The following is a 47,233-nucleotide window of genomic DNA, read 5'->3' as shown; positions in this document are numbered from 1 at the left end:
ACCCTCACGGCCTTGTAGTGATCAGCAGCGACTCAGCACCGCACATGATCACTCAAGGCCGTCTCGTTGTCCGCGAAACGATCAAAGCTCCGCTCAGCGCAACAATCCGGACGATAAAGAACAAGCTCAGCTTGACTCTGTCGGGGATCTTGGACTGTCGATGTCAGCCGCTGGCGGCTCGCCAGGACTTCAGCCTGGGGATCCCTTGTTGGTCTAGGAAGTCCTGGAAGGCTGTTGGTGGTCGGGGCGGGGATGCTTCTCCGGTCGGTGGCAGGCGGCTGAGGCGCTCAATGTTCACGGCGATGGCCGTGAACACGTGCTGCAGGTGGGCCTTTGGCTGTCCCCGGTAGCGGCAGCGGCGCATACCGTGGCCGTGGGCGAACTCGTTGACGGTGCTCTCCACTCCGGAGCGCACCGCATAGCGGGCGTGCCATTCGGGCGTCTGCTGCTCGGCGCGGACACGGATTTGCAGGTCGCGGAGTTCTCGCGGGGGAAAGCCCACGTTCCGGGCCTGTTCTCGGGAAGTGGTGCACTTGGCACGGACCGGGCAGGGCTGGCACTGGCCCTTGGTTGAACCGCGCCACGATCAGCGGGGCCGCAGTGGGCGAGGAGGTCGGGTAGGGGCCGTGCCAGCCCCTACTGACCTGGCCCTGGGGGCAGGTCACCTGTCGGCGGTCGTAGTCGATATGGAAGTCATCCCGCCCGAAGCCTTCGTTCCTGCGGTGCTGGCGGGTGGGGTTGCCCGGCAGCGGTCCGGTGACCGTGATCTGGTGTTGTCGGGCGGCCTGTTCCAGGTGGACCAGGGAGGTGTGGCCGCCGTCGACAAGGTGCTCGGAGGGCAGCAGTCCGCGGCGCGCCAAGCGGGTGTGGATCGCGGGCAGGGTCTGGGCGTCGCTCGTGGTGGCCGAGAAGGTGGCCACATCTGTGATCACGTTTGCGCCGTCGCGCGTGCAGGTCTCGGTGGGATCGGCGGGCTTCTCCCAGGGGCGGCGCAGATCCTCGACCAGGCCGCGGGCCAGGCGGAGCTGGGTGTGGACGGCCAGGATCAGCCAGGTCCAGACGCCGGCAGCGCAGGGATCGCGCAGACGGGGCTTGGTCCAGCCGAGCCTCTGCTTGAGCAGGCGGAAGATGTGCTCAATGTCGAATCTGCGCAGAAACACCTGCCAGAGCCGGTCCACGTCGGCTTCGGTGGCGTCCACGCCCGACCACCACAGCCACACGGGCTTGGGGTCGCCGCCGGACGGAAGATGATCGACCTGCAGCCGGAGGACGGTGCCCTCGATGAGGGGTAGCTCGCCGGGGAATGCTTGCCAGGCAGCTCGGCGAGTCAGCATCGGATGGAGCCGGTCCCAGGCCTGTGCATGCGCGGTGCCGTACCGCGTGGTGTCTGTAACGGTCTGTGCCCGTGGGGTGTCCCAGGTGGCGCTGTCGCTGAACACGAACTCGCCACCATGCTTGGGCGGGCGGCCTCCGCAGGGGCTGGTCAGCAGGAACGCCTCACGGCAGGGCGCCGAGCGGCGCATCACCCGGTCCGAGCGCATCCGGCCCAGGATCTCCACCGGCAGGTCAGCCAGCAGGAACGCCAGACGGGGCACGTCGTAGCCGGCATCGATCACGATCAGGATGTCCCGGTCGCCCTCACGCTGCTGCCCAGCCTCGATCAGCCGGGTGACGACCTCGCGCAGCTGAACGGCGGTGATGGCGGCGACATCGGCGCCCGGCTCCAGCCGTACTGCATCCAGCAGCGCGGTCCAGGAGGTGCGGCCGGTCTCCAGCGCGGCCACGATCGAGTACGGCCAGCCGGGGATCATCTGATGCTCGTTCTTCCCTCGTCCATAGGTGTGACAAAACGAGCGGTCCGGGCAGGTGGCGGCGTCCGGCCGCAGCCACGTGCTCACGTCGGCCGCCAAGACGATCCGCCCGTCAGCGGCGCGCGGTAACGGCTGCATCGCCAGTGTCTTGCGGAAGCGGCCGATGTCGAACCGGCCATGGTTGATCCCGTCATACTGGGCGCCGTGCCCACGCCGGTGCTCGGGCGCCAGCGCCGGGTCCACCAGTGTTTTGACCGGCCCGTCGGTGCACAGCACTGCCTCCGGCCAACTCAAACAGCTCATCGGCGCGTGCGGTCCGCGACGTGAGGCTCGCATGACGCCGGCTGTGAGGACCGTCGTCCGGTACGGGTTGGCCGTGGCGACTGCGGCGAGCGGCTACATCCACGCGGATCTGTACGTGCACGGGTACCGCGGCATACACGTCATCGGACCGATGTTCCTGCTCCAGGCCGCCGGCTCGTTCGCCGTCGCACTTCTGTTGCTGGTCACGGGTACGGTGGTGTCGTTGCTGGGTGCGGCCGGGCTGGCCGGCGGCGCGTTGGTCGGGTTTCTCCAGTCTCGGACGGTCGGCGTCTTCGGTTTTGTCGAGCACGGCTGGCAACCCGCACCGCAAGCCGCGCTCACCATAGTGGCCGAGACGCTCGCCTTGCTGTTGTTGGCGTACCTCGTCGTTTTGCGCGGGCGCCGCCCCCGACGGAGGCAGCGACAGCAGCTCACCGCCCTACCGCACGGCGGTCGCGGCCTGAGTGAGGGCGTCGAGGAGTGCGGCGCTGGCGGGTGGATCGGGTGGTTCGCCGTAGGTGGCCGCGTAGATCCGGCGGGGTGGTGGCGGTAGCGGGGTGGCGGTGATCGCGGGGTGTTGATGGGCGCGCAGGGCCAGCCCGGGAATGGTGGTGACGCCCATCCCCGCGGCGACAAGGCTTTGTATGACGACCATGTCGTCGGTGGTGTAGGCCAGGCGCGGGGAGAAGCCGGCGCGTTCGCACATCTCGACGAGGTGGCGGCGGCAGCGTTCGCAGCCAGCGATCCAGGGCTTGCTCGCGTGGTCGGCGAGGAGGGTTCCGCCGCCGGTGGTGAGCAGGTAGAGCGGGTCGTCGAGCAGGTGGGTCAGGCGGACGGAGCCGTCCTCAGGGACGGTGTCGTCGTACCGGAAGATGACGGCAACGTCGACCTGGCCGGCCCGGAGCAGCTCCAGCGCGTCCTCGGGGTGGCTGTCGGTCAGGCCCAGCTCCAGGCCGGGATGCTGCCCGGCAAGGACGGTCGCCGCCTGCGGGACCAGTGAGCTCATGACGGAGTTGAAGGCGGCCAGCCTGACCCGGCCGGCGTTCAACCCGACCAGCGCGGCCAGTTCCGCGGTCGCCGAGTCGACCCGGCCGATGATCTCGGCCGCCCGGTCGGCCAGCAGGCGGCCGGCCGCGGTGAGCCGGATCCCGCGGCCCACCCGCTGGATCAGGTGGGCACCGACCTGCGCCTCCATCCTGGACAGCTGGTGGCTGATCGACGGCTGGGTGTACCGCAGCTCCTTCGCGGCCGCGGTCACCGAGCCGTGCCGCCGCACGGCGTCGATGACGCGAAGCTGTACCAGAGTCACCATGCATAAATTTTAGGCATGCGTCCAGGCGAGAATTGGCATTGGACGTATCGATCGTCACCCAGCATCGTCGTTACCGAGCGAAGGAGACAACGATGATGACGTTTGTGATCGCGGCCCTGATGCATGCGGTGCACCAGGGGTGAAAAACTACCAGTTGAGCGAGCGCCGGACGTACGTCGTCGTCGGCGCGACGGGCAAGACCGGGCGTGAGGTCGAGCGACACCTCATCAGCCATGGCCACGACGTACGGGCCGTTGCCCGCAGCCGCGGGGTCGGCGTCGATGACGCCGTGGCGCTTGAGCGTGCCTTCGAGCACGCCGACGGGGCGTTCGTGCTCGTTCCTTTCGACCTTGCCGGTGCGGACCTGCATGCTCGCGAAGATGCGATCGCGGAACGGCTCGAACGCGCCATCCGCCGCAGCGGCGTGCGCCGCGTGGTGCTGTTGAGCGGGCTGAGCGCGCACCTGCGCCGCGGCACATCCCTCGGCGCGGCGCTCATGGAGGAGCGGCTGCGCGGCTGCTCGGTTCCCGAGCCGATTGTTCTGCGCGCGGGCTGGTTCATGGAGAACTTCACCGACGGGCTCGGTTTCAGGGCACAGGCAGAGAACACCCGCGTGTTCCGCACCCCCTTCACAGCCCATCGGCCGATGCCGACGGTGGCCGCGCGCGATGTCGGGCAGCGGGCCGCCGAACTGCTGACGCAGCTCCATCCGCGACTTGGCGTCCACGAGCTCCACGGCCACGCCGACCTCACTATGACGGAGGCGACGGCGATCCTGGCGGAGGCCGCCGGACTCCCCGACGTGGGGTACGAGCAACTCAGCTACGACGCGGCGAGAGCGAGCATGCTCGCATCAGGCATGCCGCCGTCCTTCGCTGACGCGGTCGTCGAGACCGCCCGCAGCTTCAATGACGCCCAGCCGTGGGCGCTGGCACCTCGCGACGACGAGACCACGACGTCCACGTCCCTTCGGGACTGGGCGCGCGCCGCACTGGCCGGCGTTACCACATGAGCAGGCTCGTTGTGCAGATGCAGACATCCGCCGACGGCTATGTCGAAGCGGCCGACCCGGCGGTGCAATGGCAGCTCTGGGACTGGGGGCCAAACTGGCCGTGGGACGAGGAGCTTAAGCGAGACTTCAACGAGACGTTCCGCGCGGTCGACCGGATACTCCTCAGTCGCAAAATGGTCGAGCAGGGCTACATCGATCACTGGGCGCGAATCGCTGAGAGTCATCCCGACGAGCCCGACTTCGCCTTCGCCGGTAGGGTCGGCGACGCGGAGAAGATCGTGTTCTCCACTGCCGAAGGCGGTCATTTCCGATGGCCGCGCACCCGATGGGCAGCAGGCGGGCTTGCTGAGACCATCGCGCGTCTCAAGGCGGGGCCGGGCGCCGACTTGATCGCCTTCGGCGGCACGGGATTCGCCGCCGCCCTCGCCAGCGCGGGCGTGGTCGACGAGTATCAGTTCTACGTCAATCCAACAGCGGTTGGTCGCGGGGAGTCGCTGTTCCGGTCCGTCGCTGGTGGTCTGCGGCTTACGCTTGCCCGATCCAAGTCGTACGCGTGCGGCATGGTCGTGAACACGTACACACCGCGCGGACAGGCCAACCCGTGAACCCAGTCGTGAGCGCCAGCGCACCCCCGGACTGAATCCGCAAGGTAGGTCTGAGCAAATCCGAGCGCCATCGGTCAGATCCACTCTGCGAGCCGCACGTCAAGACGCCGGCCGCTCGCAACCTTCAACTGGATCGGACAGCGGCGCCGTGTCCCCGGGATGCGTGGGACGCGAACGTTGGACGCCATGGCGTCCAACGTGGAGAACGCCGGGAGCTCGTATCCCGCCTCGACCAGCTTCTCCAACGCGACGTTGATCAGGTCAGCCGGGTTGTTCTTCGACGCGGCCTCGTCCCGGATCGTCTCCTCGGCCAGTGCCCGGGCCCGCACGCCGTCGTAGGTCACACCGGTGCGCCGCCGCACCTGCGTACGGAGCTGCTGAGCCGTGCGCTCCGAGGCGTACACCGGCAGCGTCCCCTCCGACAGATCCACCACCCGCCGCACGAAGTCCACCACCACGTCCGGGACCTCCTCCCGCTTCGGGAAGCAGCCCATCCGTTGATACGACTTCAGCGCCACCAGCAGCGCGAGCTGGTGCTCGTAGGAGTCGGTGCCCTCAGCCGCCCAAGCCACCTCCTGGCTGGTCGGGGAGAAGAACAGATGCAGCTCCCGTGCGCTGATCAGCCGCTTGAACCGCGGATACGCGGTCCGCTCAATCGAGGTCATCCCTGACGTCCCACTCCACCCGATACCAACGCCAACGCGCCCACGTGATCTATGCGCATGCGCGACATCGTCTCCGGCCGGAACCAAAAGGGCAAAAAGCACATCAGGTAACGAAGTGATATCCAATGATCGCCACACCGGGCTGCTCGCCGCCCCAGCGACTCCGACGGGTCATCGGCAGGCGTCCTACCAGCCTGTACCGGCCGTACGCGGCAGCCTCGCTGTCACTCAAGAACTCAACTGGCATAGACGCCGAAAGTAGGGCAGGTCCTGCAGTCCGAGCGAGAGGAAGATCAAATAGTTAGCTGGGGCGTCCGCTCACGGGCCTTTTCATTCGGATGCTCGTCATACCCCTACTCATCCGGGTCCCAGGCGCTGAGCTGGTCGAAGAGACGTCGGTCGCCGTCGAGCTTCACGGAGTTGATCGGGATACGGTCGTGCAGGATGAGGACCAGCTCGTTGGCCGTGCCCGAGGCGGAGGCGTTGGCCGCGTCCGGGTCCTGGTCGGCAGCGGTGGCCGATATGGTGCCGGGCCCGGGGAGACGGGCGGTCCGTGCGCCGTCGGCGGAGAGCGACAGGCGCCAGGAGCGGCCCTCGGAGGCGTGGAAGTCGATGACAGCGGGCTTGTGTGGCCAGGCACTCGCCGTTGCGACGCAGGTGGACAGGAACTCGTCGACACCGTCGAGTGCCACCTCGTCCGGCAGCGGCTGCGGGGCACCCACGGTGATCTGGGCGTCGTACGTGTGCACCGCCATCTGCTGAAGCTGGTGCCGGGCTACGGCACCGGAGGTCTGCGGCGACTGCGACGTCTCCCACCACGTCCAGCAACCGCGATCCGGGCCGGCCTTCCGCAGTGCGTCCAGCAGTTGCTCCGTGGACTCCGCCAACCAGGCCAGCAGGGCCTCGCGCTCCCGAGGCGCAGCCGGGGCGCCCTCCGCTGCCGACTTGGCCGGAGCAGGCCCTTCGGCGACGGTGGCGGCCCAGTCGCGGCGCCCCTCGCCGATGTGCTGCGCCAGATCGAACAGCGTCCACTCGGGGCAGGTCGGCACCTGTACGTCGAGGCTGGGCGCGGAGGCGACCGCGGCGCGGAAGGCGGTCGACCGTTCGTCGATCAGTCGCAGCAGAACGGGGAACTCGAGTGTCATTGTCACCCTGAATCTCTATCACTGAATCTCTACCACTGCGTTCCGACAATCGGACAGCGATTTTCACAGCCGCCATCTGCCGCACCCAGGGCGGGAAGATCGCCGCGAAGTACCACACCCCCGCTTCGCCCTCGTTCCCGCGCTCCGCGAGGAACTCGAAGTCCTCGTCCCCGCCGACCGGCATCCGGGCCGCGCGTGGAAGCAGGGCCCGGCGCTCGCCGTGGTTCCCGCGCCCCACACCGAGCGCCCGGTCCGCATCGGCTACGCCAGGACGTCCACCGCCCGGCAGGAACCGGCGAGCCAGCTCGAAGCACTCCACCGCGCGGAGTGTTACAAGGTCTTCAAGGAGCAGATCAGCACCCGCGTCAAGGTCCGGCCCGGACTGGAGAAGGCGCTCGCCCTGGCCCACCAGTTCAAGGAGGCCGCCCCGAGACGCCCGTCATCCTCACGGTGCACGAGATCAAGCGCCTCGCGCGCAACACGGCCCGAACTGATGACGCTGTCCGCCGAGCTCCAGGTCGGCGGCATCCGGCTCGAACTCCTCACCGGCCTCGCCGCGACGAGCGGCGCTCAGCTGAACTGAGCCGGACGCCCTACCGCAGGTACGGCCGGAGTACGACAGAAACACACCGCGTGGTGAAGGCGCCTTGGTGTCAGTGCTTGCGCCGTCGGGCAGCGGGGTCGTGCTCAGCGGTGATGCGGGCGGAGGTCTCTTCGCGAGTCGAGGAAGGTCTCGACGGCGCCGGCGACGCTGGGTAAGGGAAATTCCCTGGCACTCGTAGATGCCGCCGATGCGCCGGAGTGAGCGGCGGTGCGCGACCTTCTCCCTGGAAAGCCTTCCAGATTGACATTGCTAGATATTTCAGTCATGTTTGAAATAACTAGCCAACAAGTATGGAGCAAGCCATGGAACACGTGACCTTCAACAGCGTCGGCACCCGCTGTGCGGGCGATCTCTACCTGCCCGAGACGAGCGACCCGGTCCCCGGGCTGGTGCTCGGGCACAGCGGGGTGATGGTCAAAGAGGCGCTGGCGTTCTTCGCGCCGTACTTCGTCAAGGCCGGCTTCGCGGTGTTGGCCATCGACTACCGCACGGTCGGCTCCAGCGAAGGCGAGCCGCGCGGCCTGGACTACCCGGAGCGGCAGGTGGAGGACTTCCGCAGCGCCGTGTCCTACCTGCAGACCCGTCCCGAAGTGCAGCCGGAGCGGATCGGGGTGTGGGGGGTGAGCATCGGCGGCTCGGTGGCGGCTCAGGCCGCCGTGCTCGATCGGCGCATCAAGTGCGTCGTCGTGCAGAGCCCCAGCGTGTGGAACGGATGGCGGTACATGGAACGCCTCCTGGGCCGTGCCGGTGTCCACGCGCTGCGCGACCAACTGCAGCAGGACTGGCACCGGCGCTACGAAGGCGGGCAGAGTGCTCGCGTGCCGCACCTGACGCTGGAGGGCGACAGCGTGAGGGACACCCCGGATATGTCGACCCGCCTGTTTCCCACCTACCGCAACGAGAAGACCCTCGACTCAGCCGAGCACCTGCTCACCTTCGCACCGGAGAACCTCATCCACCGGCTCGCACCGACGCCACTGCTGATGATCGCCAACGGCGGCTGGGACCCGTACCACATGCTCGAGGAGGCGCAAAGCGCCTTCGCCAAGGCGGGCGAGCCCAAGCGGCTCGCGGTGCTGCCCTACGACGTGCTCGGCCTCTACACCGGCCCGGGCCTGGAGGAGGCGATGGCGCTCGCGATCGACTGGTTTGACCTCTACCTGCGCAGGACCCGGCTCGCGGACATCACCCCGACACCCACCTACGAGTCGGTGGCCGCCATGACACAGTGAACCGGCACACGATCAACAACGGAGGATGCGACGATGAGCACTGAGGAACAGCAGGACCGGCTGCTCGGCTGGGTGGAACGGGTGGCAGCCTTCTGCGTCGAGGAGTGGGGGCTGCCGCCCATCACCGGACGCATCCTCGGCTGGCTCATGATCTGTGATCCGGCCGAGCAGTCCGCCGGGCAGATCGCGGAGGTCATCCAGGCCAGCCGGGCCTCGCTCACGTCGAACATGCGGTTTCTCACGGCCATCGGCCTGGTCAAGAAGGTGAGAAGGCCCGGCGATCGCGTCTCCTACTACCGCATCGAAGACGACGCCTGGCAGAAAGTCATCCAGCGCAAGCTCGAAAGCCTGAGCGCGTTCGGCGAGATCGCCGACGAAGGGCTCGACATCGCGGGCGGCGAGGGCCACCGCACCGAGCGCATCAAGGCCGCCCACGACTCCCTGACGTGGCTGCAGAACCTCGCGGCCCGTCATCCGCTACGCCGTTAAGGAATCCCCATGCACCGTTGGCAACCCAAGCTCGGGCTGATCCAGGAAACGCTGCTGCTCACTCTCCACGCCAGAGCCCTGGACGCCGGGCAGCCCAGCCCGATCCTCGGCGACACGCTCTCCGCCGACCTGGCCGGCAACATCGATTACGACTTCGGCAAGCTGAAGGTCAAGCCCAACCTCGTCCTCACCACGGCACTGCGCGCCAAGAAGCTCGACGGCGTCGTCCGCGCCTACATCGCCGCTCATCCCGGATGCGTGGTGCTCGACCTGGGCTGCGGCCTGGACACCAGGATGTTCCGCTGTGATCCCCCGCCCGGCGTCGACTGGTACGACATCGACTTCCCCGAAGTGGTGCACCTGCGGGCCGAATGTCTGCCCGGCCGTTCCCACCTGGTCGGAGCCGACCTCACCAGCTCCGACTGGCTCACAGCCATCCCCGATGACCGGCCGGCGATGATCGTCGCCGAGGGGCTGCTCCCCTTCATGCCCGGCGACTCCTTCCAGGCGATGACCCGCGCGCTGGCCGGCCATTTCCCTTCGGGCGAGCTCGCGCTCAACGGCTACACCCGCTTCGCCGCCTGGGCCATGAAGTACCACCCGACCATCAAGGCGCTCGGCATCAAAGCCGCCCAGGGCTTCGACGACCCACACGAACCAGAGTCCTGGGACGCGGGCCTCGAACTGATCGAGGAGCAGATCCTCACCCGCGCACCGGAAATAGCCCTGTTCCCGCAACCCCTACGCGCGCTGACCCGTCTCACCGCCCGCAGCACGGCCTTGTCGCGGCAAGGGGCCCGCATTCTCCGCTACCGGTTCTGAGCCTGTGCGGGCGGCGGTGGCGACAACGGGGTTGAGGAACAGCGGTACAGCCATTAGCGCTGAGAACGATCTTGATGCGGGTTGTCGCGTATCTCCGCGTTCGCAACGTTTCGATCAAGGGGCCGACGTGCGGATCTGATTGATCGCTATCGTCCCCGTCGTGCCGGTGGAGTTTCTGACCGATGAGCAGGCTGCGGCGTACGGCGCGTTCGCCGAGGTGCCGATGCGGTCGGAGCTGGAGCGCTTCTTCTACTTGGACGATGTAGGCCGGGATCTGATCGCTCTGCGCCGCACGAAGTCGCACCAGCTCGGGTTCGCGCTGCAACTGACGACCGTGCGGTACATCGGGTTGTTCCTGGAGGATCCCCTGAATGTGCCGTGGCCGGTGGTGGAGTACCTGGCCGAGCAGCTACGGATCGAAGATCCCTCGTGCGTCAAGGACTGCATCCGGCGCAAGTAGACAGCCCGCCAGGTTTCTGAGGTGCGCACGGCCACCGACAAGCGACTGCACGCCACAGTGGCCAAGGCCACCCGTCGAGCCGACCCGGCGCTGCCGGGAGAACTGATCGACCTGCTGGAGATACCCGAAGGCAAGCGCTGGTCGCACCTGGAGCGGCTGCGGCGCTCACCGACACGACTCTCCGGCACCGGGATGGCCCGGCCGTTGGAACGAGTGGAGGAGATCGCCGCCTTCCGGCTGGGCCGGGTGAAGCTGGCACACGTCCCGCCCAATCGATTGTCGGCACTGGCCCGCTACGGGCTGGGCAGCAAAACCCCGAACCTGGCCCGCGCCGGTGAGCCCAAGCGCACCGCGATGGTGTGCGCGGTGGTACGGCATCTGGAGGCGACGGCCATCGATGACGCGCTGGACCTGTTCGCGCTGCTGATGGCCACCAAGCTGATCAATCCCGCACGGCGGGCGACCGACAAGGAACGTCTGGTCATGCTGCCGCGCCTGCAGAAGGCCTCTCGCACGCTGGCGCGCGCCTCGCGGGTCTTGGTTGAACGGCTCCACTTGGTGGAGGAGACCCAGATCGACCTGGACGTGGCCGCGCTATGGAAAGCGGTGGAGACCGTCGCCTCCCGCGAGCAGGTACACCAGGCCCTGGAGCAGGTCGAAGCCATGATCGGGGACGAGGAGGACGACGGCGGCGACAGCGTGATGCGACGCACGCTGGCCGAGCGGCACAACACCGTCCGCCCGTTCCTTGCGTTGCTGGGCGAGTCGGCCGCGCGGGGCGCAGCCTCCGGTGGTCGGCGGGTGCTGGCAGCGGTCAAGCGGCTCCCGGCTTTGGCCCGGCGCAAGGTGAAGCAGAAGCCGCTGCTGCTCAAGGAGATCGACGACAAGCTGGTGCCGCCCGTGCGGCGGTGCGCCGTCTATGCCAACCCCGACCTGCCGACGGGCTCGGTCGACCGGAACGCGTACGTGATGTGCGTCCTGGAGCAGTTGACGCGCGCTACACGGACGCGACATCTTCGCCTCCCCCTCCCACCGGTGGTCCGATCCGCGGGCCAGGCTGCTGTACGGGGCGCAGTGGCAGGCGGTGCGCGAGGACGTGCTGGCCGGCCTGAACCTGGAGGCACCGGTCGAGAAGCACTTGGCTGAGCGGGTGCGGGTGCTTCATGCCGCCTGGCAGCAGATGGCCGAGCGTCTCGACGGCCCTGGTCAGCCTGTCGCCGGTTCGGTGAGCCGGGCTTCGAGGTTGGCGATCATCTGGGTGAGGAGGCTGGTGTTCTCGCGCCGGATCGCCTGCGGGCCGACCTTGTCGATGCCGATTATCTTTGGTGACTCTCGGTCATGAAGCAAGTACTTCAAGTAGTGTGAGCGGCTACTTGACGCACAGTATCTGGGGGTCCGTACGGCATGTTGGGGTGCCGTTAACGGATGTGTCACCAACCGCCAAATGCGGGCGGCCCCTTAACTGACCTGCTGTAATGCCCTGCCGCTTCGGGCTGCCACGGACGGAACCGGGTGGCGTCCGGGTCGAGGAGTACCACCGAGCGTGCCGTACATTCGGTGCGTGAATGTGTCGGAAGCGATCCGGGTGCGGTAGATGTTCGTCTTCGCGCTCCCACACCGCGGCCGGCTCACGTGGCCGCTCCGCGCGGTCCGGCTCGCCGGGCTGGTGGTCCTCCTGGTCACCATCATGCGGACGGATCCCGGCCTGATCGACCGCCGTCCCGTCGTGATGGCCGGGCTGCTCGCGGCGGCGAGCGCGGGATGGCTGCTCTGGCTGGCCTCGGACTGGCTCGGCCGCCGTTCGCTGGTCGTGGCGCTGCTGCTGATGGGCGTCGCGGGGGCCGCGCTGACGGGTGCGGGTGCGGGCGTGGCCGTCGCGTTCCCCGCCGTGGCGCTCATCGACGCCGGAGCCAGGCTGCCGCCGCGCCAGGTCCTGCCGATCACGTTCGCGACCGTCGCGGCCACGGTCTCGCTGAGGCCCTCCCCGCCCTGGCCGTACCTGGTCGCGCACGTCTCGGTGCTGGTGGCGTGCGTGTTGCTCGGGACGTTCAGGAAGCAGGTGCTGCAGCGCGCGGAGCAGGCAGAGCTGCTCCTGGGCAACGCCGAACGGGCGGCGCAGGAGCAGGCCAGGGCGGCGGCGCTGGCCGAGCGTTCGCGGATCGCCAGGGAGATCCACGACATCCAGGCGCACGCGCTGTCGGCGCTCTCGGTGCAGCTCAAGGTGGTGGACGCGCTGGTGGAGGAGGGGGCGGAGGACGAGCGGATCAGAGTCTTCCTCCGGCGGGCGCAGGAACTGGCCGACGAGGGGCTGGTGGAGACCAGGCGCGCCATTCTCGCGCTGCGGGACGAGGCGCTGCCACTGGAGGAGCTGCTGACCGGCCTGGCCACGGCCTACGCCGACCGTGCCGGCAAGCCCGCGGAGCTGGAGATGGAGGCGGCATCCGCGGAGCTGTCCGCCGACGTCGCCCTGACGCTGTATCGGGGTGTGCAGGAGGCGCTCACGAACGCACGCAAGCACGCGCCGGGAAGCCCCGTGCGCATACGCCTCGCTTACGGCACACACGCCACGCTGAGCGTTGTCAGCCAGGGCCCTGCCGCGCCGGTCGGCCCCGGCTTCGGGCTGCTCGGGCTCAGGGAACGGGCGGAGCGGCTGGGCGGGACGCTGAGCGCGGCCCCCAAGGGAGAGGAGTGGCACGTCGACATGCGGATCCCACTGTGATCAAGGTGGTCGTGGCCGACGACCACCCGGTCGTCCGCGACGGACTGGCGGTCCTGCTCGGCCTGCTGCCCGACGTGGAGGTGGTCGCGACGGCGGGCACCGGCGCGGACGCGGTCGCGGCCGTGGCGGCGCACCGTCCCGACGTGGTGCTGATGGACCTGCGCATGCCCGAACTGGACGGCGTCGAGGCCATCCGGTGGATCGGTCGTGAACACCCGCGGACCGGCGTGGCCGTGCTCACCACCTACTCCGATCAGCGGGAGATCGCGGCGGCGTTGCGCGCGGGCGCGCTCAGCTACCTGACCAAGGACGCCTCACGCGAGGACATCTACCAGGCGGTGGCCGCCGCCGCTGAGGGACGCAGCCTGCTCACCAAGCGGGTCCGCGAGTCGCTCTTCGACGCCGCTCCGCCCCCCGAGCCTCCGGACGGGTTGACGAACCGCGAGCTGGAAGTGCTCAAGCTGGTCGCGGCGGGGCTGTCCAACCGGGAGATCGTGCAGCGGCTGCGCGTGAGCGAGGCCACGGTGAAAACGCACATCAACCGCATCTTCGCGAAGATCGGGGCGCGGGACCGCGCGCAGGCCGTCCGTTACGCCTACCGGCGGGGGATCGCCTCCGACTCTCAACCTACGGGTTGACGCGAACCAACCTCCGGCTTGACGATCGGCCCCGGCCCTACGACCTACCGTCGTCTGCCATGAGCGATGTGAGCGTATTCCTCCTCAACCTGATCATCTTCGCGATCGCCATCGAAAGCGACATCGGCCGGCGGAAGGTGGGGCTGTTCCGGCTCCTGCGCCCTGTGGCAGGGGCGGCGGCGCTGGTTCCGATCTTCTTCGACGGCTTCGAGCTGTCGGGCACCGGGCTGCTGCTCGAAGCCGCGGCCACCGTGCTCGGCCTGGCGATGGGACTGGCCGCGGTCTCGTTCATGCGGTTCGAGTACGTGCCGGACAAGCAGGCCGTGTACTCCAGGGCCGGGCTTGCCTACGTGACCGCCTGGGTCGCCATCACCCTGACGAAGGTCGCCTTCTCGTACGGCGCGACGCACGTGTTCGGTCCAGAACTGGGCCGCTGGATGGCGGCGCACGACGTGGGAGCGAACGCGCTGAAGGCGGCGATCATCCTGCTCAACGTGTCGACGATGCTGGCCAGGGTCGGCGGCATCCACGTCAGGGCAAGGGCGACGGCCGCGCCGCGACCGGCTCCCGTTCCGGCCGGCGGGCCCGGCTCTTAGCACGTGAGATCCGGGCAGCTCAACGCCGGCACCAGGCGGTCGCTCCCGTACACGCCGTCATAGTCCCCGCGGAACTCGTTGACCAGCCACAGCTCTCCGCTCGCGGGCCAGTACGCGACATTCTGCGCGTTGCCGGGTGCGGTCGTCAGGTAGTGGACGTCGAGCGTGGCGCGGTCGGCGGAGACCGTGACGCGGTGCAGGCAGGACTTGCGGTAGTCGCCGTAGATGTTTGCCGTGCCGCCCGGCATGTAGCTGACGGGAGGCGCGCCGTCGGGACACAACCCGACGACGATGTCGTTGCCGCCGGTGAACACGCCGCCCTGGAGTGCCCACACCGGGCTGGTCCACCCCTCGGTGGGGTGAACCAAACTGTCGGAGCCCGTCTTGAGCAGGGCGGTGGACGCGTCGAGGGATCAGCGGTGGATCTTCGCGCCAGAGCCGCCCCTCCGGTACTCGACGGTGGTCAGATGGTCGGCGCCGCCGCGATCAAGTGAGACACCGTTCAGGCGGGCTGTCCATCCGGACCTTGGCGACCGGCAACGTGGTGGCCACCGTGTCACGCGCTGCCATGGTCGAGGTGAAGGTCAGCGATGTTCGGCCGCGAGGGCCGCCCAACCCCGCTCGGCCAAGCCTTCGCCGAGTACGGCCGGATCGCCAAGACCCTGCACCTGCTGGCCGTGATCGACCCAATCGACGACACCTATCGGCGTCGGGTCAACCGGCAACTCACCATCCAGGAGGCACGCCACACCCTGGCCCGCGAGATCTGCCACGGCCGCCGCGGCCGCATCCACCAGGCCTATCGCGACGGTCAGGAAGACCAACTCGGCTCACTCGGGCTTGTCTTGAACGCCATAGTCCTGTGGAACACCCGCTTCGTCGCCGCTGATTCGAGTGCGTTGGGTGATGGTGTGTTCGAGGCCGTCGAGGAGGGTGTGCAGGCCGAACTCCTGGGTCGTGGTGGCCGAGGGGATGGCCATGGTGGTGGCCAGCAGCGGGAAACGGTCGGCGTTGCGGAGTAGCAGGTCGCGCATGATGGTGGCGGCGCTGCCGTCCGTCCAGGTCTGAGTGCCTTGGGTGGCGGCTGGGTGGGTGGCGCGGATGTGGTGGGAGACCAGCATGACCGCGTCCAGCCGTTCGCGTTCGGTCAGGGGCGTGTCGGCCAGAGCGCTGAGGGCTCTTTCGGGCCATCCAGTTTCGCATGGACCCATGACGCGGTCGCCCACGGTGATCGACGGCAGCCAGGGGTGGCGTCGCCAGGCGGCGGACAGTTGGCGGGCATACTCTTCCAGCTTGGTCCGCCAGCTGGTCACGCCGCTCAAGTCGGGGGGTGTGCCGACCGCCGCCTCGATCATGATTGCACTCAGCTCAGATTTGCCGTTGACATAGCGGTACAGGGCCATTTTGGTGAGGCCGAGCTCGGCGGCTACCCGATGCATCGACACCGCCTCCAGTCCCTCGGTATCGGCGACCTTGACAGCGGCGTCGGCCACCTGGGCGAGGTCGAAGGCGGGCCTGGGGCCCCTGGTGCGCGGCTTCCGCAGGCCCCACAACAGTTCGGCCAGTGCCATCGGATCCTCGTTAGCCGACATCGCAGCCTCCCACTTGCCCGCCCTAAAAACTGTATCTACGATACACAGTGTCATGGAGACACAGTTAGTCGCCGAACTCGGGAGCAGGCGGCGTGGCGGAGGAGTTGCACCGTCGCAGACAAGGAGCGGACTATGTCCAAATCAGTGCTCGACATGTCAATGTCGCTCGACGGGTACGTCGCCGATCCCAACGACTATCTCGGTGGCGACGATGGCGAGCGGCTGCACAAGTGGGCTGACGCGGGCCCGCAGACCGGTCCGTCGTCCGGGCCGATCCAGCAGTTCCAAGGCGAATGGAAGGCGGCCGGTGCGGTCCTCGCAGGGCGGCGGACCGCCGAACTCATGGATCACTGGGGAGGCGATCACGACGGTCTCCCGATCTTCGTCCCCAGTCACCGGCCGCCCAGCCCGGCCGCCCGTTGGGGTCATCCGCTGGTGACATATGTGAACGACGGGATCGAAAGCGCGATGGCGCAGGCGAAGGCCGCCGCCGGGGGCCGGGACGTCCAGGTGGCGGCGCCTACACGGTGCAACAGGCACTCGAGGCCGGGGTACTGGATGAGGTGCAGATCCATCACATCCCGGTGCTGCTGGGCGCCGGCCGCCGGCTGTTCGACGTCTTGCCGTCGGAGATCGAACTGGAGATCGTTCAGGTGATCGACACACCGGAGGCCACCCACATCCGCTACCGCATCCGCCGCTGAGCCGATCGGTCACCGACCCAGGCCAGCGCTGAGGCCAGCGGCGCTCCGCCTCTCCTTCCCGGAGATGGGGGCCGGAGCCGTGCTCATCCAGGGCGGGGGGACGTCCGCCGACGCGGCCGCGTGCCCGGGCCGAAGCCAGCCTTTCAAGGGTGCCCTCCACGATGAGCTCGCGGAGGAACTCGTCGAACGCGCCGAACATGTGGAACTGCAGCCGCCCCGACGGTGTCCGGGAAGGCCCGGGGGGCGTCCAAACCCGCTGGAAGGCCTCCTCAGCAGCTTCACCCTACGGCGAGCGCAGCTCGAACGCTCGTAGCGCCCCCTCGGCTCCAGGCCGCGGCGTGAAGTGGATGCCGCGGTCTCCGGGGTATTCGTGCCGGTGGTCGAAGCCACCCCCATAGATCTGCGCCGGGATGCCGTCGGGGAAGGCCTCGCAGAAGGGGGTGTAGCGGCCGGGCGCCTGCGGATCCACCCGTTGCCGGAGCCTGGCGCACGCGTCGCGGATCCCAGGCCGCCGCCGCGTCACAGCCCCGCCTCGTAAGCTTCCGCCGCCGCCTCGCCGGTGTACATGGAGTCGAACTCCATCAGCCCGCTGTCGGCCCGCCGCACGAGTACCGGCCCCAGCCCGGCGTACGCGGTGCCGGGGTCGCCCGTCTCGACGAACTCAGCCGTGGTGATCGTGAAGAACCACCCGTACGGCCGTTCCACCGTCTCCGCGTCGTGCACGACCAGGCTTTCCCCTACGGCGCTCAGTTCCTCCTTGATGAACGCGCGCACGAGCTGCTCGGCCTCCTCCTTGCCGATCATGTTGCGGTCCGTCCTTTCTCAGCGGGTCTGAAAGAAGTCGTACTCGCGGTATCGGCCTTCCATGGGGTGCCGGTCCTGTTGTGCCCGGTGGGGTTGACCTTGTTGATGATGGCGAGCAGGTCTCCGAACCTGACCTGCCTGGCGCCGAGGTTCTCGATGAACTTCCGCAGTTCCTCATACGCCTGCCGCATGGCCTCCTTGTGCTCCTCGCTGAGGGGGTTGGAGGCGTTGGGGTAGTCCTCGACCTGTTGCGGGCGCAGTCCGGCGAGGGGCACCTTGACCCGGCGCTCGACGTTGACCTTGCCGAAGTCGTCGTGGTCAAGAATGGGGGGCTCGTACCCCTTTGTCCCGCTCTGGCCGGTGGATCCTGTGCCATCCAGGTCGTCTGGCTCGAGGTCGAAGTCGTACAGCAGGATCTCGCTCATGAATCCGATGCCGGTGCTGGTGTCCTGTCTCGCGGAAGGTCATCCAGTCGTCCATCTGCGCCGCGCCCTTGAACTTGTACCAAGGCGTCCGGTCCGCGTCGGCCAGGCCATGACGGCGGACGAACGCCTGGGCGTTGTCGATGGCGTCCTGGAACGCGTCGGCGTCCTGGTTGCGGTCGGCGGCGGTGTACTCATGGGCGAGATGGTCGGCCTCCCGCATGACCTCCCTCCAGTGGCTCCGGTCGGCCTGGGAGTCGTAGAGGCTCTCGGCCTGGTAGGCGGCCTCCTGTGCCTGGCCGGCCTGGCTCGGGGGCCGGGATGTCTGCCGGTCACCGGCCGGCTCCCCGACGCCGTTCTGGCGGGCTGCCCAGGCGATGCCGTCGCGTACGTACGGGGAACGCGCCTGGAACCTGTCCAGCAGCCACTGGGCACCATCGCGGCCCCAGGTGTTCGCGATGCGCTGAAGGATCTTGCCGGCTTGGCGTTCGGCGTCCTCATCCCGATAGCGGGATTCGCTCATCCGCTTGTCCATGGCCCGCAGTGCCCACAGGTCGGGATCGGCTTCCGGGTCGTCTGCGGGGCCGCGCCTGCGGGCGTACACCTCCTCGCGTGTACGCGGCGAGCAGCGGCGTGGTCGCGCCCCCGGTGAGGAAGCTCGACATGAGCCCGACGGCGGCCGCGCTGACCGTGATCCAGTAGCCGACGTTGATGGACAGCTTGCTGTACTGCGTGGCGCGCGCGTAGGAGTCCTGCTGCAGCGCGTACGCCCTTGCGGCTTGTGCCAGCCCTGCCAGCCCTGTCTGCCCTGAGGCGAGCCTGTCGGTGTGCCCGCGGAAGGCGTCGGCGGACGCGCCCGACCACCCGTCCAGTATCCCGGCCTGCGACGACCCGCTCACGTCCTGGCCGGTCAGCGCCGCTCGCGCCATGTCGTCGAAGGCCACGGCGAGTTCCGCCAGGCCCTTCTCGCTGCCCTCGGGCCACATTTGCCCGGCCGCCACCATCGAGATCAGGACGTCTACCCACTCGGGCGCGCCTTCCCCCCAGGCCGGCGTGATGTCGCTCGCGTAGCCGCTGCTGCTGATCGTGTCGTCGTCGCCGCCCGGCGGTCTGGTGACCGGTGTGCTGCGGTTGTGCTCCGCCCCCGAATGGATGCTCACACCTGGTCACTCTTCGGCACGGAGGCAGCCTGGCTCGTGGTCTCCACTGTCTGTCGTACGCCGTCGCCGGCGGCCTCGTGGGTCCTCGTGAGCTGCCTGGCCCAGGCGATGAGCGTGTCTGGCCCGCCTCCGGCCGAGTAGGCCCGGTAGAACTCCTGCCCGGCCGAGCCGCCACCCCAGGGGGCGGCGGCGTTCAGCCGCTCGATGCGGGCGGTGGCCTCGCGCAGGGCGTCACCGAGTACGGCGGTGTGGACTTGCCACCCCTTCAATCCGGCCTCGACCTCAGAACGTTCCATCCATATGTGCTCGGCCATCCGCTAGCCGATCTCGCGCAGCTGGTCGTCCACGTGCCCCAGCACGCTGTCAAGGTCGCCCTTCAGGTGGGCCCGCATCTGCTCGGGCGGGATGAGGGGTTCGAACATCCGCACGATCTCGTTCTGGGCCATCGCCGCCGCCTGGTGTGCGGTGGCGGTAATGATGTCGGCCAGCTTGCCGCTGTCGCGCAGGCGGGAGAGACCCGGGGGTCGAGCTGGAGCCGGATCAGGTCACCACGGGCGCCCACGGAGACGGTGACAAGACCGTCGGGTGAGGTGTGGGTGACCTGCAGGGCTCGGGAACGTTGGGTGCAGTTCCCGGGATTTATCCTGCAGTCGCAAGAAATTGTCACGCAACTGGTTCGCGTATTCATGCAACTGATCAGCGTTCATTCGCCGCACCACAACGGGGAGACTCGCCTCTTTGCTCCATTTCATGATTTGTCGAAGTGAGCGGCCGGTGGCCATGAGGGGTCCGGCCACAGGTTCCCTGCGGGTACGCGGGCGCCGCCGTCCCGCCATCTGGTGCGGCGCGGCCCGGGGCGGCCTCAGGTGCGGGCCGGCGCCCGGTGCGCCGCGCTGCCGACGGTCGAGGTGTACGAGCGGTCGGTGAGAGGCTTCTCGAATACGGCGGAACAGCCATTGGCGGTGAGCCGCTACATCACAGGTCGCGGAAGGCTATGCGGAGCGTCGGGGCGGTGTTTCCCGGATGGTGTCCTCGCGTCAGTGGGTCTATGACCGCCTGGGCCTTTCGCATTCAACCAGCTCAGCGCCACAACGAGAAACACGATTCTCTCATCGCCAACAACTGTTCCACCAGTATCGACCCCGGGGGGAGGCCATGCAGCCGCGCCCGGCTGCATGGGAAACTGCTGGGGTGACCGCACGACGTATCGCCTACCAGGGCGAGCCCGGCTCGAACTCCCACTTGGTGTGCAAGCAGCACTACCCCGACTGGCATACGGTCCCGTGCGCGTCCTTCGAGGATGTGTTCGCGGTGGTGGAGAACGGCGAGGCCGAGCTGGCGATGATCCCGATCGACAACTCGATCGCCGGTCGGGTCGCCGACATCCACCACTTCCTGCCGACCTCGGGCCTGCACATCATCGGCGAGCACTTCCTGCGCATCCAGTTCAACCTGATGGCGCCGCCGGGCGCGACCCTGGACACGATCAAGGCCGTGCACAGCCACGTGCATGCCCTCGGCCAGTGCCGCCGGATCATCCGCGAGCACGACCTGGTGCCGATGATCGCCGGTGACACCGCCGGCGCCGCGCGCGAGGTGGCCGAGGCGGACGACCCGACCCAGGCGGCGATCGCGCCGCCGCTCGCGGCGGAGATCTACGGCCTGCGCATCCTCGCCCGCGACGTCGAGGACGAGGAGCACAACACCACCCGGTTCGTGGTGCTCAGCCCCGACTTCGTGCAGGCACCGCGCGGCGAGGGCCCGGTGGTCACCTCGTTCGTCTTCAACGTCCGCAACCTGCCGGCCGCGCTCTACAAGGCGCTCGGCGGGTTCGCGACCAACGGCATCAACATGACCAAGCTGGAGAGCTACATGGTGGGCGGCCACTTCGCGGCCACTCAGTTCCTCGCCGAGGTCGACGGGCACCCCGAGGATCCCGGCCTGAAGAACGCGCTGGAGGAGCTGGCGTTCTTCACCACGGACGTGAAGATCCTCGGGGTCTACTCGGCCGATCCGTTCCGCGCCGACTGAGTCTCGAGGCGGGCGCCAGGGCGCCACTGTTGGGTCACGATACTTGCCACCAGGCGAGTACCACCAGATACCACACCCGCGTTGATCGCCAGGGCACTCTGGAGGCTGTTGCGGCCTTGGACGGCCAGCCAGCCGGCATGGCCCGGCCTCGCAGGCCGGGCCATGCCGGTGGATCAGTAGCGTTCGGCGATGCCGGAGTTGATCTCGACAAGCGCCAGCGTGGTGTCGGTGAAGGCGACCACGTTGCTCAGCGGTGGCAGCGGCAGTGTGGCTTGTGCGTGGCGGGCGGCGTCGCCCACGGTCCGCAGGCCCAGCCGCTCGATGGTCACGGTGTGGACGGCCGTCGCGGCGTTGATCCGGCGGTCGGCCAGGTTGAGGTAGGTGGCCAGGAGTTCGGCCTTGAGGGTTCTGGGCTGTAGCAGCGGCAGCCGGAAGGTGTCGTTGACCTCCTGCTGGGTCAGTCGGCCGTCGGCCGGGGAGGTGTCGAAGCGGGTGTCGGTGGCCTGCACCCTGGCCAGCAGTTCGGCCGTGCGCGTCGCCGGGAGGCTCGCCCAGATGGTGGAGATCTGCGGGTTACGGCTGGGTGCCGCCTCGGTGACCGTGGAGGTGCTGGAGGCCGAGACCGGGTCGTAGGCGCAGCCGTTGGCGTTGCCGTAGGTGACCTTGGCCTGGCCGGTCAGCCGGGTGCCGCCCTCGGTGAGCAGGCTGGAGCGGGTGGTGAACTCCACGCTCTTGGCGGCGCCGGCGTCCGCCGTGCCCAGGTTCCAGGTCAGGATCCGGCCGTTGACGTTCGCCGGGCGCGGCCCGGTGCCCTGGTCGAGCGCGGTGCTGTAGTAGACGCCCTCGGGGAGCGTGTACTGCAGGGTAACGCCGGTGGCGGTGGCGCTGCCGGTGTTGGCGGCGGTGAGCTTGGTGGTCACCGCCTCGGCCGCGTTCGCCGTCGGGGTGGCGGTGGCCGTCAACGTCAGCTTCGGGGCCTTGATCCGGGTGGCGGCGGAGTCGCTGTTGTTGGCGGTGTCGGTCTCGGGCTCCTCGGCCAGGTTCTTTGCCGTGACGGTGGCGCGGTTGGTGAGGTCGGTCGCGTCGGCCGTGGTGCAGGGCACCAGGTAGGTGAAGGTCTCAGTGTGCGAGGCCTGCGCAGCCAGTTCCGGCAGCGCCCGGTTCACCGCGGTGCCGTCGGGCAGGGTGTCGGTGAGGCTTACCGCGGCGGCGCGGCCCTTGCCGATGTTGCTGGTCTTCACCTGGTAGGTGAGCGTGTCGCCGGGTAGCGCGGTCGCCTTGTCGACGGTTTTGGCGACCGTGACGTCGGGCTCGTAGAAGTTACGCCGCGCCAGCTCCGAGCTGACCACCTGCCGGAACGAGATCTCCGGCCCCGAACCGGTGATGGCCGCGCCCTTGAACTTCAGGCTGGCCCAGTCGTCGTGCCCGGTCAGGACCGTCTCCCGCCCGCTGTCGCCGCCACCGGGCGTGGACTGGCAGGTGTTGTCCCCGCCCGCCAGGATGTCGTCGCCCATCCGGACGTCGTTCGGGTCGACGGTGCTGTTGAGGCCGTTCGTGCCGCCCAGCACGCAGACGTCGTCGTCGGCGTTGACGTCCACGGCCAGGGGCGGTGTCGCCGGGTCGATGATGGGCCGGCCGGCGGTGTCGAAGTTCGCGTTCCAGTTCAGAGGCCCTCGCCCCGGCCCGAACCTCTCGTTGCGCATCGGGTCCAGCCAGCGGGTGAGGTCGGTGCCGTCCTGGATGCCCATCGACTCGTTGAGGGCGGTCCTGTCCAGGTCGGGCAGGTCCTCGCGCGAGTAGTCGAGGCGGCGGGCGGCGTCGCGGCCGGGGGCGATCGGGATGCCGCCCGGGTCGAAGGAGTAGTTCATGACGCTGAGGTAGTTGGGCTTGTGATTGGTGCGGATGCTGCCGCCGTGGGCGAGTCCGAGGGCGTGGCCCAGTTCGTGCATGATCGTGCCCGACTGGTCGCGGACCGTGCCGACCCGGGCGTTGTCCCGGCCGGTGCCCGGAGGCAGGACCTGCTCGTCGTCGGGGCGGGGGACGAGGGTCGTGTCGACTTTGCTCTCACAGTCGCCATTGGTGCCGACGTCGATCTCGTTGGTGCCGAGCAGCACGTCGTCGCCGCCGAGCTTGGTGTCGATGACGCCGTTCGTCCCGGGCGCGACGCACAGGGTGCGCCAGGAGCCGAGCGTGATCAGGAAGTCCTTGTCGGCGTCGCAGCAGACCCCGGACACGCCGGCCGCGTTGGGCTGGTCGTGAGCCGCGATCGCGTAGTGGGCGAAGGGACGCAGCAGCGGGCTGAGATTGGCTGCCCGGAACCTGCGGAAGTCGTTGTCGAGCCCGATCGTGGCCTGTTCGGCGATCGGGTTGCCCTCGATGTAGATGAAGTCCACGCCGACCGGGGTGGGCATCCCCGCGTACCGGCAGGGCCGTACGGGATCGACCGGCGCGTTCGCGAACGCGTTCCTGACCTCGGCGATCGCGGCGGATTTGGGTTTGTGGTTCTCGGCGGGCGAGGTCATGTAGTCGATGGTCACGATGACGCTCTTGCGGCAGGGGTTGATGCCCATCGCCGCCAGGTCGTAGCGCATCGTGCTGTCCGCCTCCCTGATGCCGAACCGCTCGACGACGTCGTAGATGCCGTCCTCGTCGGTGTCGGGAAGGGTGGCGGGATCCACCTTGATGTCGATGCCGATCGTGGCCGCGACGCCGTCGTTGACCTCGGGGAAGTTCGGGTCACCGTCACCGGTGATCCGGCCCTGGCTCGGCGTGATCCCGTCGGCGACGCCGCGCCAGGAGCGTGTGCCGAGGTCGAAGTCCAAGTTCAGCTCGTCGTCCTGGTTGCCGGGGCTGATGTCCATGAGATCGTCGCCGAAGTTGGTGCCGTCGTCGTAGTCCCACAGCCTGATGAGCACCGGCACGGTGAACTTGTCATCGGGCACGGAGACCGTCCTGGTGAAGATCCAGGGGTCGGGGAAGGTGCTCGGGTCGAAGACGTCGTCCTGTACGTACGGCTTGCGCAGGACGGGATCGCCCGGTCCGTCGCCGATGCGGATCTCGGGGAAGTAATCGCCGTCCCCGCCGTCGTCGTCCGGGTTCTCGTGCTGCTGGACGTGGTTGATGGTCAGCGTGATGGTGACGTCCGTAGCGGCACGGGCCACCGAGACGATCGCCGTGTTGAGCGCGATGAGACAGAGCACGACCAGCGGGATGACAACCAATCGGCCGAAACGTGGTGGATGACGCATGCGCCCAACGATGAGTACCTTGCGGCGGTACGGCATGAGTAGTGGCTACTCAACCGTGCAGGCGGTCAAGAACCGCGGACTCACGGCAGACTAAGTGGGAATTATCATGAAGTTGGCAGTGCCAAATTGCCACGGCGTGTCCCTTCGCAGGGCAGCGTGTCGTCGTTCTGCGGAACTCACGCCACTTGGGCGATGCGCCACCGTTTCGGGGGTGGAAACACCCTTGAGGCTCCCATGTTGCTCCGTCGGCATAGGGGATGATCTTCGTGGTGCCCGGCCAGGGGGATGAGGTGGCTGACAAACGTGGCAAAATTGCCATTGACTGACAGGTGCTATTTGCCGTGCGACCTGCGTTTTTGCCACGTCCTGGCACCGGAAATGTCACATAAGTGTCCCTGGCGGCGCTTGAAAACGTGCCGCATAAGAGTGTGAGTGACGCGCGATCTCCGCTTTTTCGACGATGTACGTGAACTACGTGAAGACCGGCTTCCGGCTCTTCCTCATCGCGACGGGAGTGGTCATCCTCTTGGTCGCCGTCGTCGGGATGGTGCAAGATCTGCGCGGCTCCTGGCAGGGACACCGTCATGACCACGGCCCCGTCGTGGCCTGGTTCGGGGGTGAGGAACCGGTGGACAGCCGTTGGCGCTGAGAAGGATCTTGGTCGCAGCGAGTGAGGTCGCTCTTGGTCGTGAAGGTTCTTCAGCGCGTTGCCCGGTCGCGGCGTCGGCGGGCGGCGCGGATCTCGGCGTCGGCGACCTTGTCGTCGAGCAACGCGTACAGCTGGGTGGTTTCGGTGGAGGCGTGGCCGAGGCGGCGGCGGACGGCCTCGATGGACACCCCGGCGTTGATGAGTTCGGTGGCGTGGGCGTGGCGCAGCTGGTGGATGTCGATCTCGACGCGTGCGGCGGTGCAGTAGCCCTGCCAGCGGTGGTGGGCGGCGTCGTAGGACAGGGGCCCGCCGTAGCCGTTGATGGAGGCGCGAAACAGCGGCCCGGCGGTGTAGTCGGCGCGGGCGAGGTAGAGCTTGAGCAGGGCGACGTAGCCGCGGTCGTCCAACAGGACGGTGCGCACGCTGCCGCCTTTGCCGTGGATGCGGACGTGTTCGTCGTCCATACGCAGGTCGAGGTCTTCGACGTACAGGCCGCCTACGTCTGCGGCGCGGGCGCCGCAGACGTAGGCGGTCTCGAACAGCGCCCGGTCGCGCAGCCGGTCCAGTGGCAGGTCCTTGCGCGGCCGCCGCGAGCAGATCGCGGCCAGGACCTTGGCGACGTCGGCGGCCGCGGCCGGGCGGGGCAGCGTCTTGGGCACCTTGATGGTGTCGATGCGGTCCATGGGGTTGGCGTCGAGCAGGTCGTGCCTGACGGCCCAGCGGCAGAAGGAGGCGATCGCGGCCCGCTTGCGCTTGCGGGTGGCGGCCGACAACTGGCCGAGGTCGGCGAGGAAAGCCCGGATGGGCGCGGCGCTCAGCTCGCCGAGCTCGCCGTCGCAGTAGGCGGTGAACTGCAGGAGGTCGCCGCGGTAGGCGCGGATCGTCTGGCCGGAGGCGCCGGCGTTGCGCTTGTCGGTGAGGAAGTCGTCCAGGTGCGTGGCGAGCGGATGGCCGCGGCCGAGCTGCTCGGCGATCACCTCGTTCACGCCGTCGTCCTCCATCGCCTGTGTAGTTGCCAGTTAACCGGGAAACGAAGCCTGAGTGCCGGAAGCGCTCCGCCCAGCTCGCGCCTGGTCTGTGATCGCTACCTTGCCAGATGACAAAGGTTATCCCGCAATCATTGGTCTCCATCCTGCTGATTCGCACCGCAAGGCCTCGCTCGCATAGAGCAACCGGCTGAGGGTCGCTGCGGACGCCGGCGGTGAAGAGCATCACACGCCAAGCGTGACGGTGAACGTCTGGCGCCTCTGGAAGGCGTCTTGGCGTACGTGGTGTGACGGACGCAGCGCTGGTGCCGCGCTCGCAAGGCACCCTCAGGTGCTTGCGGTCGATGAGGCCGGTCGGCTTGGCCGGGATGGCTGCATGAGCAGGCCGTCGATACGACGAGTCAGCGTGTCGTGGGCGGGCACGGTGGGGCGGTGTCCGAGCAGGGCGAGTGAGGTCAGCCCTTCGACGAGTGGCAGGAGGGTCTCGGCCTCCAGGTCGGCGTCGAGGTCGTCGCGGAACTCGCCGGTTCGCTGGCCATAGCGGATCAGCCAGACCAGCAGGTCGCGCGTTTTGGCGTGGGCTTGGCGCAGGATTTCCGCCAGGGACGGGATGGCCGTGGCGTGGGCGGTGAAGGCCGCCAGGATCCTGGCGTCGCGTCGCTGGTGCGGCTCGATCAGGGTGAGCGTACGCAGGGTGGCGGTGAGCAGGGTCACCGCCGACTCCTTGGCGGCGGAGGCGTCGATTTCCTCCTGGCCCTGCGCGGTGATGCGTTCGGTGATGTGGTGCAGTGCGAAGGCGAGCATCTCGTCCTTGGTGGCGAAGCATCGCTGCACTGCTCCCATGGACACCCCAGCCTGCTGCGCCACGTCCCGGAGGGTCGCGCCTTCGGGGCCGTGCCGGTCGATCAGGTCGCAGACCGCTTCGGCGATGTGGCGGCGTCGCGTCTCGTAGTCGACCTGCTTGGGCATGGGGTTCCTTCCGCCAGCATTTTGATGCGGTTGCATCGTATCAACTTTTCCGGTTTATTTGATGCGTACGCATCGGAACAAGGGAGGACGCCATGAGTCGTTCGCAAACACGCAACCGCACAGCCGATAAGGCGCTGTGGCTGGCCGGAGCTCTGTTCACCGTGCAGGGGTTCGGCTCGGCGATCACCGAGGCGCAGTGGGACACCAGCTTCGGAATCGCCGGCATCCTGCGCGCCGTCGGCGTCCCCGGCTGGGCCGATCTCGCCCTGGGCACCCTCGGAGCCGCGTTCCTGCTCATCGCGACGTATCGGGCAGTGCGCCGATGAGACCCCGAGGAACGGCGCGCAGGACGGCGCGCGTGCGGCTGGTCACGGCGGTGGCCGGTCTGTCCGTCGTCGCGGCCTGCGGGAGCGCCACCGGCCCCGCATCGAGCTCGCGCCAGCCTGTCGCGCACACCTCGTCCGGCGCCGTCACCGGCGCTCACATCGGCCGGGACGTGCAGCGGTTCAACGCCATCCCCTATGCCGCACCGCCGACCGGAGCGCTGCGCTGGCAGCCGCCCCAGCCCGTCCAAGCGTGGAAGGGCGTCAAGGACGGCACCCGCACGGTCCCGCGCTGCCCGCAGAACGCCAATCCCGCCGACTCCAACCCGGCCAGCGCCGCCGAGGACTGCCTGTACCTGAACGTCACCGCCCCCCGGGCCGTGCCCGCCGGACAACGGCTGCCGGTGATGGTCTGGCTGCACGGCGGCGGCTTCACCCAGGGCGCCGGCGGCGACTACGACACCCAGCGGCTGGCGAAGGCGGGCGTGGTCGTCGTGACCGTCAACTACCGGCTGGGCATCTTCGGCTTCCTCGGCCACCCCGCCCTGAACGGCTCGGGCGCATTCGGCCTGCTCGACCAGCAGGCCGCGCTGCGCTGGATCCGGCACAACGCGGCGGCCTTCGGCGGCGACCCGCGCAACATCACCCTGTTCGGCGAGTCCGCGGGCGCGTTCAGCACCTGCGCTCAGCTGACATCCCCCACGGCGGCGGGGCTGTTCGACAAGGCGATTGTCCAAAGCGGCACATGCTCGATGCGCCAGATGGGCATCGACCCCGCCGGCGGCGACACCGTGTGGCCATCACGGCAGTCCGGCGAACAGATCGCCGCAGCCGCCGCCGAACAGATCGGATGCACCGACGCCGCCCAGACGATGGCCTGCCTGCGCCGGGCCCCGGTCCCGGCCCTGCTCGCCGCGCAGCAGAAGATTCCCGCCACCTGGGCGCCCTCGTACGGAAGTGACACGCTGCCGCTCGACCCGCGCCGGGCGGTGGCCGAGGGACGCCTCCACCCGGTGCCGCTCATGGCCGGCACCACCGCGCACGAGGCCCGATACTTCGTGGCCATGTACTTCGACGGTCCCGGCCAGCCTCTGACCCGGCAGACCTATCAGCAGTTCCTGCGCACCGCCTTCGGCACCGACGCCCGGCGGGTCGCGGCCAGGTATCCCCTCAGCGCACACGGCTCCCCCTCCCTGGCATGGGCCGCCATCGCCACCGACCGCGGCTGGACCTGCCCCACCCAGGCGGGCAACCGCCTGCTCGCCCGCAAGACCCCCGTCTACCAATACGAGTTCGCCGACGATCCCGCCCCCAGACCATCCGGGTTTCCCATCCCCGCCGCCTTCCCTCTGGGCGCCTACCACGGCGGAGAACTGCCCTACCTCTTCGACGGCCCCGGCGCCGCCACCGCCCAGCCCCTCTCGACAAGCCAACGCCGGCTGGCCGACCAGATGATCGCCTACTGGACCCGCTTCGCCGCCACCGGCAATCCCAACGACCCGAGCCTGCCCCGATGGAAGCCCCTGACCAGCAAGAGTGCGAACCGCGTCCGCTCCCTTTCCTCAGCCCGAAGCAATGGCGACGGCTCCACCGAACACCACTGCCGCTTTTGGGACACACGCAAGTGAAAGAGCTCCAGCCCATGAGCTGAGCCGTCATTCAGACGGTCATCGGTCAGCGGTTCAGACACCGTCATCGTCCACGACAGCGGCACTGGCGGCACTGACCTCGGGCAGCGCCGCCGCGCGAGCGGCCGCAGGCCCTTGTCCGGGGCCGAGGAAGCAATCGCGTAGCGGCCCAGGCAGTTGAGGTGGGCGTGGCCCAGCGGGGACAACCGTGCCACGTCCTCGTCCTTGACCGGCACACCCTGGGCGCGCAACTGGTCCACGATCGCCGACAGATACCGTGAGTTCCACAACACGACGGCATTGACGACAAGTCCAAGAGCCGCGAGTTGATCCTCCTGGCCTTCCCGATATGCCTGTCGGATCCGGCCCGAGTTGCCGTGGCAGATCTTGCGGGCCAAGCGGTGCCGGGACTCCTGGACCGACAACTGCTTACCCAGGCTCCGACGGTAGCTGGAATCCATCGGGTCCAGCATGCTCAGCAGGTGCATCGTCTTGTCGATACGGCCGTACTCGGCGAACGCCTGCCCCAGCGGCGTCGGAGAACCCTGGCGGGCGAACATGCGCAGCAGGTCGTAGGCGCGCACCTGGTTGGTCACCAGCGATCCGGCGACGCGGAGCATGTCCGGCCACTGGGTGACCACCTTCTTGGGGTTCAGCTTGTTCCGGGCGCTCGCCTCCAGCACCCCGTATGCGCTGGTGGTGCCGTCGGGCAGCGCGGGGCGCGAACCGGTAGCCGAGCATGGAGAAGATCCCGAACACCATGTCGCTGTCGCTGGTCTGGTCCGTCGTGACCAGCTCGGGTTTCGGCCCGGCGTCCAGGTTGATCAGGCAGTCCAGGATGTAGAGCGAATCGCGGGGGAGTGCCCGGCACCACCATCTGCCCGATCCCCGCCACCTGATCATTTACTGCGTTGAACCAGGTGATACCGCGCTTGTAGCCGTAATACTTGGGTGAAGGTCCGGCGTTGATCGTCTTCCCCCGCCTTGATCACAGGGGTCAGTCCGACGTTGCGGGCCTCGCTGATCAGCAGCGCCACCAGCGATGTCGGCAGGTGGTTCATACGGGTGGAGATGTCGGCCAGGTGCACGTAGGCGTCCAGAAACCCGGTCCAGGCGTGCACCTCCAGCAGCAGTTCTGGCAGGTCGATGCGGGGCAGCATGGCCTGGCAGGCGGCCCTCAGCCACGCCAGGGACTCGCTCTCGCCGAGCGCGCCGAGTTTCTCCACCGACAGCCGGGCCCGCCCGCCCCCGGCCGGGGTTGCCACCGAGACCAGCGCGTCCTCGCCCGCCTCCTCCAGCCGGGCGTCCATCTGCTTCCAGGCCGCGTCCAGGGCCAGGACTTTGCCGTTCAGGTGCTCCTGGACCGGGTCGGTGAGCGACAAGGATGCCAGCACATCCTCGGCGATCGACTCCCACTGCGCCCCGGCCAGCAGGTGCGCGCGCGGGTCGGCCCAGCGCAGCGACGGCGTGGCGAACACGTCCCTGATCGTCAGGGCCCGTAGCAGGCGCTCCAGCACGCACACCACGTACGCGTCACGATCGACCGCGCCCTGCGGCAGGTCCAGGTTGGCATACACCGCCCGCTTCCACGACGCGGTCACCAGCGCGGCGTCGATCTCCCTGGGCAACAGCGGCTTCTTGCTCACCTGCCGACGCGACAGCTCCGGCAAGCGGCGCACCGCGGCCAGCACGCGCCGCCCGCCCGGCGCCGCCGACAGTGCCTTCGACTCGGCCAGCAGCCGCAGGAACGGGCGCACCGTGTGGTACTTCTCCACCAGCGCGGCCCGCATCGCCGCCTCGGCCGCGCCGTCCTCCTCAGGGACCAGCTCCTCCACCACCTGCAGCGCCGCACGGACCTGCTCCTTGCTCACGTCGGCGATCTCGGCCACCGCGGCCCACATCGCCGCCACATCGAGGTCGACACCCTCCTGGTCGACCAAGTCGAGCTGGTCGACCAGCACGCGGCCGGCCTTGGCCACCAGCTTGGAGGCCCGCTCCAGCCGGGGCAGCATCCGCAGCCGTTCGTCGGCGGACTTGCGGCGGGCCGGGCTGATCAACCGGGCCGCCATCAACAGCGCGAACAGATCCAAAGCGTCGTCGATCGCCTCGGCCTCCAGACTCCGCGTGACCGCCAGCAGCGTCGCCGTCCGGCGGGGCTCGACCAGCCGGTCCAGCGCCGGCGCCTTGCTGCCCGCCCCGTACTTGGCCAGGGTCTTCATCCGCCGCACCGGAACCTTCGACACCGCGACCCGGCTCAACCCGAAGGCGGCCAGGTTGTCCACCCGCTGCAGCGCCCGCACCATCTCCGTCCCTGACGTGCGCTTGGGCGCCTGCCGCAGCTTCTCCAGCTCCGAGATGCGCGATCCCTCGGGCACTACCAGCAGATCCGACAACGCGGCCGGCAGGTGCGGATCGGCACGGCGGACCTGCTTGGTCACCACCGTGTACATGCGGACATCGGCCCGTTCCCGCACGCTGCCAACCAGCCGCTCCAGCACGGTCACCCCGGGCAGCAACACCCGATGCCGCCGCAGCCACGCCACCGATTGACCTGCGACGCGTCACCGATTCCCAGCTGCTCGGCCAGGTAGTCCACCACCGGCCAGGGCACCGCGAGCGGATCCTCCAGGAACAGCCCCTTGTATCGGACGGTCCCGATCTGGACGGCGACGCCCAGCCGGTGAGAATCGGCTCTCGACTGCGCGATCACATTCCGGTCGAAGCTGTCCAGGAAGAAGAACTTCTCCAGGTCTGATAGCGACGGCACCTCGATGAACGAGACGTAGGCAGCCCTGTGCTCGGCAGACAGAAATTCCGCAGGCATAGCCCGCACGGTAGGACCATATCGGCGGGGATCAACTCATAGTGATCGACGCGTTACAAGTGAGGATGTTTCACCCGTGAGTGCGTCTTGATCGTTCTCAGCGCCAACGGCTGTCCGCCGGCTCCTCGCCCCCGGGTACACCGAAGAACTCGACGTTGCCGCTCGTGCACGGCGATCAGGCTCACCCGGGTCGGAACGTGATGGGGGCCGACCACGGCTAGCCAGCCCTTGTCGGCGTCGGCCGGCCGCCGTGTGAGGTTGGAGGGTGACGCTGGTCATGGCGATGACCGGGCGGGGGGCCTACTGCGATGAGCTGGACGGCGATGGAGTCTCGATCTGCGCGAGAGCTGCGGCTGAGTAGGGGCTACTCATGCGCGCACCTGAGGCCGCCCTTTCACTAGGCATGAGCATCCGATCGTCAAAGGAGATCACTATGATTCGCACCATAGGTCTGGCTGCCTTAATGGTCGTCCCGTTCGTGAGCGCCGCCCCGGCGTACGCGGCCGCGCCGGGGTGCGCCGCCGCGGCCGCGTACTACGACGTGGCTCCAACCAGCGGCAACCTCGCCCTGGTTGGCCAGGCGGTGCACTGCCTCATCGACGCCGAACGCGCCAAGGTCGGGCTGGCCGCACTCACCCGCAACAGCCCGCTCGACTCGGCGGCGACGTCGCACGCCGCTGCGGCGGCGCGCCTGAAGTGGTGGCGGCCCGGCGCCGACTCGCACACCAATCCGCAGACTGGCTCGACGCCGTACAGTCGCATCACCGGCGCGGGTTACTGCCCGAACCCGGTGTCGTGGGCCTACTCCGAGACCACCTACACCGGCTGGGGCACCGGCTACGGCACGGCGCGGGCCGCCGTCAACTGGTGGGTGAACGTCAGCACGTACGGCCACCGCCAGATCGTCCTGAGCCCGACGCTGAGAGACCTCGGCATCGGAGTCGCGGCAGGGTCGGCTGACCCGGCCGGCGCGGGGGCCGCAGGCGGCGGGACGTACGTCGTCGACTTCGGGCGTTGCCAGCGATAGCCAGGCGGGACGTACGTCGTCGACCTCAGCCGCTGCTGGCGGTGGTCACGTCAGTCGCCCGGCCCCGTCCGGGGGCCGGGAGTCCGTCTCAGGTCTGCGTACACCGCGCACCGCTACTTGGCGTTGATAGCGGCGGCCAGGTGGCGGGCGGCGTGCTGGACGGCGTCGGCGGCGACGTGTCCGGACAGTCAGCATCGGGGCAGGCCTTGGGTTGTGGGCCAGGTCCCGCGGGGCCCGGGCGCGCTTGCCCTCCGGCCATCGCAAAGCTCTCATCCACTGTCGGCGCTGCGGCGTACAACGACATCATGGACGCCATTCGACGTGATCTTGACGGCTCGCTCCAACACCGACCTGAAGCCGGAGGAGTTCGAGCGCCAAAAGGCGATGATCAAGTTGGTCATGGAGTGGGATCCGAGCACCTGGACGTGGCGGACGCGGCTCAGCAGTTCGCGCGCCGAGCACGTCAGCGACGTCATCAACACCTTGTTCGAGTCCGCACGCGTGTACCGCACCGTCGTCACGGTGCAGCTGGTGCCCGCAGAACAGGCGGATGAGGCGGGAGCTGAGTAACCCCCGAACGGGAATCCGGTGCTACTGACGGGCCCTCCGCGCTGTGCGGAGGGCTGTGGGGCGGGGGCAGTGCATTGTGGTCTTGCGACGCCACGCGAGCGTGGGCGCGGTCCTCCGCCAGCGCGACGTGGCGTGGTGGGGCCTCGCCACCCCTGCCCCCCTCCTACATGCACACGCGCGTAGGAGGCCCGGGTCGATGTTCACGCGGCTGTTCACGCTGCGCGTTTTGAACATCCGCGCGGACATCCCCGTGAACATCCAAGTGGCCCCCGCGCCACGCAAGGCTGGGCACCGCCAGGCTTTGCCCCGGTTGGCGTCGACCGGCGAATCTGCATCACCGCCGTTCGGGCTGCAACGCGATACGAATACCGCTTGTCCCCAGCCCTGTCGGGCCGCGTTGGAAAGTTCCATGGAGAGGCTGGCGGTCTTCGGCAGTGGTGTATCTCGGGGAGATTTCCTCCCAGCTCTTGGTGGCGTCGAGGCACATTTTGCATTCCAGGTAGGCGGCCACGAGCGATGCCTCGTCCTCTTTGCTCAGCAACTCGCCCAACGCGGTGATCACGCGGGCGTAGTTGGCATCCACGATGCGATCATGTTCTTCCTCGCTGAGCTGGGATGTGGCGATATCGTTCCATGCGCTATCCCGTCCTTCCTTGGCGAGCGAGTACCGGTCATTGACCATCGCCATGTCAAGTTCCAGGTGCTCTACGAAGTACTGGAACCGGGGAGCGCGAAAGGCGTCGAACGGAAGTCCGCGAAGCGCCCACAGAACGTAGAACGTGGGATACACGCCCATCGTTGTTGGTTTGACCCGGTAGTACAGGAACTTGCTGCTCCTGGCCTTACTCTGAAGCAGGTTCGCGGCGCAGAACTCCATGAAGGTGTCGTGGAAGCCGGCGTACTCCTGCGGAATATCCTGCCGAATGTGTTCCGTGAGCTCATAAAACACCTGATCGGCGGAGCTGTCGTCCAGCAGGGCCGCGATGTTCAGGCGCCTTCGATTGTCGTCGACATAAAAGCAGAGGAGTATTACATGCGTCAGCGTGGCCAGCATGTCGAAGTCTCGGACCTTCGGAAACACCATGACGGAATCATGTACCTGATCTCTCATCTGCCGCGGCTCGAAATGCCGGGTGAACGCGTACCTTTGATACCATCGATAGAATTCCTCAAAGAATTCCAGATCAGGAGGGGCGTTGTAGCGCAGCGTATCGGCTTTCGGCGGCATCGGCAATTTCTGACCGAGTCTACATAGATGCCAGAACGCCATTCCCCAGAGCTCGTGAGATTCCAGCGTGTGCCCTTCGAGTCGTTGACCGGCTCCGCCTGTGCGCAAGGCCGGAATGTACTGGCTCATGATCGGCCCTTTCGGTTCTTGCTCGTCAGTGCGCTGTCCGATCGTGGTGATTCTTGGGGTGTTCATGCGGCCCTCATGCATGATCAGGCAGCCGTTTCGGCTCTCTTCGAAGGGGCGGACACCGTCGGTCCGGCGGCGGTTGCTGGGATCGCTCCGGGCTTTGTCAGGGGGTGACGGTCTTGGCGGTGGGGAGTATCTCGGTGACGGTGGGGAACGGGCGGGGGTAGGGGGCGCCGATCTTGAACTGGCCGGCCAGGGTGTCGGCGAAGGCGGCGGCGATCCGTAGTTCGCCTTGGGCGTTGGGGTGGGTGCCGTCCCAGGTGTGGGCGGAGGCGACGAATTCGGCGTGGGTGGCGGCGATGACGATGGGGGACGGCTGGGTCTGCAGGTCGTTGGCGACCAGGATCAGCTGCCGGTTGAAGTCGGAGACCCGGGCGTTGAAGAGGGGGTCGTGTGTGGCCTTGTGGGTGTCCAGCAAGGTGCCCAGCACCAGGCGCAGCGCCGGGTTGCCGGCGCGGGCGTTGCCGATGAAGGTGCGCAGGTTCGCCTCGTTCTGCTCCACGCCGTGCTCGTACCAGAACAGGTCATTGATGCCGAGCAGTACCAGCAGGTAGTCCGGGCGGTGCTGGGCGACCTTGGCGGCGATCTCGTTCATCTCCACGCAGTAGGGCCGTCCCCACTGCGCGTCGTGGTCGGTGTCGAAGTCGGGATCGGCGTAGCTTCGATCACCGTCGCCGCTCTGGGCCGTGGTGATGGCGTCCAGGTCGTTTTTCGGCCCGACCAGGTCCAGGCTCACCCCATGGTGGCGCAGGTGCTTGTAGAGCCGGTAGCGCCACGTCCAGTCCCCGCTGCTGCCGTGACTGATCGAATCCCCCACGATCATCACCTTGATGACGTCGGTTGGTGTGTGCGGCGTCATGTCCTGTCTCCTTCCGGTTCCGGTCGTGTCGGGCATCGCGTGACACGCCGTGATCTTCACCAATCGTAATCGCTAAACTACTTTAAGTTATATAGGTGATGATGGGCTTGCCAGTGAGCCGTCGTCAAGAACGGGCCTGCGGAAAGGCTCCTTCAAGCGGCGCCGGGACATCGGCCGCGTTCATCGCTGAGCGCCGCCCGCGAGCAGGTCGCCCGGCGGGGGCGTAGACGGAGTCAAGGTCAAGGGTCAACGTGGCCGGTTCACGAACCCCTTCGCATGCCGAGAGCCCTACTCGCGTTCGCGTTGAGCGGCGTAGGAGCCCAGAGCCCGCATCATGATGGAGTGATAGGTGACGGGGAACAGGCTCTGCACGGGTCCCCAGGCCTGCTCGATAAGATCGTGGGCCTCCTGCCGGCAGGCGTCGATCGCGCCGTGCTCTTCCAGCGTTTTGACGATCTTGGTGACGGTGCCGAGATCGGTGTCGCCCGTCCGTACGGTCCGCCAGATCTCTCGCATGCGTTCGGCGGGGACGAGTTCGACAGCGTGGGCCAGGGGCATGGTGACCTTGCCCGCACGTAGATCTTCCGCGGTGTGCTTGGTGGAGGCACGCCCGCCGGGACCTGCCGGGGCGCTGAGACCGTGCAGGTCCATCAGGTCGTCATTGATCTGGAAGGCCAGGCCGACCGCTTCGAAGTAGTGTGCCAGAGCCGTCTTCCGCGCCTCAGAGGCCTTGGCTATGTACGCGCTGATCTCGGCTGTGCAACGTGCGACGGCCGCTGTCTTGAGCCGGTGGGCGATGCGGATGCGACGCAGTAGTGGTTCGGCCCTCCCGGTGGCGACGGCGGTGTCCATCGCACTCTGATGGCCGGCGATGTCCAGAGCTTGGCCGGCATGCACGGCCCGCATGGCCTGCATGTAGGCCTGGTAGATGCGCAGCCGCAGCTGGTCGTCGGCGGGCAGCAGCCGCGACAGTACGCGGTCGAAGGTGAAGTAGGCGGCGTTGCCGGCGTTGATGGCGGTGGGCTCACCGAACACCAGGTGGGCGGCCGGGCGGCCGCGGCGCATCGGAGAACGGTCTTCGACGTCGTCGACGATCAGGGCGGCCGAGTGCAGGATTTCGACGGCGCCCAGCAGCGGCCGGTAGCGCTCACCGTCGACGCCGAGCAGTCCGAGCGAAGCGGTCATGATGTAGGGCCGCAGGCTCTTACTCACTCCTCGCGTCACGTGGCGGATCGGCTGTACCAATGCGGCATGCAGGTCCGCGACGCCCACGTCGTCCAGCAGTTGGGGCCGGTCCTCGAGGCCGGTCAGCGCGGCCAGCGCCCCCGCGTCGGGTTCTTCGGGGTACAGCCGGTCGATCTCGGCGCGGGTGCAGTCTCCGATGCTCGTCATGAAACGCTCGAAGTCCACGATCCGGGTCGAGCGGAAGACGGCGAGGAGCCCCTGACCATGCACGGGCCGACCGGCCATGGTGCCCTCGACGTCGGCTTGTGCCTGCAGCATCCCCGCACCGAAGATCATTGACCGGATCTCCTGCTGGGGAAACCATGCCCGCACCCGCAGGTTCAGCCGGAGCCGCGGGACTTCCACGTCCCAGAGGGTGTCGTAGGTGTTGAGCGTGGCCAGCGACGTCCACGGCTGCGAGCCCCTCATGACCGCTTCCGCCTCGACGCGTTCTCCCTCGGGTGAGCACAGCACCACCGCCGGGCTCGTGAAGGGGGCGTCCGTTCCGTGGGTGACGGCCAGTTCCCAGCCGTTGTCGAGCCACAACCCAGCTCCCCGGTTCCACACCGAGTCGGGGGCGTTCGGCCCTCGTCGCGGATGCTGCCAGGGGTCGCCGACCGCTCGCTCATACCAGCCTCGGCCCTTCACGGCCATCGTGCGTTCCTCACGGCGGAAGGACCCTGTCACCGCCAGGCGCGGCACGCAGCGGGAGGAGCGTCGTGCGGTGGCCGGGACGAACCCGCGGATGACGAACGATCCGATGGCGGCCTTCTCCGGTACGAGGCGCAGCGTGAAACCGCTGTGCTCGCCGTCGGCCTCGACCAGGTAGGAACCGTCATCTTCCATGCGCAACCGCCCCACACCACCAAAGTCCAGATCCAGGCCTTGTTCACCGATACGAACAGGGCGGCGGAGTTCCCGGTCGGGTAGGGGTGGTCGATTGTGGGACAGCGCTTCGAGGGTGGCCCGCCGGACCCGGGGGTCCATGGCCTTGTCCGTGCCGATGACCGCCCGGGCCAGTTCCACGGCGCCTGAGTCCAGCCACGTCTCGCCGATGTGGGAGGCGGCTGTCGGATCACTTCGAAACCACGCCACGGCGTGCGAGTCCAGCCGCGTGCCATCACCTCGCGTCGCTTGATGGCGCATCAGGTAGAACACCAGCCCGAACTCTGCGTCGCCGTCGTGCAGCCGGGTGTTGAACCACCACACCTCCGTGCCGATCTGTGGACACGGAGGACCGTCCACCCCCAGATCAGGCGCCGCCGTCGCGCGTTCGGTCGAGTCGCCACGCCGCCAGGACCTGCCCGAACGCGCCATATCCGCCCCTTCTAGAACCATAACGATCTTCACTTCTGCGTAAACAGACCGTCACTCTATGCAATTGTGGGGGTCGGGTTCTAGGAAAGGCTGTTGACAGCTATGCCACTGAAGTACCAAGGCCGCAACGCGGGCCACCTCCCTCGAGCGAGCCTGCGGTGGGGGCGCTTCGCGGCCACACTCGCGGCCTCCCTCACGGTGACTGGGGCGCTGCTGGTGGCCATCAGCCAGGGCACGCTCGCCGCGTCGTTCGCGGTGTCCGGCCGCGACATGAAGGTCTCGGCGAACCGGATCGAAGGCAACGGGTACGTGACCTACCCGGCCGTGGTCACATCGGCCGACGGCCGCAAGCACCCGGTCACGGTGGTGGCCGTCAATGCCGGCCGTGTGTGGGGCCTTTGCCAGTCCTCACAGATCGCCACGCCGCTCGGCCGGTTCGTTCTGCGGCTGAGCTCCCCGGCGCAGGCTGGGTCTGTCCGGGTCAGCGATCTGAGACTGTCGGCCACCTCGGTCAGCGCCGACCTCAACTTCGGCAAGCTGCAGATCAACCGGGACGCCGCCAGCTTGGACGCCGTCCCCGGAGTCGTCGGCGCCCTCGGCGACGACGGCCTGCAAGCCATCGGCTTCACCGTCGAGAACGTCAAGGCGCGGTCCTGGGCGGTGATCAGCGGTTCCCTCCAGGCTCAGGGAACGCGCCTGGCCATCGGCCGTACCGAGCCCGAATGTTTCTGACTGCCCACCACCGAGGTAGCCGCACCGACATGACCTTTGCCGCCCTACGTCGCTTCCACTCCTGGCGCCACGGCCGTCCCTTCAGCGCGGGGCTGCTCACCATCGTGGCCGGCGTCGAGATCCTCCTCGCCCCTGTCATCGGCGTCGGCCTGATCATCCAAACCGGGTTCGCCGGGCAGCTGGGCTTCCTGCTCGGCATTGTTCTCATCGGCCTTGGCCTGCTGTTCTGGACGGTTCCCACCCACCGCGCTTTCACCGCGCTGTTCACCATCGCCGTCGCCCTGGCCGCTTTCCTCACCACCAACCTCGGAGGCTTCCTCGTCGGCCACCTCCTGGCCCTGACCGGTGCCGCCACCGGCATCGCCTGGATGCCCGCCCCCGACACCGAGGACACCCGCGAACAAGCTCCCCGACCCGACGGCGACACCCCCCGCTGAAACCCACCTACATAGCCGCCCGCCACTTGAGCGGGTCGCCGCCGCTCCCCGGTTCGTAGATTCCCAGTCTCCTGGTAGGGACGGATTCGCCTGAGAGCTGTACTTCTTCGAAGCGCCAATTCTGGTTCGGGGCACCGCGGGCCGCCACGACGGCCCGGTGGTTGCCGTTGCCGTCGGCGAGCAGGGTGACGACCTTGTCCTCATGTCCCCCCGGCCAGATCATTCCCTCGCCGGCCGTCCACTGGGTCTGGCCCGGCACGCCCCAGCCTTCCAGGCCCAGCTCGACCGGCTGGGAGAAGCCGTCCAGGGGCCCGACGTGGAGGGTGAACGCACTGCGGATGTCCCTGTTGACGTTGACCAGGTGCCAGTCTTCCTGGCCGTAGCTGTTCTTCCTGTCGTCGAAGAACCAGATCGCGCCCCTCTCGTCCTTGCACGTGCTGACGACCAGGACCTGGTCGTTGGTGTGGCTGTAGGGGATATAGCCCATCTCGCCCGTCACGCGGTCCCACGCCTGCTGGGCGCCGTGGGTGGTGCCGCCGTGCGCAGCGGCCAGGCACAGCCCGGTGTCCTCGTTGATGATGCGGAAGAACTTCGCGGTCGGAAAACCCTTACCCATTTCACTCCTTGAAATCGATTGATAGCTCTAAGTGACAAATGGATGGTAACAAGACGTCGACCGGCCCGGCGCTACGCCGCGCATGAGCACCTCTACCTTGGGGCTGGAACCATCTTCGGGAGAACACCCCTTGGTTACGGAGCGTGCAAGCGTACGTTTGCGTTCCAATGGTCGTCATGGGCCGTGAAAGCCCGCGGGGGCGCCGACCGGTTTCGTGCCCGCGAAGTATGCCGACTACCTGGCCAAGGCCCGCAAGTCCGAGCAGGACACCGCCTTCCGCCATTTCTGGGAACTGTGTGCGATCTTGTGTCTGCGCGACGGGCTGCGCAGCGGGGACGTCTTCGTGCCGGGTTCGCGCCGCTACGCCGATCCGGCCACCTACCTGTACACGCCCGAGCAGTGGGCGCCCCGGCGCGCCGAGTACTGCCGCCTGGTGGGCAAGCCGCCGACCGCGGCCGAGGCGTTGGAGAAGGGCAAGGAGGAACTGCACGCGGCTCTGGAGGAGCTGGAGAAGACTCTGGTCGGCGCCGCACCGGATGACACCGGCATGGTCCGGCTGGATGAGGATGAGCATGTGATGGTGCCGCCGTTGTCGGCCGAGGACGTACCGACCGAGGCCAAGGCGCTGAAGGACGAGCTGGCCGGGATGCTGCCGTTCGCGCCGATCGCCTCGCTGCTGATCGAGCTGGACGCGCGCACGCACTTCCTGGACTGCTTCACTCACGCCGGCGGCCGCAAGCTGGCTACCTCGACCGAGACCGAGCGCAACATCCTGGCGATGCTCATCGCGATGTCCACGAATCTGGGCCTGGCCCGGATGTCGGAGGCCTGGGGGGTGTCCTACGACGTGCTGGCCTGGACGATGGAGTGGTACGTGCGGGAGGAGGCGCTGCGCGAGGCCAATACGGTCATCGTCAACCACCACTACGGCCTGGAGCTGGCCAAGGTGTTCGGCGCGGCACCATGAGCTCGTCCGGGTTCTCGAACGCTCGCGGGTCCCGGTTGACCGAATAGCTGAGCGCCAGCGCTCCTTCGCCGGCGCGGATCAGCTGCCCGCCGATCTCGGTGTCCTCGACGCACAGCCGGCCGTCGCCACGTCGGTGATCGTGAAGTACCGCAGCATCTCCTCGACCGCGTTGAGCGTGTTGCCGGGGTCGGCCTTGATCATCGCAGCTGCTCCGGGTTGCGCAGGAACGCCACGGTCGACAGTGAGATCATGTTCGCCGTCGTCTCGTGGCCGGCCACGAGCAGCAGGAAGCCCATGCCGGCCAGTGACGTCCGCCGGTAGGTGCCGTCCGCGCGCAGCTTGACGATCTGGCGCCCGAGCAGGTCGTCCGGCGGGTTCTCTTCCTTCTCCGCGATGAGGTCGGCCATGTAGTCCTGGACGGCTTTCGCGGCCGCCTACCGCTCCTGGGGCGTCACGGACGGCGGCGTCGTCGTTGATGGGCCACAGGGTGCCGATGACATGCTGGTAGCCAGCGAGTTGGAAGGCGGCGGTGATGTGCACGGCTTGGTCGGCCAGGCGCTGGTTGCTGCTGGTGGTGCTGCACGCTGACAGGTAGGCCAGGTCCGCTCCGGTCAGGCGGAGCCCGGAGATGGTGGTGACGGTGAGCGGGCGGGTGGCGTGGTCGTGCAGGAGCAGTCTGCTGGCGGCGGGGTTCTCCCAGCCGCTGAGCCCGTGGCAGGCCAGGTGCGTGATGCGGTGCTGGGGCACGGCGGTCAGGACTGCGTCGCGGGTGGCTTGGGGGCCGGTGAGGGTGAGGGAGCCGGGCAGGAGTTCGGCCAGAGCGTGGGCTTCGGCGGGAGCGCCGGGCAACGGCCGAGCGCCTGGGGTGGCGGGCATGGCGACGATCAGATCAGGTAGGACATCTCCTCGATCTAACGCCAGACAACCCTGCACCCGTGAGACGCCGGATCACGCCCTTCTCGGCAGGGTGAGGAGGCGGGCGGCCAGCAGTCCCAGCACCACGATGCAGAACAAGTCGAACCAGACGCTGAGGGGCGACAGGTCGCCCCGGATGGCCGCGTTGGGCAGGATCAGCGCCAGGAACGTGGTCTTGCCCGCCACGGCGGCCAGCGCCGCCGCCAGGCGCACGGGCGGATGGAAGGCGGCCCACATGATGGCGGCCCCGAGCAGGAGTTGCAGCATGCCGCGGTGCTGCAGCAGCGCCTGCGTCATCGGGGCGGGGGCGGCCACCCCGTAGTTCCAGTCGAGGATGCCCACGTTCACCAGAGCGAGGGCGGGGAGCGTGGTGATGGCGCCGATCAGCGCGAGTAACACGCGCAGGGCGGGTTCGGCACGGGCGGAGAGCAACATGGGAGAACCTCCTGTCGAGTGACGACAACCGTCAGCATAGCTGACGAATTTGGCGAAGCTCAAGGGTTCTACATTGGACGGCATGAGCGAGCGCGGCGCGGCTGAGCGGATTTCCACGGCCACCGGCTACATGCTGGTGCGCATCGGCGACTTCGCGCGGCAGCGCATCGAGGAGGAGCTCGCCCGCTGGTCCATCACCGGCAAGGAGCTGCGCGTGCTGGCCTACGCCCACGACGCCGCCAGGTCCCAGCGCGACCTCACCGCCGTCTCGCGCATGGACCGCACCACGATGACCGCCGTGATCAACAAGCTGGAGGACATCCAGTACGTACGCCGCGTCCGCAATACCGCCGACCGGCGCAAATACCTGATCACGGTGACCGAGGAGGGCGCCCGCGTCGTGGCGGCCGCGCTGGCCCACATGGCGGAGGCCGAGGCCGCCTTCCTCGCCCCGCTGACGCCCATCGAGCGCTCGCTGCTGAACAACATGGTCGCCCGCCTGTACGCCACTCACGAGCCGGATTGTGCGTGATCAGGAAATTTTCGCGTCGCGCAAACATTGCGATACGCTGGCAGCATGAGCGGACTGAGAGAGCGGAAGAAACAGGCCACGCGCGAGGCGCTGATGACGGCCGCCCTCCGGCTGGCTCTGGAACGAGGGCTGGAGAACGTGCGCGTCGAGGACATCGCGGCCGCGGCCGGCGTCTCGGCGAGGACGTACAACAACTACTTCTCCAGCAAGTACGAAGCGATCACCGCCCGGCACACCGACCGCGTGCTGGGAGCCGTGACCGCGCTGCGCGCCCGGCCGCCCGGCGAGCCTTTCTGGGAGGCCGTGACCGAGGCCATGGTGCTCCCGTGGGAGCAGCACGCGGGCACCGCCGACGCCGCCCCGCCCGTCGAGCTGCTGGCGAGCATCCGGATGCTGAGCGACGAGCCCGCGCTGCGGGCGGAGTCGCTACGGGTGGCGTTCGCGGCCGACGGCGAGCTGGCCGCGGCCGTGGCCGAGCGCACCGGCACCGACCCCGCCCGTGACCTCTACCCCCACCTCGTCGCCGCCGCCGTGACCGCCGCCGTGCAGGCGGCGGTCGGCCACTGGCTGCGCGCCGACCCTCCGGTCCCGCTCGTGCCGCTGCTGCGCGACTCGCTGCGCGCGCTGGCCGCGGGACTGCCCCCACCTTCCGGACAAGGAGAAATTTCATGGATGTCGTGATCGCCGGCGGCGGCCCCAACGGGCTCATGCTGGCCTGCGAGCTGAGCCTGGCCGGGGTCCGCCCCCACCGTCGTCGAGCGGCTGTCGAGGCGCAGCGACCAGCCCAAGGCCAACGGGATCATCGGCCAGGTCGTCAGGCTGCTGCGCCTGCGCGGCCTCACCGACCAGGAGGCGCCGATGCCCGCGTTCGTGTTCGGCGCGATGCCGCTGGACCTGGCCGGGCTCGACGACAACCCGCTCCACGGGATGTGGATCAGCCAGCCCGCCCTGGAGGGGCTGCTGGAGGCGCGCGACTGAGCTCGGCGTGCGGATCAGGCGCGGGCGCGAGCTGGCCGGCATCGGTTTCCCCGGCGTCAGCGCCGCCGACGTCGTGAGCCGCACCGCCCACGTCACCGTGCCGGGCGCGGTGGTCCGGCCCGAGCGGGCCGAGATGGAGGTGCCGGGTGCGGGCACGTTCGTGCTGTGGACGTGGCACAGGACCGAGCGCGGTGCGTACGCGATGCTGCCGGCCGGGCCGGACCTGCTCATGGTGGCGACGATGGAGTGGGACTCCGGAGCGCCCGCATCCGGAGAGAAAAGTCCGTAGCCGCCCCGTTCCATGCAACCCGCGTCCGGGCCGGCGGCATCTCCTCTGATGTGAAGCCATCTACCTGGGAGACCCATGAGCCTTGACGAGGAGTACACGGGGTGCTGGGACTATTTCCTCAGAGAACAATGCTAAGGACTTTTCGCAGCTCAACACGGCGCCCTGGGCATGCTCACGGGATCTGGGTCTCAGGTTGGGTGTACTTGCTGGTATCCAGCGGTTGATCGTTTAGCTTCGCGGCTTGTGGCCGAGTATCTGTCTGATGAGCAGGTAAGCCGGTATGGCCGGTTTCCGGCGGCGCCGTCACCGGCTGATCTGGAGCGGTTCTCCTATCTGGACGCCCCGGCGTTGGCGAAGGTGGCGGAGAACTGTGGTGCTCATAATCGGCTGGGCTGGTCGGTTGTGGGGCACCGTGCGGATGCTCGGCACGTTCCTGCTAGTCTAGGACCTTCCCCATGCCGCCTTGCTGGGGAGGTCAGTCGCGCCGCCCATCGGCTCCGAGCTGCCGCTTCACCCTTTCGGCGACGAGCCCGGTGACGTCGACGGGCTGCCGCTGCCGACCGGCGTCGATACGGACTTCTGGGATCTTTCCGGCAGGAGCCGCCCCCTCCGGCGATACGGCCGCCCATAGTGTGGGCGGCCTTCGCGCCGGGCAAGATCGGTTCATGGTGGCACCGTGGTCACAAGGTGTAGCGGCGCTCGCCGAACGCGACCGGAGGCAGGCTTTGGACGGCGGCCTACCCCGTCTGTGACCAGCTCGCTGGTAGGGCCTTGCCCACCGCTTTGACGGCCGTGGCCGCCGCCAGCCGATGCGCCTCGGTCCGGTAGGTGTCCAGCACCTGCGCGATCGCCTCCGGCACAAGGTGTGGTTTGAGCTCGAAGGACGCGTGATTTTGCGGGTGAGTAGCGGATCTGGCTCAAAGTTCGTGAAGTTGTCACGATCTGTAATCGCGTCGCAGGTGTAGGCGATCGTCAGGTGATCGCGATTCCGTAACTCGACGCGCAGGAGAACGGCCGCGTCGTCATGATCCGGTTCATCCCGGAACTGATCATCACGAGCGGCCGCGGGGTCATTGTGCAGCATGCCCCGGCAGGCGAGGAAGCCTGCTGCATTCTTCTGCTGTTCCCGCATCTCAGCCAGGTGCATATCGACGCCATCGAGCAGGAGCAAGGTGGTCTGCTGATCACGGCTCGGAGCAGGACTGACCACGCGATATGTCACCGATGTGCCACCTCGGCGGGCAGACGGCACAGCCGTTACCGTCGCCGCCTTCACGACCTGCCGGCCTCAGGCCGGCCCATACTGATCGAGTTGGAGGTCCGCCGGTTCTTCTGCGATAACCCCGCCTGCGACGTCCGTACCTTTGTCGAGCAGGTTCCTGATCTGACCCAGCGGCATGCCCGCCGCACGCCGCTGCTGCGCGCCGCTTTGGAAGCCATCGCCCTGGCGTTAGCCGGACGCGCCGGCTCCCGGCTGGCGTCCGTGCTGGGGCTGGTGGCCGGCCGCTCCACACTGATCCGGCTGATCCACGCCCTGCCCGACCCCGAGATCGGCCAGCTCACCGCGGTGGGCGTGGACGACTTCGCCCTGCGCCGGGGCAACAGCTACGGCACCGTCCTGATCGACATGACCACCCGCCGTCCCATCGACCTGCTCCTCGACCGCCAGGCCGACACCCTCGCCGACTGGCTTCGAGCCCACCCCGACCTGGAAGTGATCTGCCGCGACCGGGCCAGCGCCTATGCCGAAGGCGCGCTCAACGGCGCGCCCCAGGCGAGGCAATGTGCCGATCGCTGGCATCTGTGGCACAACCTGATCCAAGCCGTGGAACGGTCAGTCGCCCGGCATCCCTCCTGCCTGTCAGACCCCCAGGCCGACGCTCCCGAGCAGCCCGAGCAGGCATCGTCAACGCACAACACCACCCGCCAGGGCTCAACCCGGTTCGCCGAGCGAACCCGCGCCAAGCACGCCAGAATCCACGAGCTGAAGGCAGCCGGGCACAGCCTACGAGCCATCGCCCGCCAGCTCGGCATGACCCACCGCACCGTGATCCGCTACGCCCACGCCGCCTCACCCGAGGAGCTGCTGTGGGGTCAGTGGACCAACAAGCCCAGCGTCGTCGACGACTTCAAGCCCTACCTGCACCAGCGCTGGCAAGAAGGCGAACGCAATGCCACCCGCCTGCTGAAAGAGATCACAGCGCTCGGCTACCGCGGCAGCTACGGCGCACTCAGCGACTACCTCCGGCCCCTGCGCGCGCCGCTTCCCGTTGCCCCGCCGGCGCCTTCGGTCCGCAAGGTCACCGGCTGGATCGCCACCCACCCCGACCGGCTGGAGAAAACCCACCACCTCCAGCTCACGTCCGTCCTGGCCCGCTGCCCGGAACTGGCCACGCTCGCCGAACGCGTCCGCTCCTTCGCCGTCATCCTCACCCAACGCCGTGGGCAGGAACTTCCCGACTGGCTCGCCGCGGTGAAGCACGACGACTTGCCCGCACTGCACGGCTTCGCCAGCGGCCTGGAACGCGACCTCGACGCCGTCACCGCTGGCCTCACCCTGCCATGGAACTCCGGCCCGGTGGAAGGCCACGTCAACCGCATCAAAATGCTCAAACGTCAAATGTTCGGCCGCGCTAGCTTCCCGCTTCTCCGCAAACGAGTGCTCCTCACAACCTAACGATCAGCACGCAACTGGAGTTGCCCCGGTTTGATAGACACGTCAGGGCTTGCGACTACGCGGCAGCATAGTCGCTTTCTTGGGTGTTCTTGAGCGCCTGTCGACGTTCGTATTCGGTGGGGCTGAGCTGGCCGTTGGCGGAGTGACGGCGGCGTGGGTTGTAGAACCCCTCGATGTAGCCGAACATCGCCCGTTCGGCCTCTGACCTGGTCCGGAACGTGCGCCGGTCGATCAGTTCGCACTCCAGGGACGCGAAGAAGCTCTCGGTGATGGCGTTGTCGAAGCATGTCCCGGTTCTGCCCGTGGAGGGGCGGATGCCGGCTTGTTCGCAGCGCTGGCCGAAGGCGATGGAGGTGTACTGGGTGGATTCAACCGGTGCTCGCAACACTTCGCCGTTGGAGGTGTTGGTGAATGGGCCTGGGCAAGAAACAGCAGGCGGTCCGGTTGTACCGCGGTCAGATCCCCTCGCCGGGACGGCCGACCGTCGC

Annotated in this window: 52 protein-coding genes and 5 pseudogenes; 26 read left to right on the top strand and 31 right to left on the bottom strand. The window is 68.1% G+C overall.

Translation table 11 applies throughout. The features are described 5' to 3' along the window. Positions 1-163 precede the first annotated feature (163 nt). The 3 genes and pseudogenes from LDL49_RS59590 to LDL49_RS52380 form a co-directional block, all read right to left on the bottom strand. Positions 164-502 carry a transposase gene (locus tag LDL49_RS59590; RefSeq protein ID WP_225302452.1) on the bottom strand — a complete coding sequence of 113 codons (339 nt, stop codon included), beginning with the start codon at positions 500-502 and terminating at the stop codon, positions 164-166. Between the two features lie 514 nt (positions 503-1,016). Continuing rightward, a pseudogene (locus tag LDL49_RS59585) lies at positions 1,017-2,114 on the bottom strand (transposase); the annotation flags it as partial. A gap of 439 nt (positions 2,115-2,553) precedes the next feature. Next, a complete protein-coding gene (locus tag LDL49_RS52380) occupies positions 2,554-3,426 on the bottom strand; it encodes a LysR family transcriptional regulator (protein ID WP_225302451.1) in 873 nt (290 codons plus the stop codon). A gap of 139 nt (positions 3,427-3,565) precedes the next feature. On the opposite strand from LDL49_RS52380, the gene LDL49_RS52375 reads away from it, so the two are divergent. Continuing rightward, positions 3,566-4,438: an NmrA family NAD(P)-binding protein gene (locus tag LDL49_RS52375; RefSeq protein ID WP_225302450.1), complete on the top strand. Its 873-nt coding sequence runs from the start codon at positions 3,566-3,568 to the stop codon at positions 4,436-4,438. Next, positions 4,435-5,043 (top strand): dihydrofolate reductase family protein, encoded by a 609-nt coding sequence (locus LDL49_RS52370; RefSeq protein WP_225302449.1) that lies wholly within the window; start codon positions 4,435-4,437, stop codon positions 5,041-5,043. The genes LDL49_RS52375 and LDL49_RS52370 overlap by 4 nt, the downstream gene beginning before the upstream one ends. Positions 5,044-5,117: 74 nt before the next feature. On the opposite strand, the gene LDL49_RS52365 is transcribed toward LDL49_RS52370, so the two are convergent. Further along, positions 5,118-5,708, bottom strand: coding sequence for a DUF4158 domain-containing protein (locus LDL49_RS52365; RefSeq protein ID WP_225302448.1), 591 nt, complete (start codon positions 5,706-5,708; stop codon positions 5,118-5,120). A 353-nt stretch (positions 5,709-6,061) separates the two neighbouring features. Next, a complete protein-coding gene (locus tag LDL49_RS52360; protein WP_225302447.1) occupies positions 6,062-6,853 on the bottom strand; it encodes a maleylpyruvate isomerase family mycothiol-dependent enzyme in 792 nt (263 codons plus the stop codon). A 220-nt stretch (positions 6,854-7,073) separates the two neighbouring features. Between LDL49_RS52360 and LDL49_RS52355 the strand changes: the two genes are divergently transcribed. The 6 genes from LDL49_RS52355 (at position 7,074) to LDL49_RS52330 (ending at position 11,606) form a co-directional block, all read left to right on the top strand. Continuing rightward, positions 7,074-7,436 carry a recombinase family protein gene (locus LDL49_RS52355; RefSeq protein ID WP_225302446.1) on the top strand — a complete coding sequence of 121 codons (363 nt, stop codon included), beginning with the start codon at positions 7,074-7,076 and terminating at the stop codon, positions 7,434-7,436. A 323-nt stretch (positions 7,437-7,759) separates the two neighbouring features. Beyond that, positions 7,760-8,689 carry an alpha/beta hydrolase gene (locus LDL49_RS52350; RefSeq protein WP_263656626.1) on the top strand — a complete coding sequence of 310 codons (930 nt, stop codon included), beginning with the start codon at positions 7,760-7,762 and terminating at the stop codon, positions 8,687-8,689. A 33-nt stretch (positions 8,690-8,722) separates the two neighbouring features. Beyond that, a complete protein-coding gene (locus LDL49_RS52345) occupies positions 8,723-9,178 on the top strand; it encodes a GbsR/MarR family transcriptional regulator (protein ID WP_225302444.1) in 456 nt (151 codons plus the stop codon). Between the two features lie 9 nt (positions 9,179-9,187). Beyond that, entirely contained in the window at positions 9,188-10,000 is an 813-nt protein-coding gene (locus LDL49_RS52340) for a class I SAM-dependent methyltransferase (protein WP_225302443.1), read from the top strand. 160 nt (positions 10,001-10,160) lie between these two features. Beyond that, the gene (locus LDL49_RS52335; protein ID WP_225302442.1) at positions 10,161-10,460 is read left to right on the top strand and encodes a DUF4158 domain-containing protein; all 300 of its coding nucleotides are present in this window, start codon (positions 10,161-10,163) and stop codon (positions 10,458-10,460) included. Positions 10,461-10,481: 21 nt separating this feature from the next. Beyond that, complete coding sequence (locus tag LDL49_RS52330) at positions 10,482-11,606, top strand: hypothetical protein (protein WP_225302441.1); 1,125 nt, start codon at positions 10,482-10,484, stop codon at positions 11,604-11,606. 60 nt (positions 11,607-11,666) lie between these two features. Here the strand turns inward: LDL49_RS52330 and LDL49_RS52325 are convergent, their stop codons facing one another. Then, positions 11,667-11,807 carry a hypothetical protein gene (locus LDL49_RS52325; RefSeq protein ID WP_225302440.1) on the bottom strand — a complete coding sequence of 47 codons (141 nt, stop codon included), beginning with the start codon at positions 11,805-11,807 and terminating at the stop codon, positions 11,667-11,669. Positions 11,808-12,054: 247 nt separating this feature from the next. On the opposite strand from LDL49_RS52325, the gene LDL49_RS52320 reads away from it, so the two are divergent. Genes LDL49_RS52320 through LDL49_RS52310 form a run of 3 tightly spaced genes read left to right on the top strand, consistent with a single transcriptional unit; the run spans position 12,055 to position 14,413 of the window. Beyond that, positions 12,055-13,179, top strand: coding sequence for a sensor histidine kinase (locus LDL49_RS52320; RefSeq protein WP_225302439.1), 1,125 nt, complete (start codon positions 12,055-12,057; stop codon positions 13,177-13,179). Further along, positions 13,176-13,817: a response regulator transcription factor gene (locus tag LDL49_RS58920; RefSeq protein ID WP_225302438.1), complete on the top strand. Its 642-nt coding sequence runs from the start codon at positions 13,176-13,178 to the stop codon at positions 13,815-13,817. Before LDL49_RS52320 ends, LDL49_RS58920 begins: the two co-directional genes overlap by 4 nt. A gap of 59 nt (positions 13,818-13,876) precedes the next feature. Continuing rightward, on the top strand, positions 13,877-14,413 hold the full coding sequence (locus LDL49_RS52310; protein ID WP_225302437.1) for a hypothetical protein: 537 nt from the start codon (positions 13,877-13,879) through the stop codon (positions 14,411-14,413). Here LDL49_RS52310 and LDL49_RS52305 read toward each other — a convergent pair. Then, on the bottom strand, positions 14,410-14,748 hold the full coding sequence (locus LDL49_RS52305; RefSeq protein WP_225302436.1) for a hypothetical protein: 339 nt from the start codon (positions 14,746-14,748) through the stop codon (positions 14,410-14,412). The two genes, LDL49_RS52310 and LDL49_RS52305, sit on opposite strands and share 4 nt — an antisense overlap. Before the next feature lie 270 nt (positions 14,749-15,018). Between LDL49_RS52305 and LDL49_RS52300 the strand changes: the two are divergent. Continuing rightward, positions 15,019-15,315: pseudogene (locus tag LDL49_RS52300) on the top strand (Tn3 family transposase); the annotation flags it as partial. Here LDL49_RS52300 and LDL49_RS52295 read toward each other — a convergent pair. Then, positions 15,244-15,984, bottom strand: a complete 741-nt coding sequence (locus LDL49_RS52295; RefSeq protein WP_225302454.1) for a TetR/AcrR family transcriptional regulator — start codon at positions 15,982-15,984, stop codon at positions 15,244-15,246. The pseudogene LDL49_RS52300 and the gene LDL49_RS52295 overlap by 72 nt on opposite strands. A 177-nt stretch (positions 15,985-16,161) precedes the next feature. Beyond that, positions 16,162-16,371: a hypothetical protein gene (locus LDL49_RS52290; RefSeq protein ID WP_225302457.1), complete on the bottom strand. Its 210-nt coding sequence runs from the start codon at positions 16,369-16,371 to the stop codon at positions 16,162-16,164. Here LDL49_RS52290 and LDL49_RS52285 point away from each other — a divergent pair. After that, positions 16,299-16,709, top strand: a complete 411-nt coding sequence (locus tag LDL49_RS52285) for a dihydrofolate reductase family protein (RefSeq protein WP_225302435.1) — start codon at positions 16,299-16,301, stop codon at positions 16,707-16,709. The two genes, LDL49_RS52290 and LDL49_RS52285, sit on opposite strands and share 73 nt — an antisense overlap. A gap of 124 nt (positions 16,710-16,833) precedes the next feature. Here the strand turns inward: LDL49_RS52285 and LDL49_RS52280 are convergent. From LDL49_RS52280 to LDL49_RS57895, 8 genes and pseudogenes are all read right to left on the bottom strand, one after another. Then, a pseudogene (locus LDL49_RS52280) lies at positions 16,834-16,929 on the bottom strand (recombinase family protein); the annotation flags it as partial. A 63-nt stretch (positions 16,930-16,992) separates the two neighbouring features. After that, the gene (locus LDL49_RS52275; RefSeq protein WP_225302434.1) at positions 16,993-17,232 is read right to left on the bottom strand and encodes a hypothetical protein; all 240 of its coding nucleotides are present in this window, start codon (positions 17,230-17,232) and stop codon (positions 16,993-16,995) included. Beyond that, positions 17,229-17,513, bottom strand: coding sequence for a YrhB domain-containing protein (locus tag LDL49_RS52270; RefSeq protein WP_225302433.1), 285 nt, complete (start codon positions 17,511-17,513; stop codon positions 17,229-17,231). Before LDL49_RS52270 ends, LDL49_RS52275 begins: the two co-directional genes overlap by 4 nt. Next, a complete protein-coding gene (locus LDL49_RS52265) occupies positions 17,510-17,938 on the bottom strand; it encodes a hypothetical protein (protein WP_225302432.1) in 429 nt (142 codons plus the stop codon). The genes LDL49_RS52270 and LDL49_RS52265 overlap by 4 nt, the downstream gene beginning before the upstream one ends. Further along, complete coding sequence (locus tag LDL49_RS52260; protein ID WP_225302431.1) at positions 17,832-18,458, bottom strand: hypothetical protein; 627 nt, start codon at positions 18,456-18,458, stop codon at positions 17,832-17,834. The genes LDL49_RS52265 and LDL49_RS52260 overlap by 107 nt, the downstream gene beginning before the upstream one ends. Then, positions 18,433-19,095 carry a WXG100-like domain-containing protein gene (locus LDL49_RS52255; protein WP_225302430.1) on the bottom strand — a complete coding sequence of 221 codons (663 nt, stop codon included), beginning with the start codon at positions 19,093-19,095 and terminating at the stop codon, positions 18,433-18,435. Before LDL49_RS52255 ends, LDL49_RS52260 begins: the two co-directional genes overlap by 26 nt. Next, on the bottom strand, positions 19,092-19,391 hold the full coding sequence (locus tag LDL49_RS52250) for a hypothetical protein (protein WP_225302429.1): 300 nt from the start codon (positions 19,389-19,391) through the stop codon (positions 19,092-19,094). The genes LDL49_RS52255 and LDL49_RS52250 overlap by 4 nt, the downstream gene beginning before the upstream one ends. Before the next feature lie 21 nt (positions 19,392-19,412). Beyond that, positions 19,413-19,541 (bottom strand): hypothetical protein, encoded by a 129-nt coding sequence (locus LDL49_RS57895; protein ID WP_263656624.1) that lies wholly within the window; start codon positions 19,539-19,541, stop codon positions 19,413-19,415. 745 nt (positions 19,542-20,286) lie between these two features. Between LDL49_RS57895 and LDL49_RS52245 the strand changes: the two genes are divergently transcribed. Then, on the top strand, positions 20,287-21,126 hold the full coding sequence (locus LDL49_RS52245) for a prephenate dehydratase (protein WP_225302428.1): 840 nt from the start codon (positions 20,287-20,289) through the stop codon (positions 21,124-21,126). A 173-nt stretch (positions 21,127-21,299) separates the two neighbouring features. On the opposite strand, the gene LDL49_RS52240 is transcribed toward LDL49_RS52245, so the two are convergent. Then, positions 21,300-24,374: a DUF11 domain-containing protein gene (locus tag LDL49_RS52240; RefSeq protein WP_225302427.1), complete on the bottom strand. Its 3,075-nt coding sequence runs from the start codon at positions 24,372-24,374 to the stop codon at positions 21,300-21,302. 466 nt (positions 24,375-24,840) lie between these two features. Between LDL49_RS52240 and LDL49_RS52235 the strand changes: the two genes are divergently transcribed. Beyond that, entirely contained in the window at positions 24,841-25,023 is a 183-nt protein-coding gene (locus tag LDL49_RS52235) for a hypothetical protein (RefSeq protein WP_225302426.1), read from the top strand. Between the two features lie 50 nt (positions 25,024-25,073). On the opposite strand, the gene LDL49_RS52230 is transcribed toward LDL49_RS52235, so the two are convergent. Together LDL49_RS52230 and LDL49_RS52225 are read right to left on the bottom strand one after the other, a co-directional pair. Further along, positions 25,074-26,009 carry a tyrosine-type recombinase/integrase gene (locus LDL49_RS52230; RefSeq protein ID WP_225302425.1) on the bottom strand — a complete coding sequence of 312 codons (936 nt, stop codon included), beginning with the start codon at positions 26,007-26,009 and terminating at the stop codon, positions 25,074-25,076. 327 nt (positions 26,010-26,336) lie between these two features. Beyond that, positions 26,337-26,978, bottom strand: coding sequence for a TetR/AcrR family transcriptional regulator (locus LDL49_RS52225; RefSeq protein ID WP_225302424.1), 642 nt, complete (start codon positions 26,976-26,978; stop codon positions 26,337-26,339). 92 nt (positions 26,979-27,070) lie between these two features. Here LDL49_RS52225 and LDL49_RS52220 point away from each other — a divergent pair, with 92 nt between their 5' ends. Beyond that, the gene (locus LDL49_RS52220) at positions 27,071-27,304 is read left to right on the top strand and encodes a hypothetical protein (RefSeq protein ID WP_225302423.1); all 234 of its coding nucleotides are present in this window, start codon (positions 27,071-27,073) and stop codon (positions 27,302-27,304) included. Continuing rightward, positions 27,301-28,929: a carboxylesterase/lipase family protein gene (locus LDL49_RS52215; protein ID WP_225302422.1), complete on the top strand. Its 1,629-nt coding sequence runs from the start codon at positions 27,301-27,303 to the stop codon at positions 28,927-28,929. Before LDL49_RS52220 ends, LDL49_RS52215 begins: the two co-directional genes overlap by 4 nt. A 54-nt stretch (positions 28,930-28,983) precedes the next feature. Here LDL49_RS52215 and LDL49_RS52210 read toward each other — a convergent pair. Further along, positions 28,984-31,753 (bottom strand): annotated as a pseudogene (locus tag LDL49_RS52210) (Tn3 family transposase). Between the two features lie 433 nt (positions 31,754-32,186). On the opposite strand from LDL49_RS52210, the gene LDL49_RS52205 reads away from it, so the two are divergent. After that, positions 32,187-32,780: a CAP domain-containing protein gene (locus tag LDL49_RS52205; protein WP_225302421.1), complete on the top strand. Its 594-nt coding sequence runs from the start codon at positions 32,187-32,189 to the stop codon at positions 32,778-32,780. Positions 32,781-33,101: 321 nt separating this feature from the next. After that, positions 33,102-33,350, top strand: a complete 249-nt coding sequence (locus tag LDL49_RS52200) for a hypothetical protein (protein ID WP_225302420.1) — start codon at positions 33,102-33,104, stop codon at positions 33,348-33,350. Between the two features lie 334 nt (positions 33,351-33,684). Here LDL49_RS52200 and LDL49_RS52195 read toward each other — a convergent pair whose 3' ends face one another. The 3 genes from LDL49_RS52195 to LDL49_RS52185 form a co-directional block, all read right to left on the bottom strand. Continuing rightward, the gene (locus tag LDL49_RS52195; RefSeq protein WP_225302419.1) at positions 33,685-34,773 is read right to left on the bottom strand and encodes a hypothetical protein; all 1,089 of its coding nucleotides are present in this window, start codon (positions 34,771-34,773) and stop codon (positions 33,685-33,687) included. Positions 34,774-34,870: 97 nt separating this feature from the next. Next, positions 34,871-35,626 carry a GDSL-type esterase/lipase family protein gene (locus LDL49_RS52190; protein ID WP_225302418.1) on the bottom strand — a complete coding sequence of 252 codons (756 nt, stop codon included), beginning with the start codon at positions 35,624-35,626 and terminating at the stop codon, positions 34,871-34,873. Positions 35,627-35,914: 288 nt separating this feature from the next. After that, positions 35,915-38,167: a polyprenyl synthetase family protein gene (locus LDL49_RS52185; RefSeq protein WP_225302417.1), complete on the bottom strand. Its 2,253-nt coding sequence runs from the start codon at positions 38,165-38,167 to the stop codon at positions 35,915-35,917. Positions 38,168-38,269: 102 nt separating this feature from the next. Between LDL49_RS52185 and LDL49_RS52180 the strand changes: the two genes are divergently transcribed. Beyond that, a complete protein-coding gene (locus tag LDL49_RS52180) occupies positions 38,270-38,899 on the top strand; it encodes a DUF6230 family protein (protein ID WP_225302453.1) in 630 nt (209 codons plus the stop codon). 29 nt (positions 38,900-38,928) lie between these two features. After that, the gene (locus LDL49_RS52175) at positions 38,929-39,336 is read left to right on the top strand and encodes a DUF6114 domain-containing protein (RefSeq protein WP_225302416.1); all 408 of its coding nucleotides are present in this window, start codon (positions 38,929-38,931) and stop codon (positions 39,334-39,336) included. 7 nt (positions 39,337-39,343) lie between these two features. On the opposite strand, the gene LDL49_RS52170 is transcribed toward LDL49_RS52175, so the two are convergent. Beyond that, positions 39,344-39,952 (bottom strand): hypothetical protein, encoded by a 609-nt coding sequence (locus tag LDL49_RS52170; protein WP_225302415.1) that lies wholly within the window; start codon positions 39,950-39,952, stop codon positions 39,344-39,346. Between the two features lie 214 nt (positions 39,953-40,166). On the opposite strand from LDL49_RS52170, the gene LDL49_RS58915 reads away from it, so the two are divergent. After that, positions 40,167-40,919: a Tn3 family transposase gene (locus LDL49_RS58915; protein WP_225302414.1), complete on the top strand. Its 753-nt coding sequence runs from the start codon at positions 40,167-40,169 to the stop codon at positions 40,917-40,919. Positions 40,920-40,997: 78 nt separating this feature from the next. Here the strand turns inward: LDL49_RS58915 and LDL49_RS57885 are convergent, their stop codons facing one another. From LDL49_RS57885 to LDL49_RS52150, 4 genes and pseudogenes are all read right to left on the bottom strand, one after another. Further along, a complete protein-coding gene (locus tag LDL49_RS57885) occupies positions 40,998-41,120 on the bottom strand; it encodes a hypothetical protein (RefSeq protein WP_263656621.1) in 123 nt (40 codons plus the stop codon). Next, positions 41,117-41,326, bottom strand: coding sequence for a hypothetical protein (locus LDL49_RS52160; protein ID WP_225302456.1), 210 nt, complete (start codon positions 41,324-41,326; stop codon positions 41,117-41,119). The genes LDL49_RS57885 and LDL49_RS52160 overlap by 4 nt, the downstream gene beginning before the upstream one ends. 106 nt (positions 41,327-41,432) lie before the next feature. Then, a pseudogene (locus LDL49_RS59580) lies at positions 41,433-41,795 on the bottom strand (CHAT domain-containing protein); the annotation flags it as partial. A gap of 72 nt (positions 41,796-41,867) precedes the next feature. Then, the gene (locus LDL49_RS52150; RefSeq protein ID WP_225302413.1) at positions 41,868-42,269 is read right to left on the bottom strand and encodes a hypothetical protein; all 402 of its coding nucleotides are present in this window, start codon (positions 42,267-42,269) and stop codon (positions 41,868-41,870) included. A gap of 82 nt (positions 42,270-42,351) precedes the next feature. Between LDL49_RS52150 and LDL49_RS52145 the strand changes: the two genes are divergently transcribed. The 3 genes from LDL49_RS52145 (at position 42,352) to LDL49_RS52130 (ending at position 44,068) form a co-directional block, all read left to right on the top strand. Beyond that, complete coding sequence (locus LDL49_RS52145) at positions 42,352-42,801, top strand: MarR family winged helix-turn-helix transcriptional regulator (protein WP_225302412.1); 450 nt, start codon at positions 42,352-42,354, stop codon at positions 42,799-42,801. A gap of 45 nt (positions 42,802-42,846) precedes the next feature. Continuing rightward, positions 42,847-43,482: a TetR/AcrR family transcriptional regulator gene (locus tag LDL49_RS52140; protein ID WP_225302411.1), complete on the top strand. Its 636-nt coding sequence runs from the start codon at positions 42,847-42,849 to the stop codon at positions 43,480-43,482. 304 nt (positions 43,483-43,786) lie between these two features. After that, positions 43,787-44,068, top strand: a complete 282-nt coding sequence (locus LDL49_RS52130; RefSeq protein WP_225302455.1) for a hypothetical protein — start codon at positions 43,787-43,789, stop codon at positions 44,066-44,068. Positions 44,069-44,805: 737 nt separating this feature from the next. Here the strand turns inward: LDL49_RS52130 and LDL49_RS57875 are convergent. Then, a complete protein-coding gene (locus tag LDL49_RS57875; protein ID WP_263656619.1) occupies positions 44,806-44,928 on the bottom strand; it encodes a hypothetical protein in 123 nt (40 codons plus the stop codon). 164 nt (positions 44,929-45,092) lie between these two features. Between LDL49_RS57875 and LDL49_RS52125 the strand changes: the two genes are divergently transcribed. After that, positions 45,093-46,745, top strand: a complete 1,653-nt coding sequence (locus LDL49_RS52125) for an ISL3 family transposase (RefSeq protein ID WP_225302410.1) — start codon at positions 45,093-45,095, stop codon at positions 46,743-46,745. Between the two features lie 55 nt (positions 46,746-46,800). Here the strand turns inward: LDL49_RS52125 and LDL49_RS52120 are convergent, their stop codons facing one another. Then, positions 46,801-47,133, bottom strand: coding sequence for an IS3 family transposase (locus LDL49_RS52120; protein WP_443689904.1), 333 nt, complete (start codon positions 47,131-47,133; stop codon positions 46,801-46,803). Positions 47,134-47,233 lie beyond the last annotated feature (100 nt).

Source organism: Nonomuraea aurantiaca, from assembly GCF_020215705.1.
Classification (GTDB): Bacteria; Actinomycetota; Actinomycetes; order Streptosporangiales; family Streptosporangiaceae; genus Nonomuraea; species Nonomuraea aurantiaca.
The sequence above is the reverse complement of the archived record's forward strand: the minus strand, read 5'-3'. Positions and strand labels throughout refer to the sequence as shown.

Excerpts from the sequence above, each read along its gene's own strand:
- LDL49_RS52380 (WP_225302451.1), bottom strand. The coding sequence starts at position 3,426 with ATGGTGACTCTGGTACAGCTTCGCGTCATCGACGCCGTGCGGCGGCAC.
- LDL49_RS52370 (WP_225302449.1), top strand. The coding sequence starts at position 4,435 with ATGAGCAGGCTCGTTGTGCAGATGCAGACATCCGCCGACGGCTATGTC.
- LDL49_RS52365 (WP_225302448.1), bottom strand. The coding sequence starts at position 5,708 with ATGACCTCGATTGAGCGGACCGCGTATCCGCGGTTCAAGCGGCTGATC.
- LDL49_RS52360 (WP_225302447.1), bottom strand. The coding sequence starts at position 6,853 with ATGACACTCGAGTTCCCCGTTCTGCTGCGACTGATCGACGAACGGTCG.
- LDL49_RS52350 (WP_263656626.1), top strand. The coding sequence starts at position 7,760 with ATGGAACACGTGACCTTCAACAGCGTCGGCACCCGCTGTGCGGGCGAT.
- LDL49_RS52345 (WP_225302444.1), top strand. The coding sequence starts at position 8,723 with ATGAGCACTGAGGAACAGCAGGACCGGCTGCTCGGCTGGGTGGAACGG.
- LDL49_RS52340 (WP_225302443.1), top strand. The coding sequence starts at position 9,188 with ATGCACCGTTGGCAACCCAAGCTCGGGCTGATCCAGGAAACGCTGCTG.
- LDL49_RS52320 (WP_225302439.1), top strand. The coding sequence starts at position 12,055 with ATGTTCGTCTTCGCGCTCCCACACCGCGGCCGGCTCACGTGGCCGCTC.
- LDL49_RS52310 (WP_225302437.1), top strand. The coding sequence starts at position 13,877 with ATGAGCGATGTGAGCGTATTCCTCCTCAACCTGATCATCTTCGCGATC.
- LDL49_RS52295 (WP_225302454.1), bottom strand. The coding sequence starts at position 15,984 with ATGGCACTGGCCGAACTGTTGTGGGGCCTGCGGAAGCCGCGCACCAGG.
- LDL49_RS52285 (WP_225302435.1), top strand. The coding sequence starts at position 16,299 with ATGGAAGGCGGCCGGTGCGGTCCTCGCAGGGCGGCGGACCGCCGAACT.
- LDL49_RS52270 (WP_225302433.1), bottom strand. The coding sequence starts at position 17,513 with ATGATCGGCAAGGAGGAGGCCGAGCAGCTCGTGCGCGCGTTCATCAAG.
- LDL49_RS52265 (WP_225302432.1), bottom strand. The coding sequence starts at position 17,938 with ATGAGCGAGATCCTGCTGTACGACTTCGACCTCGAGCCAGACGACCTG.
- LDL49_RS52260 (WP_225302431.1), bottom strand. The coding sequence starts at position 18,458 with ATGAGCGAATCCCGCTATCGGGATGAGGACGCCGAACGCCAAGCCGGC.
- LDL49_RS52250 (WP_225302429.1), bottom strand. The coding sequence starts at position 19,391 with ATGGAACGTTCTGAGGTCGAGGCCGGATTGAAGGGGTGGCAAGTCCAC.
- LDL49_RS57895 (WP_263656624.1), bottom strand. The coding sequence starts at position 19,541 with ATGGCCCAGAACGAGATCGTGCGGATGTTCGAACCCCTCATCCCGCCC.
- LDL49_RS52240 (WP_225302427.1), bottom strand. The coding sequence starts at position 24,374 with ATGCGTCATCCACCACGTTTCGGCCGATTGGTTGTCATCCCGCTGGTC.
- LDL49_RS52225 (WP_225302424.1), bottom strand. The coding sequence starts at position 26,978 with ATGCCCAAGCAGGTCGACTACGAGACGCGACGCCGCCACATCGCCGAA.
- LDL49_RS52220 (WP_225302423.1), top strand. The coding sequence starts at position 27,071 with ATGAGTCGTTCGCAAACACGCAACCGCACAGCCGATAAGGCGCTGTGG.
- LDL49_RS52215 (WP_225302422.1), top strand. The coding sequence starts at position 27,301 with ATGAGACCCCGAGGAACGGCGCGCAGGACGGCGCGCGTGCGGCTGGTC.
- LDL49_RS52205 (WP_225302421.1), top strand. The coding sequence starts at position 32,187 with ATGATTCGCACCATAGGTCTGGCTGCCTTAATGGTCGTCCCGTTCGTG.
- LDL49_RS52195 (WP_225302419.1), bottom strand. The coding sequence starts at position 34,773 with ATGAACACCCCAAGAATCACCACGATCGGACAGCGCACTGACGAGCAA.
- LDL49_RS52190 (WP_225302418.1), bottom strand. The coding sequence starts at position 35,626 with ATGACGCCGCACACACCAACCGACGTCATCAAGGTGATGATCGTGGGG.
- LDL49_RS52185 (WP_225302417.1), bottom strand. The coding sequence starts at position 38,167 with ATGGCGCGTTCGGGCAGGTCCTGGCGGCGTGGCGACTCGACCGAACGC.
- LDL49_RS52180 (WP_225302453.1), top strand. The coding sequence starts at position 38,270 with ATGCCACTGAAGTACCAAGGCCGCAACGCGGGCCACCTCCCTCGAGCG.
- LDL49_RS52175 (WP_225302416.1), top strand. The coding sequence starts at position 38,929 with ATGACCTTTGCCGCCCTACGTCGCTTCCACTCCTGGCGCCACGGCCGT.
- LDL49_RS52170 (WP_225302415.1), bottom strand. The coding sequence starts at position 39,952 with ATGGGTAAGGGTTTTCCGACCGCGAAGTTCTTCCGCATCATCAACGAG.
- LDL49_RS57885 (WP_263656621.1), bottom strand. The coding sequence starts at position 41,120 with ATGATCAAGGCCGACCCCGGCAACACGCTCAACGCGGTCGAGGAGATG.
- LDL49_RS52160 (WP_225302456.1), bottom strand. The coding sequence starts at position 41,326 with ATGGCCGACCTCATCGCGGAGAAGGAAGAGAACCCGCCGGACGACCTG.
- LDL49_RS52150 (WP_225302413.1), bottom strand. The coding sequence starts at position 42,269 with ATGTTGCTCTCCGCCCGTGCCGAACCCGCCCTGCGCGTGTTACTCGCG.
- LDL49_RS52145 (WP_225302412.1), top strand. The coding sequence starts at position 42,352 with ATGAGCGAGCGCGGCGCGGCTGAGCGGATTTCCACGGCCACCGGCTAC.
- LDL49_RS52140 (WP_225302411.1), top strand. The coding sequence starts at position 42,847 with ATGAGCGGACTGAGAGAGCGGAAGAAACAGGCCACGCGCGAGGCGCTG.
- LDL49_RS52125 (WP_225302410.1), top strand. The coding sequence starts at position 45,093 with ATGATCCGGTTCATCCCGGAACTGATCATCACGAGCGGCCGCGGGGTC.